Annotated in this window: 58 protein-coding genes, 1 tRNA gene and 1 rRNA gene (1 of these 60 running past the window's edge); 37 read left to right on the forward strand and 23 right to left on the reverse strand. The window is 73.3% G+C overall.

The features are described 5' to 3' along the window. The first annotated feature begins 160 nt into the window (after nt 1-160). The 3 genes from rrf to BLP29_RS14395 all read left to right on the forward strand — a co-directional run bounded on the left by rrf (nt 161) and on the right by BLP29_RS14395 (nt 3199). Nucleotides 161-277 (forward strand): 5S ribosomal RNA (rrf, locus tag BLP29_RS14375). Between the two features lie 1316 nt (nt 278-1593). After that, nucleotides 1594-2736: a tetratricopeptide repeat protein gene (locus BLP29_RS14390; RefSeq protein WP_092805703.1), complete on the forward strand. Its 1143-nt coding sequence runs from the start codon at nt 1594-1596 to the stop codon at nt 2734-2736. A gap of 85 nt (nt 2737-2821) precedes the next feature. Beyond that, entirely contained in the window at nt 2822-3199 is a 378-nt protein-coding gene (locus BLP29_RS14395; protein WP_092805705.1) for a single-stranded DNA-binding protein, read from the forward strand. 5 nt (nt 3200-3204) lie between these two features. On the opposite strand, the gene BLP29_RS14400 is transcribed toward BLP29_RS14395, so the two are convergent. Beyond that, the gene (locus tag BLP29_RS14400; protein WP_092805707.1) at nt 3205-4464 is read right to left on the reverse strand and encodes a DUF1015 family protein; all 1260 of its coding nucleotides are present in this window, start codon (nt 4462-4464) and stop codon (nt 3205-3207) included. Nucleotides 4465-4539: 75 nt separating this feature from the next. On the opposite strand from BLP29_RS14400, the gene BLP29_RS14405 reads away from it, so the two are divergent. Then, entirely contained in the window at nt 4540-5634 is a 1095-nt protein-coding gene (locus BLP29_RS14405; RefSeq protein ID WP_092805709.1) for an HAD-IIA family hydrolase, read from the forward strand. 15 nt (nt 5635-5649) lie between these two features. Here the strand turns inward: BLP29_RS14405 and BLP29_RS14410 are convergent, their stop codons facing one another. Beyond that, nucleotides 5650-5988 (reverse strand): SCP2 sterol-binding domain-containing protein, encoded by a 339-nt coding sequence (locus tag BLP29_RS14410; RefSeq protein ID WP_092805711.1) that lies wholly within the window; start codon nt 5986-5988, stop codon nt 5650-5652. A 159-nt stretch (nt 5989-6147) separates the two neighbouring features. Here BLP29_RS14410 and BLP29_RS14415 point away from each other — a divergent pair, with 159 nt between their 5' ends. The 4 genes from BLP29_RS14415 to recN are packed head-to-tail and all read left to right on the forward strand — an operon-like array spanning nt 6148 to nt 10090. Next, the gene (locus tag BLP29_RS14415; RefSeq protein ID WP_092805714.1) at nt 6148-6414 is read left to right on the forward strand and encodes a hypothetical protein; all 267 of its coding nucleotides are present in this window, start codon (nt 6148-6150) and stop codon (nt 6412-6414) included. Nucleotides 6415-6472: 58 nt separating this feature from the next. Beyond that, nucleotides 6473-7270 (forward strand): TlyA family RNA methyltransferase, encoded by a 798-nt coding sequence (locus BLP29_RS14420; RefSeq protein ID WP_092805716.1) that lies wholly within the window; start codon nt 6473-6475, stop codon nt 7268-7270. Continuing rightward, on the forward strand, nt 7267-8307 hold the full coding sequence (locus BLP29_RS14425) for an NAD kinase (protein ID WP_207798508.1): 1041 nt from the start codon (nt 7267-7269) through the stop codon (nt 8305-8307). Before BLP29_RS14420 ends, BLP29_RS14425 begins: the two co-directional genes overlap by 4 nt. Continuing rightward, nucleotides 8294-10090, forward strand: coding sequence for a DNA repair protein RecN (gene recN / locus BLP29_RS14430; protein ID WP_207798509.1), 1797 nt, complete (start codon nt 8294-8296; stop codon nt 10088-10090). The genes BLP29_RS14425 and recN overlap by 14 nt, the downstream gene beginning before the upstream one ends. Nucleotides 10091-10132: 42 nt before the next feature. On the opposite strand, the gene BLP29_RS14435 is transcribed toward recN, so the two are convergent. After that, nucleotides 10133-11110: a TetR/AcrR family transcriptional regulator gene (locus tag BLP29_RS14435; protein WP_092805718.1), complete on the reverse strand. Its 978-nt coding sequence runs from the start codon at nt 11108-11110 to the stop codon at nt 10133-10135. 197 nt (nt 11111-11307) lie between these two features. Between BLP29_RS14435 and steA the strand changes: the two genes are divergently transcribed. The 8 genes from steA to BLP29_RS14475 are packed head-to-tail and all read left to right on the forward strand — an operon-like array spanning nt 11308 to nt 21741. Then, complete coding sequence (gene steA, locus BLP29_RS14440) at nt 11308-12492, forward strand: putative cytokinetic ring protein SteA (RefSeq protein ID WP_092806391.1); 1185 nt, start codon at nt 11308-11310, stop codon at nt 12490-12492. Further along, nucleotides 12489-13460 carry a copper transporter gene (locus BLP29_RS14445; protein WP_092805721.1) on the forward strand — a complete coding sequence of 324 codons (972 nt, stop codon included), beginning with the start codon at nt 12489-12491 and terminating at the stop codon, nt 13458-13460. The genes steA and BLP29_RS14445 overlap by 4 nt, the downstream gene beginning before the upstream one ends. Beyond that, entirely contained in the window at nt 13460-14305 is an 846-nt protein-coding gene (locus BLP29_RS14450) for a hypothetical protein (protein WP_092805723.1), read from the forward strand. Before BLP29_RS14445 ends, BLP29_RS14450 begins: the two co-directional genes overlap by 1 nt. A gap of 1 nt (nt 14306) precedes the next feature. Next, a complete protein-coding gene (murJ, locus tag BLP29_RS14455) occupies nt 14307-15995 on the forward strand; it encodes a murein biosynthesis integral membrane protein MurJ (RefSeq protein ID WP_092805725.1) in 1689 nt (562 codons plus the stop codon). After that, entirely contained in the window at nt 15992-17107 is a 1116-nt protein-coding gene (locus BLP29_RS14460) for a glycosyltransferase family 4 protein (protein ID WP_092805727.1), read from the forward strand. The genes murJ and BLP29_RS14460 overlap by 4 nt, the downstream gene beginning before the upstream one ends. Beyond that, nucleotides 17104-19455 (forward strand): hypothetical protein, encoded by a 2352-nt coding sequence (locus BLP29_RS14465; protein ID WP_092805729.1) that lies wholly within the window; start codon nt 17104-17106, stop codon nt 19453-19455. Before BLP29_RS14460 ends, BLP29_RS14465 begins: the two co-directional genes overlap by 4 nt. Then, nucleotides 19439-21163: a CTP synthase gene (locus tag BLP29_RS14470; RefSeq protein ID WP_243469982.1), complete on the forward strand. Its 1725-nt coding sequence runs from the start codon at nt 19439-19441 to the stop codon at nt 21161-21163. Before BLP29_RS14465 ends, BLP29_RS14470 begins: the two co-directional genes overlap by 17 nt. Then, entirely contained in the window at nt 21163-21741 is a 579-nt protein-coding gene (locus BLP29_RS14475) for an NUDIX domain-containing protein (RefSeq protein WP_092805731.1), read from the forward strand. The genes BLP29_RS14470 and BLP29_RS14475 overlap by 1 nt, the downstream gene beginning before the upstream one ends. Here BLP29_RS14475 and BLP29_RS14480 read toward each other — a convergent pair. Beyond that, nucleotides 21706-22341 (reverse strand): hypothetical protein, encoded by a 636-nt coding sequence (locus BLP29_RS14480; protein WP_092805733.1) that lies wholly within the window; start codon nt 22339-22341, stop codon nt 21706-21708. The genes BLP29_RS14475 and BLP29_RS14480 overlap by 36 nt on opposite strands. Nucleotides 22342-22459: 118 nt before the next feature. Between BLP29_RS14480 and xerD the strand changes: the two genes are divergently transcribed. From xerD to BLP29_RS14530, 10 genes are all read left to right on the forward strand, one after another. Beyond that, nucleotides 22460-23407: a site-specific tyrosine recombinase XerD gene (gene xerD, locus BLP29_RS14485; RefSeq protein WP_243469983.1), complete on the forward strand. Its 948-nt coding sequence runs from the start codon at nt 22460-22462 to the stop codon at nt 23405-23407. Between the two features lie 174 nt (nt 23408-23581). Continuing rightward, nucleotides 23582-24481, forward strand: coding sequence for a ParA family protein (locus BLP29_RS14490; protein WP_481268999.1), 900 nt, complete (start codon nt 23582-23584; stop codon nt 24479-24481). Then, nucleotides 24478-24987, forward strand: coding sequence for a hypothetical protein (locus tag BLP29_RS14495; RefSeq protein ID WP_092805740.1), 510 nt, complete (start codon nt 24478-24480; stop codon nt 24985-24987). Before BLP29_RS14490 ends, BLP29_RS14495 begins: the two co-directional genes overlap by 4 nt. Nucleotides 24988-25076: 89 nt before the next feature. Beyond that, nucleotides 25077-25922: a segregation and condensation protein A gene (locus BLP29_RS14500; RefSeq protein ID WP_092805742.1), complete on the forward strand. Its 846-nt coding sequence runs from the start codon at nt 25077-25079 to the stop codon at nt 25920-25922. Then, on the forward strand, nt 25919-26875 hold the full coding sequence (gene scpB, locus BLP29_RS14505) for an SMC-Scp complex subunit ScpB (RefSeq protein ID WP_092805744.1): 957 nt from the start codon (nt 25919-25921) through the stop codon (nt 26873-26875). Before BLP29_RS14500 ends, scpB begins: the two co-directional genes overlap by 4 nt. A gap of 22 nt (nt 26876-26897) precedes the next feature. Next, nucleotides 26898-27752: a pseudouridine synthase gene (locus BLP29_RS14510; protein WP_243469984.1), complete on the forward strand. Its 855-nt coding sequence runs from the start codon at nt 26898-26900 to the stop codon at nt 27750-27752. A 49-nt stretch (nt 27753-27801) separates the two neighbouring features. Continuing rightward, the gene (gene aroH / locus BLP29_RS14515; protein ID WP_092805746.1) at nt 27802-28164 is read left to right on the forward strand and encodes a chorismate mutase; all 363 of its coding nucleotides are present in this window, start codon (nt 27802-27804) and stop codon (nt 28162-28164) included. Next, complete coding sequence (gene cmk / locus BLP29_RS14520; RefSeq protein WP_092805748.1) at nt 28161-28853, forward strand: (d)CMP kinase; 693 nt, start codon at nt 28161-28163, stop codon at nt 28851-28853. The genes aroH and cmk overlap by 4 nt, the downstream gene beginning before the upstream one ends. Next, complete coding sequence (gene der / locus BLP29_RS14525; RefSeq protein WP_092805750.1) at nt 28850-30196, forward strand: ribosome biogenesis GTPase Der; 1347 nt, start codon at nt 28850-28852, stop codon at nt 30194-30196. Before cmk ends, der begins: the two co-directional genes overlap by 4 nt. A 76-nt stretch (nt 30197-30272) precedes the next feature. Then, nucleotides 30273-30346, forward strand: a tRNA-Pro gene (locus BLP29_RS14530). 236 nt (nt 30347-30582) lie between these two features. On the opposite strand, the gene BLP29_RS14535 is transcribed toward BLP29_RS14530, so the two are convergent. Beyond that, nucleotides 30583-30942: a winged helix-turn-helix transcriptional regulator gene (locus tag BLP29_RS14535; protein WP_092806397.1), complete on the reverse strand. Its 360-nt coding sequence runs from the start codon at nt 30940-30942 to the stop codon at nt 30583-30585. Between the two features lie 83 nt (nt 30943-31025). Here BLP29_RS14535 and BLP29_RS14540 point away from each other — a divergent pair, with 83 nt between their 5' ends. The 3 genes from BLP29_RS14540 (at nt 31026) to BLP29_RS21960 (ending at nt 33245) form a co-directional block, all read left to right on the forward strand. After that, nucleotides 31026-31646, forward strand: coding sequence for a malonic semialdehyde reductase (locus BLP29_RS14540; protein ID WP_092805752.1), 621 nt, complete (start codon nt 31026-31028; stop codon nt 31644-31646). Further along, complete coding sequence (locus BLP29_RS14545; RefSeq protein ID WP_165839393.1) at nt 31643-32332, forward strand: DsbA family oxidoreductase; 690 nt, start codon at nt 31643-31645, stop codon at nt 32330-32332. Before BLP29_RS14540 ends, BLP29_RS14545 begins: the two co-directional genes overlap by 4 nt. A 559-nt stretch (nt 32333-32891) precedes the next feature. Further along, the gene (locus BLP29_RS21960) at nt 32892-33245 is read left to right on the forward strand and encodes a hypothetical protein (RefSeq protein ID WP_424321719.1); all 354 of its coding nucleotides are present in this window, start codon (nt 32892-32894) and stop codon (nt 33243-33245) included. Here the strand turns inward: BLP29_RS21960 and BLP29_RS14555 are convergent. From BLP29_RS14555 to BLP29_RS14565, 3 genes are read right to left on the reverse strand one after another with little or no spacing between them, the layout of a single operon-like run. Further along, nucleotides 33235-33687 carry a PaaI family thioesterase gene (locus BLP29_RS14555; RefSeq protein ID WP_092805756.1) on the reverse strand — a complete coding sequence of 151 codons (453 nt, stop codon included), beginning with the start codon at nt 33685-33687 and terminating at the stop codon, nt 33235-33237. The genes BLP29_RS21960 and BLP29_RS14555 overlap by 11 nt on opposite strands. Then, nucleotides 33684-34304, reverse strand: coding sequence for a TetR/AcrR family transcriptional regulator (locus tag BLP29_RS21820; protein WP_092805758.1), 621 nt, complete (start codon nt 34302-34304; stop codon nt 33684-33686). Before BLP29_RS21820 ends, BLP29_RS14555 begins: the two co-directional genes overlap by 4 nt. A gap of 3 nt (nt 34305-34307) precedes the next feature. Beyond that, complete coding sequence (locus tag BLP29_RS14565; RefSeq protein WP_092805760.1) at nt 34308-34799, reverse strand: hotdog fold domain-containing protein; 492 nt, start codon at nt 34797-34799, stop codon at nt 34308-34310. Nucleotides 34800-34944: 145 nt separating this feature from the next. Between BLP29_RS14565 and BLP29_RS14570 the strand changes: the two genes are divergently transcribed. Both BLP29_RS14570 and BLP29_RS14575 read left to right on the forward strand, forming a co-directional pair. Continuing rightward, nucleotides 34945-35583, forward strand: coding sequence for an enoyl-CoA hydratase-related protein (locus BLP29_RS14570; protein WP_243469985.1), 639 nt, complete (start codon nt 34945-34947; stop codon nt 35581-35583). Beyond that, complete coding sequence (locus tag BLP29_RS14575; protein ID WP_243469986.1) at nt 35580-36998, forward strand: MFS transporter; 1419 nt, start codon at nt 35580-35582, stop codon at nt 36996-36998. The genes BLP29_RS14570 and BLP29_RS14575 overlap by 4 nt, the downstream gene beginning before the upstream one ends. 282 nt (nt 36999-37280) lie before the next feature. Here BLP29_RS14575 and BLP29_RS14580 read toward each other — a convergent pair whose 3' ends face one another. The 4 genes from BLP29_RS14580 to BLP29_RS14595 all read right to left on the reverse strand — a co-directional run bounded on the left by BLP29_RS14580 (nt 37281) and on the right by BLP29_RS14595 (nt 41280). Beyond that, nucleotides 37281-38366, reverse strand: coding sequence for an S-(hydroxymethyl)mycothiol dehydrogenase (locus BLP29_RS14580; RefSeq protein ID WP_092805764.1), 1086 nt, complete (start codon nt 38364-38366; stop codon nt 37281-37283). A 243-nt stretch (nt 38367-38609) separates the two neighbouring features. After that, a complete protein-coding gene (locus BLP29_RS14585) occupies nt 38610-38906 on the reverse strand; it encodes an EthD family reductase (RefSeq protein ID WP_092805766.1) in 297 nt (98 codons plus the stop codon). Nucleotides 38907-39025: 119 nt separating this feature from the next. Next, nucleotides 39026-40048 (reverse strand): 2Fe-2S iron-sulfur cluster-binding protein, encoded by a 1023-nt coding sequence (locus tag BLP29_RS14590; protein WP_092805768.1) that lies wholly within the window; start codon nt 40046-40048, stop codon nt 39026-39028. Then, nucleotides 40048-41280, reverse strand: coding sequence for a cytochrome P450 (locus BLP29_RS14595; protein WP_092805770.1), 1233 nt, complete (start codon nt 41278-41280; stop codon nt 40048-40050). The genes BLP29_RS14590 and BLP29_RS14595 overlap by 1 nt, the downstream gene beginning before the upstream one ends. Before the next feature lie 149 nt (nt 41281-41429). Between BLP29_RS14595 and BLP29_RS14600 the strand changes: the two genes are divergently transcribed. Further along, on the forward strand, nt 41430-42368 hold the full coding sequence (locus BLP29_RS14600) for a helix-turn-helix transcriptional regulator (protein ID WP_092805772.1): 939 nt from the start codon (nt 41430-41432) through the stop codon (nt 42366-42368). A 165-nt stretch (nt 42369-42533) separates the two neighbouring features. On the opposite strand, the gene BLP29_RS14605 is transcribed toward BLP29_RS14600, so the two are convergent. The 9 genes from BLP29_RS14605 to BLP29_RS14645 form a co-directional block, all read right to left on the reverse strand. Further along, nucleotides 42534-43142 carry a TetR/AcrR family transcriptional regulator gene (locus BLP29_RS14605; protein WP_092805775.1) on the reverse strand — a complete coding sequence of 203 codons (609 nt, stop codon included), beginning with the start codon at nt 43140-43142 and terminating at the stop codon, nt 42534-42536. A gap of 156 nt (nt 43143-43298) precedes the next feature. Continuing rightward, complete coding sequence (gene pcaD, locus BLP29_RS14610; protein WP_092805777.1) at nt 43299-44072, reverse strand: 3-oxoadipate enol-lactonase; 774 nt, start codon at nt 44070-44072, stop codon at nt 43299-43301. Beyond that, nucleotides 44069-44647, reverse strand: a complete 579-nt coding sequence (locus BLP29_RS14615) for a nuclear transport factor 2 family protein (protein WP_092806404.1) — start codon at nt 44645-44647, stop codon at nt 44069-44071. Before BLP29_RS14615 ends, pcaD begins: the two co-directional genes overlap by 4 nt. A 23-nt stretch (nt 44648-44670) precedes the next feature. Further along, on the reverse strand, nt 44671-45540 hold the full coding sequence (locus BLP29_RS14620; RefSeq protein ID WP_092805779.1) for an adenylyltransferase/cytidyltransferase family protein: 870 nt from the start codon (nt 45538-45540) through the stop codon (nt 44671-44673). Then, nucleotides 45537-45830 (reverse strand): muconolactone Delta-isomerase, encoded by a 294-nt coding sequence (locus BLP29_RS14625; RefSeq protein WP_092805781.1) that lies wholly within the window; start codon nt 45828-45830, stop codon nt 45537-45539. The genes BLP29_RS14620 and BLP29_RS14625 overlap by 4 nt, the downstream gene beginning before the upstream one ends. 31 nt (nt 45831-45861) lie before the next feature. Further along, entirely contained in the window at nt 45862-46983 is a 1122-nt protein-coding gene (locus BLP29_RS14630; protein ID WP_092806406.1) for a muconate/chloromuconate family cycloisomerase, read from the reverse strand. A gap of 66 nt (nt 46984-47049) precedes the next feature. Then, complete coding sequence (locus BLP29_RS14635) at nt 47050-47946, reverse strand: dioxygenase family protein (RefSeq protein WP_092805783.1); 897 nt, start codon at nt 47944-47946, stop codon at nt 47050-47052. 124 nt (nt 47947-48070) lie between these two features. Beyond that, entirely contained in the window at nt 48071-49666 is a 1596-nt protein-coding gene (locus tag BLP29_RS14640) for a 4-hydroxyphenylacetate 3-hydroxylase family protein (RefSeq protein WP_207798510.1), read from the reverse strand. Between the two features lie 129 nt (nt 49667-49795). Continuing rightward, entirely contained in the window at nt 49796-50365 is a 570-nt protein-coding gene (locus BLP29_RS14645; protein WP_092805785.1) for a flavin reductase family protein, read from the reverse strand. 122 nt (nt 50366-50487) lie between these two features. On the opposite strand from BLP29_RS14645, the gene BLP29_RS14650 reads away from it, so the two are divergent. Beyond that, nucleotides 50488-51339 carry an IclR family transcriptional regulator domain-containing protein gene (locus BLP29_RS14650; RefSeq protein ID WP_092805787.1) on the forward strand — a complete coding sequence of 284 codons (852 nt, stop codon included), beginning with the start codon at nt 50488-50490 and terminating at the stop codon, nt 51337-51339. A 42-nt stretch (nt 51340-51381) separates the two neighbouring features. Here the strand turns inward: BLP29_RS14650 and BLP29_RS14655 are convergent, their stop codons facing one another. Next, nucleotides 51382-52617 (reverse strand): acetyl-CoA C-acetyltransferase, encoded by a 1236-nt coding sequence (locus BLP29_RS14655; protein ID WP_092805789.1) that lies wholly within the window; start codon nt 52615-52617, stop codon nt 51382-51384. A gap of 430 nt (nt 52618-53047) precedes the next feature. Between BLP29_RS14655 and BLP29_RS21965 the strand changes: the two genes are divergently transcribed. From BLP29_RS21965 to BLP29_RS14675, 4 genes are all read left to right on the forward strand, one after another. Further along, nucleotides 53048-53197 carry a type II toxin-antitoxin system RelE family toxin gene (locus tag BLP29_RS21965; RefSeq protein ID WP_409359870.1) on the forward strand — a complete coding sequence of 50 codons (150 nt, stop codon included), beginning with the start codon at nt 53048-53050 and terminating at the stop codon, nt 53195-53197. 358 nt (nt 53198-53555) lie between these two features. After that, the gene (locus tag BLP29_RS14665; RefSeq protein ID WP_092805791.1) at nt 53556-53798 is read left to right on the forward strand and encodes a hypothetical protein; all 243 of its coding nucleotides are present in this window, start codon (nt 53556-53558) and stop codon (nt 53796-53798) included. After that, on the forward strand, nt 53795-54097 hold the full coding sequence (locus BLP29_RS14670; protein ID WP_133379178.1) for a hypothetical protein: 303 nt from the start codon (nt 53795-53797) through the stop codon (nt 54095-54097). Before BLP29_RS14665 ends, BLP29_RS14670 begins: the two co-directional genes overlap by 4 nt. 35 nt (nt 54098-54132) lie before the next feature. After that, on the forward strand, nt 54133-55332 hold the full coding sequence (locus BLP29_RS14675; protein ID WP_207798511.1) for a glycerate kinase: 1200 nt from the start codon (nt 54133-54135) through the stop codon (nt 55330-55332). Between the two features lie 182 nt (nt 55333-55514). On the opposite strand, the gene BLP29_RS14680 is transcribed toward BLP29_RS14675, so the two are convergent. Next, on the reverse strand, nt 55515-55919 hold the 3' portion of the coding sequence (locus BLP29_RS14680) for an ANTAR domain-containing protein (RefSeq protein ID WP_092805795.1). Its footprint extends 651 nt past the window's final position; the window shows 405 of its 1056 coding nt (coding positions 652-1056); the start codon falls outside the window, past its right edge; its stop codon occupies nt 55515-55517.

Genomic DNA, 55919 nt, shown 5'->3' on the forward strand with positions numbered 1-55919 from the left:
ACTTGACCACAACAAACAAAAATCGTTCGACCTCACGGGTTGAACCAACTTGTCTCGCGTCCACTGTGCGGTTCTGAAAGCACGAACACACCCGTGTGTTCACACCGCCCCCACCCACCCGCTGACCCGGGTGAACCGGGGGAGGAAACTTTCACAGCGTTACGGCGGTCATGGCGAGAGGGAAACGCCCGGTCTCATTCCGAACCCGGAAGCTAAGCCTCTCAGCGCCGATGGTACTGCCCGGGGGACTGGGTGGGAGAGTAGGACGCCGCCGGACACACTTTCCGACAAGGGGGTCACAGCACACGCTGTGACCCCCTTGTTGTGCTTTCCGGCCCCTTTTGGTGTCGTGGAGCCTGACTGCGCACCGCGGCGCTCGCCCGGTGGTGGAACCGACCAGCAACGAGGTACGACGACGCGATGACTGCACCCCGACGAGGCAACGGCGGCTCCGACAGAGGTGGGCGAGGCCGGCCACCCGCTGGTGGTCGCGGCGGTCGTCCCTCCGGTGATCACCGGGGCGTGGCCGGCCAGGGGCGTCCTCGCCCCCAGGGCGGTCAGTCGTCACGTGACGACCGTGACGGTTCCGGGCGCCCTCGCTCGGAGGGCGCCGGTGGTCAGGGTCGGCCCTCCTCCTGGCAGGACCGTCGTCCTGGCCAGGGCGGGTACTCCCGCGGCGCCGGGGGGCAGCGTCCCGATGCGCGCAGCGACCGCCCGGGCGACGGTGCCCGCGCCGGTGGTCGTGGGTCGGCCGGGGGTTGGCAGGAGCGTCGGCCCGGCGGCCCGGCGCGGACCGACCGCCCCTCGACGGGTGGCGCGGACGAGCGCCCGGGTGCACGTGAGCGCGCGCGACTGAGCGGCGAGTGGCGTCCACGCTACGGCGCCGGGAGCACCCCGCGGTCTGCGGAGGGTGGTCGGGGTGGTCGCACGGGTGGCGACGACCGGCGTCCGGCATCGCAGGACCGGCGTCCGGCCCAGGGCGACCGTCCGCAGCGGGATGACCGCCCGACGTGGCAGGACCGCCGCCCCGCTGGTGGCGACCGGCCGCAGCGGGAGGATCGCCGTCCGGCCGGCGGCGGGGACCGCTCCGAGCGCAGTGGTGCACGCCCCGCGTGGCAGGACCGTCGTCCGGCTGGAGGAGACCGTCCCCAGCGCGGGGGTGGGGACCGGCCGGCGTGGCAGGACCGTCGTCCGGCTCAGGGCGACCGTCCGCAGCGGGATGACCGCCCGGCGTGGCGGGACCGCCGCCCCGCTGGTGGCGACCGGCCGCAGCGGGATGACCGCCGTCCGGCTCGCGGTGGGGACGCCCCCCAGCGCGGGGGCGAGGACCGGCCGGCGTGGCAGGACCGTCGTCCGGCTCAGTCGGACCGGCCCGAGCGCAGTGGTGCACGCCCCGCGTGGCAGGACCGTCGTCCGGCCCAGGGAGAGCGTCCCCAGCGCGGGGGCGGGGAACGGCCGGCGTGGCAGGACCGTCGTCCGGCAGCCGACGACCGCCCGCAGGGGGGCGACCGTCGGCCCGCGCGGTCCGGTGAGCGTCCTGACCGTGGTGGGGCCCGTCCGCAGCGGGATGACCGCCGCGACGACCGCGGGTTCGTGGAGCAGCGGCGGGCGTCCGGGCCGCCGATCCCCGAGTGGGCCGACCCCCGGGAGCTCGACGGGTCCGTCCGGCGTGCCCTGAAGGGGTTGGAGAGCCGCAACGCCACGGTCGTCGGCCAGCACCTCGCCGCTGCCGGTGGCTTGCTCGACGAGGACCCGCAGGCCGCGTTGACCCATGCCCAGGCGGCCCGCGAGCGCGCCTCGCGGATCGCCGTCGTGCGCGAGGCGGTCGGTGTGGCGGCGTACCACGCCGGGGACTTCACCGAAGCAGCTCGTGAGCTCCGGGCCTACCGGCGGATGAGCGGGGACGAGTCCTACCGTGCGGTCCTCGCCGACTGCGAGCGGGCGCTGGGCCGACCCGACGTGGCGCTCCGTCTGGTGGCGGAGGCCCTGACCGAGGACCCCGACACCGACGAGGTCGTCGAGCTGCGGCTGGTCGAGGCCGGCGCCCGGCAGGACCTCGGTGAGGTCGCCGCCGCCGCGCTGGTGCTGGAGGCCGCGCTCGGTGGCCGACCGACCCCTGAGCAACTCGCACCGGGCGACCTGGGTCAGCTGCGACTGGCCACGGCCTACGCCGACCTGCTGGAGTCCCGCGGCGACGAGCAGCAGGCGCAGGCCTGGTTCGAGGCGATCATGGCCGCGGACCCTGCGGACGAGACCGGCGTGGCCGCCCGCTTCGACGACGTCGAGTACGACGACGAACTCGACGATGAATCCGACGGCGGTTCCGAGGACGTCGACGCGGAGCACGTCGATGCGGAGGACGACGGTGCGGAGGGCGGCTCCCACGCCGGCGACGCACACGGGTCCGCCGCGGACGACGGCTCCCGTGCCGAGGACCCGGCAGCCGCCGACGGTGACGTCGAGCCGGACACGGAGGCGTCCGTCGACCAGGACGTCGACCAGGACGTCGAGCTGCCGGAGACGACCGTCGGGGCCGACTACGACCCCGACGAGCAGGATCTCGAGGACGAGGTCGCCGAACTGCTGGGCGAGATCCCGGCACCCGGGTTCTCCGACACCCCCGCCGCGCAGCCGCCGGTGCAGACGCAGCCGCGCCCGATGCCGGCGGACACGGCAGGTCTGTTCAGCGCGCCGGAGGACGGGCCGTCGGGGGAGCACACACCCCCGACGAACTGACCTCGCCGTCCACAACCGCCAGGGCCCGTCCACAGTTCTCGGACGGGCCCTGGCGGCCGTCGGTGGGGCGCACGACGCTGCCGGCATGACGTCCCCGACCCGACCGACCACCCGCTCCGGCGCCCACGGCACCGACCGCAACGACGTCGTCCTCCGGGGCAGACTGGCCGCGCCCGCGGTGGTCCGGGAGCTGCCCAGTGGCGACACCCTGCTGGTCTTCAAGCTGACCGTCCGGCGACCGGCTCCGCGCCCGCGGGAACCCGGGCACGACACCATCACCTGCGTCAGCTCGGCGGCGGGTCCGGTGCGCCGGGCCGCCTCCTGGCACCCCGGCGACCTGCTCGAGGTGCAGGGTTCGCTGCGGCGCCGCTACTGGCGCAGCCCCACCGGTGGTGCCGTGGTGCACGAGGTGGAGTGCCGCCGGGCCCGACGGTGCCGGCCGACGGGCCCGGCGCCGTCGTGAGGTCGTCAGTGCGGGCGGAGGACCAGACCGGTACGCGGCTTCGGCACGAACAGCGTGGACTTGCGCGGCATCCGGGCGCCGTCGCGGGCCACCGCGGCCACGTCGGCCGGCGTCGACGGGTGCAGCAGCAGCGCGACCCCGCTCGAACGGCGTGCCAGGCGCAGCGCCTCGTCGACGTCGTGGGCCACCAGCACCGAGGCCGGGTCGTCCGGGCGGCCCCAGCAGCCGGCGATCAACCCGTGGTGGGCCAGGACGACGTCCAGGGCCCGCCAGCTGGGTGGCGCATCCGGGGGTACCCGGTCGCGGACCGAGGGGGTCGGCTCCGACAGCAGCACCGCGCGGCTCCCGTCGGTGACCACGAAGCGTCCGGGGCCGGGGGACCACGAGTCCGAGCCGTCCGGGACGGGCACCTCCGCCGGCGCCACGACGAATCCTGCGGCTGCGGCGCGTGCCGCCGTGGGCAGGTCGAGGCCGGGGACGACCCGGTGGATCGCGCGGACCCGCAGGCCACCCGGTCCCATCGGGGTCAGCAGGGCCAGCACCCGTCCCGGACCGCCCGCGGCCAGGGCCCGGGCTGCGGCGAACCGGTGGTGCCCGTCGGCGATGACAGACGCGACCTGGGCGAATCCATCGGCCAACCGCGCCAGGGTGGCCGGGTCGGTCACCCGCCGCAGCTCGTGCACCACCCCGTCGTCGTCGGCGACGCGCATGTCCGGAACGACCGTCAGCACCAAGGCGGTCTCGCGCTCGACGGCCGCGGAGGGGTCGTGGGCCAGCACGATCGGCTCCAGGTCGGTGCGCGTCGCGGCCAGCAGCTCGCGTCGGCCGGCCACCGCCCCCGGGTGCACGTCCTCGTGGGGGAGCACGGCCCGCGACCCGTCGGGGGGCAGCTCGACCGCGCCCAGCCACCCGACGGTCGGCACCCCGTCCGGGGCGACCATGGCGTAGCACCACAGGGCGGGTTCCCGGTCGCGGACGAGCACACCGTCGTCCAGCCACTGCTGCAGCGTCCCGGCCGCCCGCTCGGCCGACTGCCGGTCGCACGGACCACCAGCCTGCCCGGCCGCGTCGTCCGGGCCCGGGAGGATCAGCCGCACCACGTTGTGCGGGTCCGCGGCTGCCAGTCGCGCGCGGCCCGCGGAGGTCACCAGGTCGTAGGCCGGCGAGCTCACCCTGGTCAAGTGGTCGGCGTCGACGGCGGCGTAGGTCAGCGCACGGAAGGGGTGCACCACCAGCGCATCGCCGGCCGTGCTGCTCGGGGGCATCCCGCGATCGTAGGAGGGGAGGGGTGGCCGACTCCCGGGGGCGCTGACGGTCCCCGGCCGTGGTCCCATCTCGGGGTGACCGCCGACGTCCCCCCGCCCTCGCTCGCCCACGGCTCGGCCCAGCCCCCGAGCCGTGTCCACGACGTCGCCCTCCTCGACCTCGACGGGGTCCTGTACGTCGGTCCCGACGCCGTGCCCGGGGCCGCCGCCGCACTCGAGCAGGCCCGCGGGGCCGGCATGCGGCTCGGGTTCGTGACCAACAACGCCGCTCGCACCCCGCAGGAGGTCGCGGCGCACCTGAGCGAGCTCGGCATGGCCGCCGACCCCGACGACGTCATCACCAGCTCCCAGGCCGCCGCCACCGTGGTGGTCGACCTCGTCGGGCGAGGTGCGGGCGTGCTGCCCGTCGGTGGGCCGGGCGTGGCGTCCGCCCTCACCGAGGCCGGGCTGCGCGTGGTGCACCGGGCCGAGGACGACCCGGTCGCCGTCGTGCAGGGCTACGGGCGCGACGTCGGCTGGACCCAGCTGGCCGAGGCGGTGGTCGCCGTCCGCGGGGGCGCTCGGCACGTCGCCACGAACACCGACGCCACCATCCCGTCCCCGCGCGGCGTGCTGCCCGGCAACGGTGCCCTGGTGGGCGTCGTCGCCGCGGTGACCGGTCAGCAACCCCTGGTCGCCGGCAAGCCGGCCCCCGCCATGCACCGCGAGTGCGTCCGGCGCACCGGGGCGCAGCGCCCCGTCGTGGTCGGCGACCGGCTGGACACCGACGTCGAGGGTGGCCGCCGGGTCGGCGTCCCGACGCTGCTCGTGCTCTCCGGCGTGACCACCCCCGGCACCCTGCTGGCCGCCGGGCCAGAAGCCCGCCCCGACCTGGTCGCGCACGACGTGGCAGGCCTGTGCCATGCCCACCCCGCCGTCGAGCCGGACGCCGACGGGTGGCGCTGCGGGGCGTGGACGGCGACCGTCGACGACGACGCCGTACTGCTCTCCGCCGGGGACGGTCCGCCCGCCGACGACCTCGCCGACGACCTCGACGGCCTGCGGGCGCTGTGCGTGGCGCACTGGGCCGCCCACCCCGACGAGTCCGCAGCCGCGACCGTCAGGGCCGCAGAGGGTGCCGCCCCCGCCGTGGCCGAGGCACTGGCCCGGTGGGGCCTGGACGGGAGCTGAGGTGGTGAGCCGGGCTCAGAGCAGGGCGCGCAGGCGGAGCATGTCCCGCAGCCCGGCCTCCAGCTTGACCCGGCCCGAGGCCCACGCCGACCCGAAGGACAGCTCACCGGAGGTGACCGCGAGCAGGTCGTCGCTGGTGGTGATGATCCGGATGTCGGCCCTGGGCACCGACGGCCCGGCGGGCACGGCCTCCATGCCCTGCGCGGTGCCGTTCACCAGCCGTCCCTGCACGACCTGCTCGAGGTCGGTGAGCCGGCAGGACACGGTGCGGTCGAGCCCGCTGAGGGCCGGGCGGGCCGCCAGGTCGCCGACGAAGCCCTCCAGGGCGGTCATGCACTGCTCGAGCGTGGCCACAGCCGGGTGCCTCCATCGTGCGTCGGTCCCGCTCCACGACGGGGTCGCGGGCACGCTACCGCGCCCCCCGGCCCGACCCGCGCCGTCGGCGGTGGCCGGTAACCTGCTGGGTGCCCCCGAGGTCGGCTCGGGCGGCCGCCGGCACGAGGGGGGACAGGCATGACCACCCCCTCCGGTGCGCCCCGACCCGGTTCCTGGCTGGCGCCCGCCCCGGCGTCGGGAGACCCCGAGGCACGTGCCGAGCAGGGGCCGGCAGACCCGCACGCCACGGCGGACCCGCACGCCACGGCGAGCCTCGACGACGCCACCGGCCACGACGACCTGGCAGCCCACCTGGCCCAGCTGCCGGTGACCGACCACGCCGACGTGCTGGAGGCCGAGCACGACCGCCTGCACCGCCTGCTCGCCACGATCGACCAGCTGTGAGCGTCCTGCACCGAGCGGTCCAGAACCGAGCGGCCCGGCACCGGCGGGGTCTGCGCTGATGGCCCGCCGAGCGCGGCTGGACGCCGAGCTGGTCCGTCGCAGCCTGGCCCGCTCCCGCGAGCACGCCCAGGCCCTCATCGCCGAGGGCCGGGTGACCGTGGCCGGCCAGACCGCCACCAAGCCCGCCACCGGGGTCGAAGCCGGCACCCCCGTCGTCGTGCGCGAGGACGCCGACGGCCCCTCCTGGGTGTCCCGCGGTGCCCACAAGCTGATCGGCGCCCTCGACGCCTTCGGGGTCGACGTCGCCGGCCGGCGCGTGCTCGATGCCGGTGCGTCCACCGGGGGCTTCACCGAGGTCTGCCTCCGACGTGGGGCGCGCCAGGTCGTCGCGGTCGACGTCGGCTACGGCGAGCTGGCGTGGTCGCTGCGCACCGACGACCGCGTCGACGTGCACGAGCGCACCAACGTGCGGTCCCTCGAGCCCGAGCAGATCGGCGGCCCGGTCGACCTCGTCGTCGCCGACCTGTCCTTCATCGGCCTGCGGCTGGTGCTCCCGGCCCTGTTGGCCTGCACCCACCCCGCCGGCGAGCTGCTGCCGATGGTCAAGCCGCAGTTCGAGGTCGGCCGCGAACGCCTGGGCGCCGGTGGCGTGGTGCGCGACAAGGAGCACCGGGCCGACGCGGTCACCGCCGTCGCCGAGGCCGCCCACGCCCTGGGGTGGGGGACCGCAGGCGTGGTCGCCAGCCCGCTGCCTGGCCCGTCGGGCAACGTCGAGTTCTTCCTCCACCTGCGCCGCGCCGCGCCCGCGCCCGACCCCGTGGCCATCACCCGAGCAGTCCAGGAAGGCCCCACGTGACCTCGACCCAGCCCAGCGAGAGCTCCGCCTGCACCCCGGCCGACGGGGTGCGCCGGGTGCTGCTGGCCGTGCACACCGGACGGGCCGACATCATCGACCTGGCCCGCGCCTCGGCGACCCGGCTGGCCCAGGCCGGCCTGGTGGTCCGGGTGCTCGACGACGAGGCCGAGGACCTGGGCATCCCGGGCGCCGAGGTCGTGGCCTTCGGGCCCGAGGCCGCCGACGGGGCCGAGGTGGTCATCGTCATGGGCGGGGACGGCACGTTCCTGCGGGCCGCCGAGCTGGCCCGGGCCACCGATGCCGCGCTGACCGGAGTGAACCTCGGCAAGGTCGGGTTCCTCGCCGAGACCGAGCCCGAGACGGTCGAGGAGACCCTGTCGGCCATCGAGCAGTGCGAGTACTCGGTGGAGGAGCGCCTGACGCTCGCCGTCGACGTGTTCGACGCCGGCGGCACGCGCGTCGGTGGCACCTGGGCGCTCAACGAGGCCTCGGTGGAGAAGGTCGAGCGCTCCCGGGTGCTCGACGTGGTGCTGTCCATCGACGGCCGGCCGCTGACCAGCTTCGGGTGCGACGGCGTCCTGGCCGCCACCCCCACGGGGTCCACCGCCTACGCGTTCAGCGCGGGCGGGCCGGTGGTGTGGCCCGACGTCGAGGCGATCCTGGTGGTGCCCACCAACGCCCACGCCCTGTTCGCCCGGCCACTGGTCACCTCGCCCGAGTCGGTGCTCACCGTCGCCGTCCCGGCCGACGGGACCCGCGCCCGGGTGTCGGCCGACGGGCGGCGCACGGTCGAGATCCCGCCCGGCGGCCGGGTCGACGTGCGGCGGTCGGGCCGGCCCGTGCGGATCGCCCGGGTGCACCCGCGCAGCTTCGGCGACCGGCTGGTGGCCAAGTTCGGTCTCCCGGTGCGCGGGTTCCGCGACGTCCGCGGTCACGTCGGACCCGGGCAGGAGCTGACCCGCAGCCGCAACGTGCTGCTGCGCGACGACACCGCCGACGGCGCACCGGGGAGCGAGGTGCCCGGTGCCCAGGCGTGAGCGCACGGCCGACCCGGCGCCGGCCCCGGCGGGACCGCCGCGCAACGGTGCCCTGACCGAGCTGCACATCAAGGGTCTCGGCGCCATCCACGACGTGACCCTCGACCTCGACCCGGGGTTGACGGTCGTCACCGGGGAGACCGGTGCGGGCAAGACGATGGTCGTCACCGGCCTCAGCCTGCTGTTCGGCGGTCGCGCCGACCCCGGCCGCGTCCGGGCCGCCGGCCGGGCCGGTGTGGAGGGTCGCCTGGCGCTCCCGGCCGACTCGCCGGTGTGGGTGCGGGCCGCCGACGCCGGTGCCGAGCCCGACGAGGACGGCAGCCTCATCCTCGCCCGCACCGTCAGCGCCGAGGGCCGGTCGCGGGCGCACCTGGGCGGGCGCAGCGTGCCGGTGGGTGTGGTCGCCGAGCTCTCCGAGGACCTCCTCGCCCTGCACGGCCAGACCGACCAGCTGCGGCTCACCCGCCCGGCCGAGCAGCGCCGGGCGCTGGACCGGTACGCCGGTGCGGCCCACCTCGCCACGGTCGAGCAGCACCGCCGGGCGCACGCCCGCTGGCGTCAGCTGGCCGAGGACCTCGAGCGCCGGCGCACCCAGACCCGCGAGCTGGCCCAGACGGCCGAGGTGCTGCGCCGGGGTCTCGAGGAGATCGCCGCCGTCGCGCCGCAGCCCGACGAGGACGCCCAGCTCGACGCCCAGGCTGCCCGCCTGGGCGACGCCGACGCCCTGCGCGCCGCCGCCGACGAGGCACGCCTGGCCCTCGTGGGCGACACCACCGGCGACCTGGGTGCCGGTGACGACGTGCCGCAGGACGCCGTCACCGCCCTGGCCGCCGGCCAGCGCGCCCTGGCCGCCGCCGGCGACCCCGACCTGCGGGCCCTCGCCACCCGGTTGGCCGACATCGGGGCCGTCGTCGCCGACGTCGGCGTCGAGCTGGCCGGGTACGTCGCCGACCTGGACGCCGACCCCGCCCGGCTCGCCGAGGTGCTCGACCGGCGTGCGGTGATCACCGCCCTGGTGCGCAGCTACGCCGACCCCTCGAGCGGGGTGGCCGGGGTGCTGGCCTGGGCGCAGGACGCCGAGGACCGGCTCGGGCGCCTCGACGTGTCCGACGAGGCCCTCGAGAAGCTCACGGCCGAGCGCGACGCGGCCCGGGCCGAGCTGCGCGCCCTCTCCGACCAGGTCACCGCTGGGCGCACCGCGGCCGCCGAGGGCTTCGCCGCCGACGTGGGCCGTGAGCTGGCCGGCCTGGCCATGGCTGCGGCCCAGGTGTCGTTCTCCGTCGAGACCGACCCCGAGCACCCCGGCCCCGAGGGCGCCGACGAGGTGGCGCTGTTGCTGGCCGCGCACCCCGGCGCACCGGCCCGCCCGGTGCACAAGGGGGCCTCCGGCGGTGAGCTCTCCCGCGTGATGCTGGCCATCGAGGTCGTGTTCGCCGGCGCCGACCCGGTGCCGGTGATGGTCTTCGACGAGGTCGACGCCGGTGTCGGCGGTCAGGCGGCGGGCGAGATCGGTCGCCGGTTGGCGCGGCTGGCCCGCGAGCACCAGGTCGTCGTCGTGACGCACCTCGCCCAGGTGGCTGCCTTCGCCGACAACCACCTCGTCGTCGACAAGTCGGCCGACACCTCTGCGGGCGTCACCGCCACCGACATCCGGGCGGTCACCGGGGAGGACCGGGTGCGCGAGCTGGCCCGCATGCTCTCCGGGCTCGCCGACTCCGACACCGGCCAGGCCCACGCACGAGAACTCCTCGAGACCGCCAGGCACGGTGCTGGAACGGCCTGATCGCAGGGCCCCGCGACGCGCGCAGCGTGTCGTGGGGGGCGATCAGGTCCTTCTCTTGGAGTAGCTGGCCAGGCCGAACTGGAGGAGCGCCAGGCCGCGCTCGCCGCTGGCCCGCAGCTCGCCGCTGAGGTCCTCGGGCGGGCCGGCGACGGCGAGCACGCGGTCGCGGGCCAGCTCCAGCAGCGACTGGTAGAGCCCCAGCACCGCGTGCGCGGCCAACCACGGTTCGAGCTCACCCGGGGTGGCCCGGGTCTCGAGCGTGATCTGCTCCGCCAGGGCGTCGGTGAGCTGGCCGAGGATCTCCCGCTCGCGCACCTGCAACGTGCGGGAGCCGCGGACGACCCGGGCCATCTCGGCGACGGCCGGGGCAGCGGCGGGGTCCCCGAGCCTGCTGCAGGCGGCCACGATGAACGTGCCGGCGGCGGCCGCGACCGACTCGCCGGCCGGTCGGCGGCGCACCGCGTCGAGCAGGGCTGCCTGCATGGGCGGGTCGGCCTCGAAGACCAGGCCCTCCTTGACCGGGAAGTGGTTGAAGACGGTCTTCTCCACGACGCCGGCACGCTGGGCGATCTCCAGCACGCTCACGTGGTCGAAGCCGCGCTCGGCGAAGAGGGCGGCCGCGGCGTCCACGATGGCCTCACGGGTGCGCTGTCGCCGCACCTCACGGAGGTTGACGCCTTTCCTGGCCCGGCTGCGCGGCGCCCGCGCCGCGGTGGCCGGGGGGTGCACCGGGCCTGGGGTGTCCGTCACGACGGGGACCGGGCTGGGCTCCGGTGCCCGCACGGCAGGGACCTCGGCCCCGGGGGCCTCGGCGGTGGGGGCCTCCTCGGAGGGGAGGTCGGCGAGGACCTGCTCGACCTCGTCGGGGGAGGCGGCGCGCGCCTGTGCCCGCGCCTGCTCGGCGACCACGTCCTCGGCGCGCGGGGCGCCGTCGGGTGCAGTGGCTGCACCGACCTGCTCCTGGGTGGGGTCGGTCCGGACAGTCGCTGCAGCTCGCCCTGCCCGGGCCCCACCAGTCACCCGAGCCACGCTAGAGGCCCGACGTCACCGGCCTCGACCCGGCTCCGCAGCCCTGCCCGGCGTGTCGTGGACCAGCGGTGTCGCTCACCGTCCGTGACCGGGCGGTGGCCGAGTCGGCGCCCGCCGCGGCGCCGTCGGGCGAGGTCGGAGCGCGTCGGGGGACGGTCCTGTCGGGGGGCCGTGCGACGATCGTGACCATGCGTATCGGCTCCCTGCGGCGTGGGCGCGCCACCGAGACCGCCCCCGGCGTCACCGGGACCGTGCGGCTCGACCGCCGCACGAAGAACCTGACCAAGAGGTTGCGGCCCGGCGACGTCGCCGTCATCGACCACGTCGACATCGACCGGGTGAGCGCCGACTCCCTGGTCGCCTGCAAGGTGGGCGCCGTCGTGAACGCGGCGGCCAGCACGTCGGGGCGTTACCCGAACCTGGGTCCGGGCATCCTGGCCGCCGCCGGCATCCCGCTGGTCGACGGTGTCGGCCGCGAGGTCTTCGCCGCGGTCAAGGAGGGCGCCACCGTCCGGGTCGAGGGCAATGCCCTCTACGTCGGCGACGAGGCGGTGGTCACCGGCACCGAGCAGACCGAGGCCACCATCGCCGAGGCCATGACCGAGGCCCGCGCGGGGCTGTCCACCCAGTTGGAGGCCTTCGCCGCCAACACGATGGAGTACATGAAGTCCGAGCGGGCGCTGCTGCTCGACGGCGTCGGCGTGCCCGACGTGCGCACCGAGATCGACGGCCGGCACGTGCTCATCGTGGTGCGCGGCTACGACTACAAGGAGGACCTGGCTGCGCTGCGGTCCTACGTCCGCGACTACCGCCCGGTGCTCATCGGGGTCGACGGCGGGGCCGACGCGCTCATCGAGGCCGGCTACCAGCCCGACATGATCATCGGCGACATGGACTCGGTGTCCGACTCCGTGCTGCGCTGCGGGGCCGAGGTCGTGGTGCACGCCTACGCCGACGGCCGCGCCCCGGGCCTGCAGCGGGTGCTCGACCTGGGCGTGGAGGCCATCACCTTCCCCGCGGCCGCCACCAGCGAGGACATCGCGATGCTGCTGGCCGACGAGAAGGGCGCCACGCTCATCGTCGCCGTCGGCACCCACGCGACCCTCGTCGAGTTCCTGGACAAGGGCCGCGGCGGCATGGCCTCCACCTTCCTCACCCGCCTGCGGCTGGGCGGCAAGCTGGTCGACGCCAAGGGCGTCAGCCGGCTGTACCGCAGCCGCATCTCGACCCTCGCCCTCGTCCTGCTCGTGCTGGCGGCACTGGTGTCCATCGGCGCGGCACTGGCCGTGTCCACCGCCGGGCGCATCTACGTCGACCTCCTGGTCGACCAGTGGGACAGCCTCGTGTTCTGGTTGGAGAACCTCTTCTCGTGATCGACTTCCGCTACCACCTCGTGTCGCTCATCGCGGTCTTCCTGGCCGTCGCGCTGGGCATCGTCATCGGCACCACCGCCCTCAACGGCGGCCTGCTGGACAACCTGCAGGGGCAGGTCGGCGCGCTCCAGGAGGACAAGCGGGCGCTGGAGGACACCAACCAGGGTCTGCAGGCCCAGGTCGACGCGACCGGCGGGTTCGCCGAGGAGGTCGGCCCGGCGCTGGTCGCCGGCACCCTCACCGGCCGCACGGTGCTGCTGGTCGTCGGCAACGAGGACGTCTCCGCCGACGCCGTCGACGAGGTCACCGCGCTGCTCGGCGACGCCGGGGCCTCCGTCACCGGCACCCTCCGGCTGACCCCTGCCTACAGCGACCCGGCGACCAGCAACAGCCTGCAGAGCTACCTGACCGGGCCCGGTGCGCTGCCCGCCGGCGTGACGCTACCGGAGGAGGACTCCGACCCCGCGACCCTCGTCGCCTCCCTGCTGGCCCAGGTGCTCATGGTGCCCGGCAGCGGTACGGGCACCGCCCCGGCCACCACGGCGACCACCCAGGTGCTCAGCGGTCTGTCCACCCTCGGGGTGCTCACCCAGGAGAGCGCCAGCGTGGCACCCGCCGACCACGTCGTGTTCTTCACCTCCGGCGCGCTGACCGGCGACGACGCCGAGGAGCGCAACGACGCCCTGGTGGCCCTGGTCTCGGCGCTGGACCGGCAGGGCTCCGGCACGGTGGTGTCCGGCGACGCGGGCTCGGCGGCCTCCGGGGGCCTGGTCGGCACCGTCCGCGCCAGCACCGAGGCCTCGACACTGGTGTCCACCGTCGACAACGCGAACGCCCCCGAGGGCCGCATCAGCACCGTGCTGGCCCTGTCGTCCGAGCGCGAGGGCACCTCGGGCAAGTACGGCACGGGTGAGGACGCCCAGCCCGTGCCGCCGGTGCCCGCGGCCGCGTCGTCGGCCGGCAACTGATGGCCCGCCGCGCGGCCCTCGTCGCCACCGGGGCCGTGCTGGCCCGGGGTGCGCTCTCCGCCGCCCTCGCCGTGGCCGACCGGCCCGGCGCCGAGCGCTGGCGCCGCACCAACTACGCCGGCCGGCCGCTGACGCTCCTCGGCGGTCCGGCCCTGGCAGCAGCGGCCACCGTGTCCGCCGCTGCGGGGGCGCCGGCCGGGTGGGCTCCGGCGGCGGCCCTGGTGGGCACCGTCTCCGGCGTCGTCGGGGGCTACGACGACCAGGCCGGCGCCCGCGCCGACCAGGCCCGGGACAAGGGGCTGGCCGGGCACCTGGCGGCGCTGCGCGCCGGGCGCGTGTCCGCCGGCGCGGTCAAGGTCGCCGGGCTCGGGGCCGCCGGGCTCGCGGCGGGCCTGCTCACCCGGTCCGGTCGCGGGAGCAGCTCGAGCCGGGCCGGCGGGGTGGCCGACGTCGTCCTCACCACGGGCCTGGTCGCCGGCACCGCCAACCTCGTGAACCTGCTGGACCTGCGTCCCGGGCGGGCCGCCAAGGCCGGTGCGCTCCTCGCTCTCCCGCTGCTGGCCGGTCCGGCCGGCGGGTTGGCCGCGGGTCCGCTGGGTGCCTGCCTGGCCGTCCTCCCCACCGACCTCGACGAGCGGATCATGCTCGGCGACTGCGGAGCCAACGCCCTGGGCGCGGTGCTCGGCCTGCGGCTCGCGGCGGGGCGACGGCGGTCCGGCCGGGTGGCTGCGCTGGGCGTGGTCACGGCGTTGACCCTCGCCAGCGAGAAGGTCAGCTTCACCCGGGTCATCGAGTCGACCCCGGGGCTGCGCGAGCTCGACCGCCTCGGTCGGCGCAACGCCTGAGGTGACCCGCCAGCAGGCCGTCCGCGGGGTCGCCGGCGCGGCTGCGCTCATCGCCGTGCTCACCGTCCTGGCCCGGGTCGCCGGGTTCGGCCGCACCGTGGTGTTCACCAACACCGTGGGCGCCGGCAGCACCGCCGACACCTACCTGGCGGCCAACAACGTCCCCAACATCGTCTTCGAGGTGGTGGCCGGCGGGGCCCTGGCCAGCCTGGTCGTGCCGATGCTCGCCGGCGGCATCGCGGCCGGCGACCGGGAGCAGGTCCGCCGCACCGCCTCGGCGCTGCTGGGCTGGACGTTGGTCGTGCTCGTCCCGCTCGCCGTGCTGCTGGCGCTGCTGGCCCGCCCGATCGCCGACGCGCTGCTCGGGGACGACGCGGCCGACCCGGCCAAGGCCGAGCTCGCCGCCCGCTTCCTGCTCGTCTTCGCCCCCCAGGTGGTGCTCTACGGCATCGGCATCGTGCTCACCGGCGTGCTGCAGGCCCACCGCCGGTTCGCCGGCCCCGCCCTGGCGCCGCTGCTGTCCTCGGTCGTGGTCGCCGGTGCCTACCTGACGTTCGCCGGCATCGGCGGGAGCCGGGACGTCGGCGAGCTGTCGCGCCCGGCCGAACTGGTCCTCGGGGTGGGAACCACCCTCGGCGTGGTCGCCCTGGCCGGCTGCCTGCTGGTGCCGCTGCGCCGCCTCCGCCTGGGGCTGCGCCCCCGGCTGCGCTTCCCGGTCGGCGCGGCCCCGCGGGTGCGGCGCCTCGCGCTGGCCGGCGTCATCACCCTGCTCGGCCAGCAGGTGGTCGCGGTCGTCGCCATCCGGCTGGCCAACGCCGGGGGCGTCCCGGACGGCACGCAGACCGTCTACTTCGCCGGGATGACGCTGTTCCTGCTGCCGTGGGCGGCCCTGGCGGTCCCGCTGGCCACCTCGGCGTACCCCGGGCTGGCCGAGCGCGCCGCGCAGGGGGACGACGCCGGCTTCCGCCGGCTGCTGGCCCCGGTCGTGGCGCTGGTGCTCGTGACCTCGGCCCTCGCCGTCGCGGTGCTGGTGGCGGTGGCCGGTCCGGTCTCCCGGGTGTTCTTCGCGACCGAGGTCGACAAGGCGCAGATGCTGGCGCCCACGGTCGTGGCCTTCGTGCCGGGGCTGGTGGGCTACGGGTTGGTGGCGGTGCTGACCCGGGCGCTCTACGCGCGGGGGCTGTGGCGGTCGCCGACGGTGTGCGTGGCCGGCGGCTGGTCGGTGGCGGTCGTGGCCGACGTGGTGCTGGCCGGGCTGCTGCCCGCGCAGGACCGCTCGCTGGCGTTGGCCCTGGGTCACACCCTCGGCGTCACGGTGGCCGGCGCGGGGCTGCTGGTCGTCGTGGCCCGGGTGGCGGGGGCCGGGTCCCTCGCCGGGCTGGTCCGGCTCGGCGGCCCGGCCGTGCTGGGTGCGGTGGCCGGGGGTGCGGCCGGGCTGGCCGTCGCCCGGGCCCTGGGGGCCGACCCGGTGCCGCCGGGTGGCGTGCTCGCCGCGGTCGGCACCGGTGCGGCGGCCGGCGCCGTCGTGGTGCTGGTCGCGGCAGCGGTCATCATGGGTACGGCCCGGCGACCGCTGCGCGCCGCGCTGGCCGGCCTGCGCGGGCCGGACCGCGCCGGGGAGCACGGGGGCGCCCGCGACCAGCCCCGGGACGGCGGCGACGCCCACAGGACGACGGAGGAGCCCCGGTGAGCACTGCACCACTGCAGGGACGGCGCGTCGCCGAGGTGCTGGCCACCAGCACCGGCGGCGTCGGCACCCACGTGCGGTCGCTGGTGGCGCCGCTGCGCGCGGCCGGCGCGTCCCTGCGGGTGTGCGGTCCCGCCGCCACCGACGAGCTGTTCGCCTTCGCCGCCGGGGGTGCCGCCTTCCGGCCGGTGCAGATCTCCGCTGTGCCCGCTGACCCCCGGGCCGTGCTGGCCCTGGCGCGGGCCACCACCGGCGCCGACCTCGTGCACGCGCACGGCCTGCGCGCAGCGCTGGTCGCCGCCGTCGCCCGCCGGGTGGCCGGGGTCCACCACCCGCTGGTGATCACCCTGCACAACGCCCTGCAGCCCGGCGGCGGGCCCGAGCAGGCCGTGCTCGCCCGCCTCGAGGCGGCCACCATCCGCGCGGCCGACGTCGTGCTGGCCGCGTCCGGCGACCTGGCCGAGAACGCCTGGCGGGCCGGCGCCCGCGACGTCCGGGTGGCGCCGGTGTCGGCACCGCCGCTGCCGACGGCTGCCCGCGACCGCGCCGCCGTGCGCGCCGGCCTGGGCCTGGCCGCCGACCGCCCGCTGGTGGTCGCGGTCGGCCGGCTGCACCCGCAGAAGGGTTACCGCACCCTCCTCGACGCCGCCGCGCACTGGGCCGGTCAGCACCCCGCCCCGGCCGTCGTGGTGGCCGGCGACGGCCCGCAGCAGGCCGAGCTGGCCGCCCGCATCGACGCCGAGCGGCTCCCGGTCGTGTTGCTGGGCCGGCGGACCGACGTCGCCGACCTGCTGGCCGCGGCCGACGTCTGCGTGCTGCCCTCGGTCTGGGAGGCGCGCTCGTTGACCGCGCAGGAGGCGCTGCGGTCGGGCACCCCGCTGGTGGCCACCCGGGTCGGCGGCATCCCGGAGCTGGTCGGCGAGGCCGCCGTGCTGGTGCCGGCGGGGGACCCCGAGGCCCTGGCCACCGCGGTGACCGAGGTGCTGGCCGACCCCGCACGGGCCGCCGGGCTCGTCGCAGCCGGCCGGGCCCGCGCCGAGCAGTGGCCCGACGACGCCGGGACGGCCCGGGCCCTGGTCGCGCTCTACCGCGAGCTGCTCGGCGCCCCCGCGTGAGCCCCACCCGCCGGGGGCCCACCCGCCGGGCCGTCGCCGTCCTGCTGGCCGTCCTGGGCCTGCTGGTCGGGCTGGTCGACCCCGCTGCCGCGGCCGAGGAGCCCACGGCCGACCGGGTCGTGGTGATCGGCGTCCCGGGGCTGACCTGGGCCGACATCGACCCGGCCGGCACCCCCGCGCTGTGGGACCTCGCCGGCAGCTCGGCCATCGGGGCGTTGTCGGTGCGCGCCGCCCGGTCGACCACCTGCGTCCTCGACGGATGGGCGACCCTCGGCGCGGGCAACCGCGCCCGCTGGGCCGGGCGCACCGACCCGCTGCCGCCGGTCCCGCTGCCCGAGGGCAGCACGGAGGGCGGTGCCGCCATGGACCCCCCGGGCCTGTTCGACAGCGCCCCGGAGGACACCTCGCTCTCCTACTGCGGGCTGCAGGAGCAGGTCGCCGCGGTGGGCCTGGCCGACCCCCGGGCGGCCGTCGGTCTCATCGCCGAGGACGAGGCGACCTCCCGGTTCGGCGCCGAGCCCGCAGCGCTGTCGGACGCGGTGGGGTGCGCGATCACCGCGGGGCGCGCGGCCACCGTCGCCGCGGCCGGCCCCGACACCGTGCTGACGGCGCTCGACGCGCTGCCCGCGGACCCGGTGTCGACCGCGGACCTGCTCGAGGACTGCCCGCTGTCGCTGGTGTCCCTCGACGCCCTGGTCGACGCCGGCGCCCCCGGGGACACCGAGACCGACACCGGCACCGACCCCACCTCCCGCCCCGCCGCGCTCGACGAGGTCGACCGGGCCGTCGGCGGGCTCCGGTCGGTCGTGGCCGGGCTGCCCGGCAGCACCCTGCTGCTGGTGCAGGGCATCTCCGAGGTCAACGACGGCCGCGCCCAGCTGCACGTCGCGATGGCCTCGGGCCCGGGCTTCGACGGTGGCTGGCTCACCTCGGCCAGCACCGGGCGGGCACCGTTCGTGCAGCTCATCGACACGGCACCGACGGCCCTGGCCGCCCTGGACGTGGACCAGCCGGCGTCGATGAACGGGCAGGCCATGACCACGGCGGGGGGCCGGCCGGGGCTGGCCGAGGCGGTCGACCAGCTGCGCGAGGCCAACGACCGGGCGGTCGTGCACTACCGCAGCACCGGCGACTTCTTCTGGGGGCTGGTGCTCGTGCTGGCCGTCGTGGTCGGGCTCGGCCTGCTCACCCTGGGTGGCTGGCGGGCGCCCCGCGCCACCCCGCAGCGGCTGCGCGACTGGTGGGCCCGGCGCCGGCCCGGCCCGGCCACCCGGGACCGGTTGCGCCGCGGGGTGCGCCCGGTGTGCCTGGCCGCGGCCTCGCTCCCGGTGGGCAGCTACCTGGCCTCCCTCGTGCCCTGGCAGGACGCCGGGTCCCCCCGCCTCGCGCTCGCCGGATCGGTCGTCGGCGCCGCCCTCGCCGTCGCCGCGCTGGCGGTGGCCGGGCCGTGGCGACGGCACCGGCTGGGACCGGCGGTGGTCGTGCTGGCGATGACCGCGGTGGTGCCGGTCGCCGACGTCCTGACCGGTTCGCACCTCGAGCTCGACGGGCTGCTCGGCTACGACGCGATCGTCGCCGGCCGGTTCACCGGGTTCGGCAACCTCACGTTCGGGCTCATGCCGGTCGCCGCGCTGCTGCTCACGGCTGGGCTGGCCACCTGGGTGGGCCGACGTGCCGCCGGTGACGGTCGCCGGCCGGCGCTGGTCACCGTGCTGCTGGTGGCCGTGCCCGTGGTGGTGGTGGTCGGCGCCCCCGGCCTGGGGCGCGACTTCGGCGGCGTGCTGGGCGCCGTCCCCGGGTTCCTGCTGCTGGCGATGCTGCTCGGCGGCATCCGGGTCACCGTCGTGCGCCTGGCCGCGGTGCTCGGCGTCGCCGTCCTCGCCGTGGGGTCGGTGGCGGTGCTGGACTGGACCCGGCCGCCGTCCGAGCGCAGCCACCTGGGCCGGTTCGTCGCGCAGGTGCTCGACGGCCAGGCGTTGACGGTGGTCGGCCGCAAGGCCGAGGCCAACCTCGGGATCCTGCTGGGCAGCCCGCTGGCCTGGACGCTCGCGGTCGCCGCGGTGGCGGCCGTGTGGCTGCTGCGGCCCGAGGGCCCGCTGCGCACGACCCCGGAGCGCCGTCCCGGTGGCCTGTCCGCCCCGGACGTCGCGGTGCTGCGCGCCGCGCTGCTCGCGGTGGCGCTCAGCCTTGCGGTGTCCACCGTCGTGAACGACTCCGGGGTGGCCATCCCGGCGACCTCGGCCACCCTGCTCGTGCCCCTGCTGGTGTGGTTGGTGGCCGGCCCGGTCGGCGACGCGGACCCCACGCCGGGCCGTGTTAGCGTGAGCGCCCGTGGGTCGACTGACTGAACCGCGGAACCTTCTCCCCAACACAGCCCCGACGAAGTTCGTCTTCGTGACCGGTGGCGTCGTCTCCTCCCTGGGGAAGGGGCTGACCGCGAGCTCGCTCGGGGCGCTCCTGTCCGCCCGGGGTCTGCGGGTGACGATGCAGAAGCTGGACCCCTACCTGAACGTGGACCCGGGGACGATGAACCCGTTCCAGCACGGCGAGGTCTTCGTCACCGAGGACGGCGCCGAGACCGACCTGGACATCGGGCACTACGAGCGCTTCCTGGACACCGACCTCACCGGCCGGGCCAACGTGACCACCGGCCAGGTGTACTCCGACGTGATCGCCAAGGAGCGGCGCGGTGAGTACCTGGGCGACACCGTGCAGGTCATCCCGCACATCACCAACGAGATCAAGGCCCGCATGCTGGCCGGTGCGCAGGCGGCCGGCCGCGACGGCGACCCGGTGGACGTCGTCATCACCGAGATCGGCGGCACCGTCGGCGACATCGAGTCGCTGCCCTTCCTCGAGGCCGCCCGGCAGGTGCGCCACGAGATCGGGCGGGGCAACTGCTTCTTCCTGCACATCTCGCTGGTGCCCTACATCGCGCCGTCGGGCGAGCTGAAGACCAAGCCGACCCAGCACTCGGTGGCCTCGCTGCGCAGCATCGGCATCCAGCCCGACGCGCTGGTCTGCCGCTCGGACCGCGAGATCCCCGAGGGCATGAAGCGCAAGATCAGCCTGATGTGCGACGTCGAGGCCGAGGGCGTCATCTCCTGCGCCGACGCGCCCTCGATCTACGACATCCCCAAGGTGCTGCACCGCGAGGGCCTCGACGCCTACGTCGTCCGCCGGCTGGGCCTGCCCTTCCGCGACGTCGACTGGACGGTGTGGGGCGACCTGCTCGAGCGCGTGCACTCCCCGAAGCACACCGTCACCGTCGGCCTGGTCGGCAAGTACATCGACCTGCCCGACGCGTACCTGTCGGTGACCGAGGCGCTGCGGGCCGGCGGCTTCGCCCACCGCACCCGGGTGCAGATCCGCTGGGTGCCCTCCGACGACTGCCAGACACCCGAGGGCGCGGCCACCGCGCTGGCCGGGGTCGACGCCGTCTGCGTGCCCGGTGGCTTCGGCGTGCGCGGCATCGAGGGCAAGCTCGGCGCCCTGCAGCACACCCGCACCCAGGGCATCCCGACGCTGGGCCTGTGCCTGGGCCTGCAGTGCATGGTCATCGAGGCCGCCCGCAACCTGGCCGGTGTCGAGGGCGCCAACTCCGCGGAGTTCGACCCCGAGACCCCCGACGCCGTCATCTCCACCATGGCCGACCAGGTCGACATCGTCGGCGGGAAGGGCGACCTCGGCGGCACCATGCGGCTGGGCAGCTACCCCGCGGCCCTGACCAAGGGCTCGGTCGCGGCGGCGGCCTACGGGTCGACCGAGATCACCGAGCGGCACCGGCACCGCTACGAGGTGGCCAACGCCTACCGCGACCGGCTGACCGCGGCCGGCCTGGAGATCTCGGGCACCTCGCCCGACGGCACGCTGGTCGAGTTCGTCGAGCTGCCCGCCGACGTCCACCCGTTCTACGTCGGCACGCAGGCCCACCCCGAGCTCAAGAGCCGGCCCACCCGGCCGCACCCGCTGTTCGCGGCGTTCGTGAAGGCCGCGGTCGACCGGCAGGAGTCCGGCCGCATCCCGGTGCCCGAGAACGCCGAGATGGGCATCTGATGTACGAGGTCCTCGCCTCCGAGCAGGTCTACGAGGGCCGGGTCATCTCGCTGCGCCGGGACACCGTGGCCATGCCCGGCGGCGGGTCCTCGGTGCGCGAGGTGGTGACGCACCCCGGCGCGGTCGGTGTGGTGGCGATCGACGACGACGGCGCGGTCGTCCTGCTCAAGCAGTACCGGCACGCGATCGGCGAGCACCTGTGGGAGCTGCCGGCCGGGCTGCGCGACGCCGAGGGCGAGCCACCGCTGGAGACCGCGAAGCGTGAGCTGGCCGAGGAGGTCGAGCTGGCTGCCGAGCGCTGGTCGCTGCTCACAACCTCGCTGTCCACCCCGGGCTTCTGCGACGAGCTGGTGGGGCTGTACCTCGCCGAGGGGCTCGGCCCGGCCGCCCGGCCCGAGGGCTTCGTCGTGGAGCACGAGGAGGCCGACATGACCGTCGAGCGGGTTCCGCTGGACCGGGCGGTGCAGATGGTGTTCGACGGCACCGTGCGCAACGCGCTGGCCGTCATCGGCATCCTGGCCGCCCAGGCCCACCGCACCGCCTCACCCCGGCAGCGCCCGGTCGACACCGGCTTCTGACCCCGGCGCCCGGCCCGTCCCGCGGAGACCGAGGCGGCGCAGCTCGAGCTCGGCGAGGGCCCGGGTCGCACCGGCGTCGCCCGCCCGCCAGGCGGCGCCGGTCCCGGCCGGCAACCCGGCCAGCGCCGACAGGGGAGCGGTGGCCACGGCGCGGGCGGCCAGCAGCTCCACGTCCAGCGCGACGGCGGCGGCCGCCTCCCGGGCCCAGCCCAACCGCCACCCGGCCCAGCGGACCACCGCCCACCCGACCGGGATGACCACCAGCGCGGCGGCCAGCACCCAGGCCAGGGTGCCGACGGCGTCCTGCACGCCCTGCCCTGCCCCGGCCACGCCGTCGGCCGACTCGCCCAGCGAGCCAAAGGGCGCCGACAGCTCGTCGCCGACCAACGGCACGTCCCGGGCCACCCCGGCCGCGTCGCCCATGGCGTCGCCGATCGAGCGCCCCAGGGACTCCAGCTGCACCCCGGGCTCGGCGAGCACCAGCACGGCGGCGTGCACCACGCGGGCCAGCAGCACCCACAGCACCGCCCAGCCGAGCAGCGCGAGGTCGGCCACCACCTGGCGGGTGCGCAGGGCAGGACGGTCGGCGTAGGCAGGCATGCGGACGATCCTGCGGGCGCGGGCGCCGCCCCACCCGGTGATCAGCGACCCGCGACACCGCAGCCCGGCGCGTCGGCGCCGCAGGTCCGTGACCTTCGGGTGGAGTGGGTGGGTGGCGGTGACGACAGCGGCGGCGGGGCCCCCGGTGGACCGGGTCGTCCGCGGCTACCTCGACCACCTGGCCGTCGAGCGCGGACTGGCCGCCAACACCATCTCCTCCTACCGCCGCGACCTGCGCCGCTACGCCGAGTTCCTCGACGCCGGCGGGGTGCGGGGGTTCGCCGAGGTGCGGGAGTCCGACGTCGAGGCCTTCCTGGTGGCCCTGCGCGCCGGGGACGACGAGCACCCGCCGCTGTCGGCGTCCTCGGCGGCCCGCGCGGTGGTCGCCGTCCGCGGGCTGCACCGGTTCGCCCTGCTGGACGGGCTCGTGGGGGACGACGTCGCGGCCGAGGTGCGCCCACCCACGCCGGGCCGACGGTTGCCCAAGGCGATCACCGTCGAGCAGGTCGAGGCGCTGCTGGACGCCGCCGGCGCGGGCGAAGGTCCACGGCCGCTGCGCGACCGGGCGTTGCTCGAGGTGCTCTACGGCACCGGCGCACGCATCTCCGAGGCGGTCGGGCTGGCCGTCGACGACCTCGACACCGCGTCGGGCGTCGTCCGGCTGGCGGGCAAGGGCGGCAAGCAGCGGGTGGTGCCGGTGGGCAGCTACGCCGTGCGCGCCGTCCAGGACTACCTCGTGCGGGCGCGCCCGGCGTTTTCCACCGGGCGGGCGGTGCGGGGGGCGCTGTTCCTGAACTCGCGGGGCGGCCCGCTGTCGCGGCAGTCGGCCTGGGCGATCCTGCGCAGCGCCGCCGAGCGGGCCGGGCTGGCCGAGCTGGCCGACCTCTCACCGCACACCCTGCGGCACTCGTTCGCCACCCACCTCCTCGACGGCGGCGCCGACGTGCGCGTGGTGCAGGAGCTGCTCGGCCACGCCTCGGTGACCACCACCCAGGTCTACACGCTGGTGACGGTGGACCGGCTGCGCGAGGTCTACGCGACCAGCCACCCGCGGGCGCTGCGCTGACCAGTCCGTTGTCACCGCTGGGACGGGAGTTGCACAGCGAGGTCACGGCGCCGTCGAGAACTGCCGATGGATGGGTCGGAGGACGACAAGTCGACAAAGCGCCCTCCAGCGCAGCGAACCAGCAAGGCCCGACGCACCCGACCGGAAGAGGCACCGAGGATGGCGACACCCGTCGTGACGAGCTCAGCCGTCGCGCACCCGTACGCGGATGCGGGGGTGGAGATGGGCGCCCCGACCGGCCGGCAGGACCCGGCGAAGGCCCGGCAGCGCCCCCTGCCCACCCCCAAGCCGCTGGACCGGCACGGGCCCGCCCGCATCGTGGCGATGTGCAACCAGAAGGGCGGGGTCGGCAAGACCACCTCGACCATCAACCTGGGTGCCGCCCTGGTCGAGCACGGCCGCCGCGTGCTGCTGGTGGACCTGGACCCGCAGGGCGCGCTGTCGGTGGGCCTGGGCATCCAGTCCCAGCAGCTCGAGCGCACCGTCTACAACGCGCTCATGGAGCGGCACACCACGCTGCGCGACGTGATCGTGCGCAACGTCGGCCACGTGCGCGGCCTGGACCTGGCGCCGTCGAACATCGACCTGTCCGCAGCCGAGGTGCAGCTGGTCAGCGAGGTCGCCCGCGAGCAGTCGCTGCTGCGCGTGCTGGCCGAGGTGCGGCAGGAGTACGACTACGTGCTCATCGACTGCCAGCCCAGCCTCGGGCTGCTGACCGTCAACGCGCTGACCGCCGCGCAGGGCGTGATCATCCCGCTGGAGTGCGAGTTCTTCTCGCTGCGCGGCGTGGCCCTGCTGGTGGACACCATCGACAAGGTCAAGGAGCGCCTGAACCCCTCCCTGGAGGTCGACGGCATCCTCGCCACGATGTACGACTCGCGGACCGTGCACGCCCGCGAGGTGTTCAGCCGTGTGGTCGAGGCGTTCGGGGACACCGTGTTCCAGACCGTCATCACCCGCACCGTCCGCTTCCCGGAGACCACCGTCGCCGGGCAGCCCATCACCACCTGGGCGTCGACCTCCACCGGTGCGCAGGCCTACCGCGATCTCGCCAAGGAGGTTCTGGCCCTGTGACGCGACGCCCCGTCCTCCCCGGCGCGAGCGAACTGTTCTTCCGGCGCACCGACGCCGCCGCTGCCGAGGCGGCCGACGCCGCCCCGGTCTCGCAGCTGCCCACCCTGGCCGCCGCGGCGGCGAGCCCGTCGCTGCGCGGCAACGCCAAGCGGACGGCGGAGCCCGTGCTCCCCGCCGCCGACGCCGTCGCGCAGGCCCCCGCCGCGTCGCCCTTCCAGCTCATCCAGGGCGACCGCACCGACGCTGCCCGCGACGAGATGGCCTCGCTGCGGGCGCTGCCCACCACCTCGCGCACCCGCAGCCGGGTCAAGCACGAGGAGAAGATCACCGTCTACTGCTCGGCCGAGGAGCTGCTCGCGCTGGAGACCGCGCGGTTGAGCCTGCGCGGCGACCACGGCGTGGTGGCCGACCGCGGCCGGATCGTCCGCGAGGCCATCGCCGTCCTGCTGGCCGACCTCGACGCCAACGGCGAGAGCTCCGTCCTGGTGCAGCGCCTCCGCAGATGAAGGACCTCGGTGCCCCCCTCGCCGCGCTCCGCACGCCGAGGGACCCTGCACCGAGGCCGACAGGGCATGATCGGAACTAATCTCTCCCTGTGACCAGCCTCGTCGAACCGCCCGTCGCCGCGCCCGGCGACGGGCGGTTCCGCGTCCGGCTGACCAACTTCGAGGGGCCGTTCGACCTGCTGCTGCAGCTGATCGGCAAGCACCAGCTCGACGTCACCGAGATCGCCCTGTCGCAGGTGACCGACGAGTTCATCGCCCACCTGCGCGGCATGGGCGACGAGCTCGACCTCGACCAGGCCTCCGAGTTCCTGCTGGTCGCGGCCACCCTGCTCGACCTCAAGGCGGCCCGGCTGCTGCCCGCCGCCGAGGTGGAGGACGAGGACGACCTCGCCGTCCTCGAGGCCCGCGACCTGCTGTTCGCCCGGCTGCTGCAGTACCGCGCCTACCAGCAGGTGGCCGGGTTCCTGCGCGAGCGCGAGGCCGAGGCCGCCCGGCGCTTCCCCCGCGCCGCCGCCCTGGAACCCCGGTTCGCCGCGCTGCTGCCCGAGGTGCTGCTCGGCGTCACCCCCGAGCAGTTCGCCGATCTCGCCCGGCAGGCGCTCACCCCCAAGCCCCCACCGACGGTCGACACCGCGCACCTGCACACCTCGACGGTCGACGTCGGTCAGCAGCTGCTGCTGGTGCGCCGGCGGGTGGCCGAGCGCGGCCGGGTCACCTTCGCCGCGCTGACCGCCGACTGCGGCCACACCCTCGAGGTGGTCGCCCGCTTCCTCGTGCTGCTCGAGCTGTACCGCCAGCAGCTGGTCGACGTCGAGCAGGAGGTCCCGCTCGGCGCGCTCACCGTGTCGTGGACCGGCCCGCGCCTGGTCGGCGGCCGGCTCCCCGGTGAGGACGCCGACGCCGCCGCGGCGGGGGCAGCCGCGGAGTACGCGTGAGCGACCCGACCTCCGAGCCCGGCCCGATCTCCTGGGACCAGCTCGCCGCCGAGCTCGCCGCCGCCGAGCAGGCCGCCGAGGACGCCGTCGGCGCCGCGGCGGGGGAGTGGGACGCCGCCGCCGCCGCGCTGGCCCGGGCACTGGGCAGCGCGCCGACGACCCCGGCGTCGACCCCCGCCGACCTCGACGACGCCGAGCTGGACGACGCCGAGCTGGACGACGCCGAGCTGGACGACGCCGCGACGCCGGTCGACGCGCCGTTCGACGAGGAACCGGTCCCGGCCCTCGCCGCGCCGGCCGGCGCACAGCTGGAACCGTTGCCGCTGCGCCCGCTCGACGAGGCCCCGATCGAGGAGCTCGAGCCCGGGACGACGGGTCCGGACGAGGGCGGCGACCCGGTCGGGGACCCGTGGGGGCTGCGCGGCGGGCTGGAGGCGTTGCTCTTCGTCGTGGACTCCCCGGTCGACGAGGTCACCCTGGCCGAGGCGCTGCGCTGCACGGTCGGCCAGGTGCGCGCCGCCCTGGCCGAGCTGGGCGCCGACTACGACCACCGGCGCGCCGGCGTCGTGCTGCGGCAGGTCGGCGAGGGGTGGCGGCTGTACACCCGCGACGAGCACGCGCCCGTCGTCGAGCGGCACCTGCTGGAGGGCCAGCGCAGTCGGCTCACCCAGGCCGCGCTCGAGACGCTGGCGGTCATCGCCTACCGACAGCCGGTCACCCGCGCGAGGGTCTCGGCCATCCGCGGGGTCGGGGTCGACGCCGTGGTGCGTACTCTGGCTTCCCGAGGACTGGTGTACGAGTGCGGCACCGACCCCGACAGCGGTGGTGGGCTCTACGCCACGACCCCGCTCTTCCTCGAACGGCTGGGCCTGACCGGGCTCGACGAGCTCCCCGAGCTCGGCCCCCTGCTGCCCGAGACCCGCGCCGTGATCGCCGAACGACCAGAGCATTGACCAGCAGAGCATTGAGGTACCGATGACCGACAGCACGCCCCCGTCCGACGTGACCGCCGACCAGGGGGACGAGCACGGCGTCTGGTCCGAGGACATGGAGCTGGCCCCCGTCCACCCGGGCGACCGCGACGCGTCCCCGGAGCCCGCACCCGGTGAGGGCGAACGGCTGCAGAAGGTGCTCGCCCGCGCCGGCGTCGGCTCGCGACGGGTCTGCGAGGACATGATCGAGGAGGGCCGCATCTCGGTCGACGGGAAGGTCGTCCGCGTGCAGGGCATGCGGGTCGACCCGGCCACCTCCGTCATCGCCGTCGACGGCAAGCGCATCGAGATCCGCAACGACCGGGTGACCTACGCGCTGAACAAGCCCTTCGGTGTGCTCACCGCGATGAGCGACGACCGCGGCCGGCCCTGCGTGGGCGACATGGTGGGCGACCTGGCGAAGGGCCTGGTGCACGTCGGCCGCCTGGACCAGGACACCGAGGGCCTGCTGATCCTGACGACCGACGGCGAGCTCGCCCACCGGCTGGCGCACCCCTCCTACGAGGTGCGCAAGACCTACATGGCCCAGGTGTCGGGCTCGATCCCGCGTGACCTCGGGCGCCGGATGAAGGCCGGCATCGAGCTGGAGGACGGCCCGGTGCTCGTCGACGACTTCGCGATCGTCGACCAGCACGCGGGGCAGTCCGTCGTCCAGGTCGTGCTGCACGAGGGCCGCAAGCACATCGTGCGCCGCCTGCTGGCCGAGGTGGGCCTGCCGGTGTCGCGGTTGACCCGCACCGCCGTCGGCCCGCTGGACCTGGCGCGCATGCGCACCGGCGTCATCCGCAAGCTCACCCGCACCGAGGTCGGCGCGCTGCAGGACCTCGTCGGGCTCTGACCCGACCCATCAGCTGCCCGGGAGGGCACCGTCAGACAGGAGTGTGGACATGGCTGTGCGAGCCATCCGGGGCGCGACGCAGGTCGACGCCGACGACCGGGAGCAGGTGCTCTCGGCGACCCGTGAGCTGGTCAGCGAGGTCATGAGCCGCAACGGGCTGACCGGCGAGGACCTGATCAGCATCCTGTTCACGGCCACGCCCGACCTGGTCAGCGAGTTCCCCGCGCTGGCCGCCCGCGAGCTGGGGCTGGGCGACGTCCCGCTGATGTGCGCGACCGAGATCGCCGTCCCGCACGCGTTGCCGCGCGTGCTGCGGTTGATGGCCCACGTGGCCACCGACCGGTCGCGCGCCGAGGTGCAGCACGTGTACCTGCGCGGCGCCGTCGCCCTGCGCAAGGACATCGCGCAGTGACCGCGCTCGGGGCCTCCTTCCGTGGCCAGGTGACCCTCGACGGCCCGTCGGGCACCGGCAAGTCCAGCGTCGCGCGGGCCGTGGCGCTCGAGCTGGGTGCCGCCTACCTCGACACCGGGGCCATGTACCGGGCGGCGACCGTCGCCGTCCTGGACGCCGGGGTCGACCTGGACGACGACGAGGGCATCGCCCGGGTGGTCCGCGAGGCCACCATCGGCATCGGCACCGACGCCGCCACCGAGCAGGTCACCGTGGACGACGTCGACGTGACCGACCGGATCCGCGGCAGCGAGGTGACCCGTGCCGTGTCGCCGGTCTCCGCCGTCCCGGCCGTGCGGCGGATGCTGGTCGACGCGCAGCGCGCGCTGGTCGCCGACGCCGACGCCGTGGTGGTCGAGGGCCGCGACATCGGCACCGTCGTCCTGCCCGACGCCACCCTCAAGGTCTACCTGACCGCCGCCCCCGAGGCCCGGGCCGAGCGCCGCGCCGACCAGCTCGGCGTCACCGACCCCGCACGCATCGCCGCGATCGCCGAGGACCTGCGGCGCCGCGACGCCCACGACAGCACGCGCGCGGACTCCCCGCTGCGCCCGGCGGCCGACTCCGTCACCGTCGACAGCACCCACTGGGAACGGCACCAGACGATCGCCCGGATCGTCGAGCTGGCCCGCGAGAGAGCAGAGCAATGAGCACATCGTCCACCGGTCCGCTGCCCGTGGTGGCCGTCGTCGGGCGCCCCAACGTGGGCAAGTCGACGCTGGTCAACCGGTTCATCGGCCGCCGCGCCGCCGTCGTCCAGGACATCCCCGGGGTCACCCGCGACCGGATCTCCTACGAGGCGCTGTGGAACGGCAAGAGCTTCACCGTCATGGACACCGGCGGCTGGGAGCCCAAGGCGTCGGGCATGGCCGCATCGATCGCCCGGCAGGCCGAGTTCGCGATGCGGACCGCCGACGTCATCGTGCTGGTCGTCGACGCCCAGGTCGGGGTCACCGACACCGACCTGGCCGCCGCGAAGGTGCTCCGCCGGTCCAAGACCCCGGTGATCCTGGTCGCCAACAAGGTCGACGACGAGCGCGGCGAGGCCGGTGCCGCCGAGCTGTGGTCGCTGGGCCTGGGGGAGCCGTTCCCGGTCAGCGCGTTGCACGGTCGCTCGGCCGGTGACCTGCTCGACCTGGTGCTGGACTCGATGCCCGAGGCGCCGCGCGAGGCGCTCGAGGTCGGTGGCCCCCGCCGGGTGGCCCTGGTCGGCCGGCCCAACGTGGGCAAGTCCAGCCTGATCAACCGGCTGTCGAAGGAGGAGCGCTCGGTCGTCGACTCCGTCGCCGGCACGACCGTCGACCCCGTCGACTCGATCGTGCGCCTGGACGGCGAGGACTGGAAGTTCGTCGACACCGCGGGCCTGCGCAAGCGGGTCGGGACGGCGAGCGGCACCGAGTACTACGCCAGCCTGCGCACCGAGGCCGCCATCGAGGCCGCCGAGGTCGCCGTCGTCCTGCTGGCCGCCGACGAGGTCATCAGCGAGCAGGACCAGCGGATCATCACCCAGGTCATGGAGAGCGGCCGCGCGCTGGTCATCGCGATCAACAAGTGGGACACCCTCGACGAGGACCGGCACATGCAGCTGGAGAAGGAGGTCGAGCGCGACCTCGCCCGCATCCAGTGGGCGCACCGCGTCAACATCTCCGCGCTCAAGGGCCGCGGGGTGCACAAGCTGGCCGACCACCTGCGCGGGGCGCTCGCCTCGTGGGAGTTCCGGGTGCCCACCGCCGAGCTCAACACCTACATCCGCACGATCGTGCAGGAGACCCCGCCACCGCCGCGCGGCGGCCGCGCGCCCAAGATCAAGTACGTGACCCAGGCCGATGTCCGGCCGCCGCGGTTCGTGGTCTTCTCCACCGGCTTCCTGGAGGCCGGCTACCGGCGGTTCCTCGAGCGCAAGCTGCGCGAGAAGTGGGGCTTCGAGGGCACCCCGATCGAGGTCTCGGTGAAGGTCCGCGAGTCCAAGGCGCGGGACCTCAAGAAGGGTTGACCCGGTCGCCGTCCCCGTTCCGGGGTCGGGTAACCTTCTCGACGCAGCTCACCGGGGCCCACGGGCACCGCGAGCTCGGGCTGTAGCGCAGCTTGGTAGCGCACTTGACTGGGGGTCAAGGGGTCGCAGGTTCAAATCCTGTCAGCCCGACAGAAAAACAGCAGGTCAGAGGCGGGTCGTCCGAACAGGGCGGCCCGCCTTCGGCGTCTGTGTAGCAACGCGGGTGGAACCTTCCCTCCGAGACCCGCCCAGGCTGGACGGAGCCACCGGCTCCGCAGGCACCTCGACCTACTGCCACCACCTGCAGCGCCCAGCCGGACGTCGTCAGCCCACGACCTCAGTGATGTGCAGGCTCAGGTCGGGGTCCCACTGACACCGCTGAACCCTTATTTCCCGTCCTCGCTCTTGAGGTGGTGGCGCGCCCACGTGACGAGGGCTTCGAGCGCGGGGGAAAGCGCAAAACCGTCCTCCGTCAGTCCGTACGAGACTGTCACCGGAGGGCCGGGGTCCACTGTTCGTGCAACGAGTCCCGCCTCGGTCAGCTCTGCCAACCGGTCCGTCAAGGTCGCGTCGCTGATTCCCAGCGCCCTCTTGAGCTCGGCGTATCCGGCAGCCCCCTGGATCAACGTGCCCATCAGGACACCTGTCCAGCGCTTGCCCAGGAACCCGAACGCACGCGTCAACTCCGCATCGCACGTGCGCGGCGTCACCTCGGCTGTTGGCTGGGCTGTTGATGCGCTGACCATCACAACACTGTAGATCGCGCGAAAGCATCTGTGCTACTCTTAAATCCAGAGCTACATCGCTTACTAGAGCCGGAGGAGAGTCCATGACCACCACCGAAGCCGCTCCTGCACCCCAGCTGGACGCCCAAGGTCGCAAGCTGCTGTTCACGGAGGCCCGCACGGCGAACTCCTTCTCCGACACCAAGGTTGCCGATGCGCAGCTCGACGCGATTTGGGAGCTAGCCAAGTGGGCTCCGTCCAGCATGAACAGTCAGCCGCTGCGGGTGACCTGGATCCGGAGCTCGGAGGGCAAAGAGCGAGTCGCCCGGCACCTGATGGAGCCGAACCGGGCGAAGACGCTAAGCGCCCCGGTGGTCGCGTTGCTTGCGTACGAGCCGAACTTCGCCGAGCACTTCACCACGACCTTCCCCGAGCGTGCGGAGATGTACTCAGGCTTCTTCGCCTCCCTACCGCCCGAGCATGTAGACGCCGCTGCCCGGTACAACGCCGCCGTTCAGACCGGTGTGTTCATCTTGGCCATCCGTGCGCAGGGGCTCGCCGCCGGCCCGATGACCGGGTTCGATCCCGTTGGGATGGACGCCGAGTTCTTCGCCCAGACAGGATGGCGATCCCACGCTGTCGTCAACATCGGCCACCCCGGCGCGAACGCCTGGTTCGACCGCCTTCCCCGGGTGCCGGACGCTACGGCTGTGAGCTGGGCGTGAGCACCACCGCTGCCTCCGCCGGCGCAGGCGCCGGCGATGTCGTGATCGACGTATGGAGCGACCTGGGTTGCCCGTGGTGCTACATCGGCAAGCACCGGCTCGAGAGGGCGATCAATGCACGACCCGACAGGGGTGCTTTCACGATGCGGATGCGTTCATTCGAGCTGGACCCGTACATGTCATCGACTGCGACGCCGGTTGCGGAGACGTTCGTGAAGAAGCACGGCGGAAGCGCCGTGCAGTTCAGGGAGTTCGAGAGCAAACTGGCGGAGCGTGCCCGCCACGAAGGCCTGGATTATGAAGTCGACCGGCCCACAGCCAATACACATGACGTCCACCGCCTGACCCATCTTGCCGCTGAATCCGGCCTCGATGCGATCTTCTTCGGCGCTGTCCAGGATGCCTACTTCGCAGGACGGCTCGACCCCTTCGACCAGGACTCACTCACCCGCGCGGCGGTCACTGTCGGGCTCGAAGCCGGCCAGGTGCGCGAGGTCCTTCGCGGTGGCGCCTATACGGCCGCTGTGCGAGCCGACCAGACACAGGCTGCCGAGTTGGGTGCCAGCGGTGTCCCCTTCGTCGTCTACGGCAACAAATTTGCCACGGCCGGGGCCCAAGAGGTCGACGGCTTCCGGGCTGCACTCGAACGAGTGGCGCCGACGCCGCGGGATAAGGAACGGGCATGAGCGCCCCGTTCGAGATCGTAGGGGAATACGGCACCATGTGTGACCCGAAGACCGGATCATGCGCGATGCCGACCATTCCCGCCGTGGCTGTGTCCGCACCCGACGCGACGGTTGTGGACAGCGACATCCGTACCGATGCCGTCGGTCGACGAGGTACCCAACGGTCGTGACCAGGGCGTCCGGCAAGCCTGTCGACCGTGTTGACCTGGCGGGTGCAGAGGACACGGTTGATAGGGCAGGTGAGCCGAGGAGGCTCGGTCCCGCTTCCGCAGACGCCTGCGGGCCGGGGAGCGGGCGGAACTGGCTGTCCTGGACGGAAGGGCGCCATCGGCCGTGCCAGTCTGCAAAGCTGCACGACAGCCGACTGGTGGAGAGGGCACCGGCGACCAGCTGCTCGGCGCGCCGCAGGACCCCCAGCGCCAATCGGCCTCTGGCCTCCTAGCGGACCCAGTCAATCAAGTGCAGCGCCGTGCCCGGTGGGCCGCCGTGCGCTGACCTCGCCTCGCCCGGCGCCGAGCTCCTCGGGCTGACCCCGTTGCTGGCCTCGCCGTTGTCGGCGATGTCCGGCGGCCAGCGCCAGCGCGCGTTGCTTGGCCAGGGCCTCGTCGCCCGCGCCGATGTCCTGCTGGTTGACGAGTCCACGGCCGGGGTGGACGTCGCCACGCAGGCCGCCGTCCTGCAGGCGCTGACCACGGAGGCACAGCGGGGCGTGGTCGTCGTGCACGCCACCCACGAACCGGCGGCGGCAGCCCATGCCGACTCCGTGCTGGCGCTCCGCGCCGGACGGGTGGACGTCGTACATGCACCGCCATGGCACGGCGCCGACGGGGAGGTCACAAACCCCCGTATACGGATCTACGGATTACGTTCCACAACCCGTTCCGAAAGTAATCTGAGATCCCTCAGACGATGAGGCACGTCGTGGTGGCGTGGGCGACGAGCTTGCCCTGGTCGTCGGTGACGCGGCCTTCGGCGGTGGCGACGCGTCGGCCGCGGTGGATGACGGTGCCGGTGGCGCTGAGGGTGACGCCGGTGGTGTGCACGGCGCGGACGTAGTTCACCTTCAGTTCCAGGGTGGTGTAGCCGACTCCGGCGTCCAGGGTGGTGTGCACGGCGCAGCCCATGACGGAGTCCAGGAGGGTGGCGGCGATACCGCCGTGGGTGGTGCCCAACGGGTTGGCGAAATCAGGTCGGGTGTCCAGGGAGATGACGACCCGGCCGTGTTCGACCTCGTCGAAGCGCATGCCGAGCAGCCGGCCGATGGAGGGGATCTCGGCGGGACGTTCGGTCTGGACCCACTGCATGAGCTGCAGGCCGGACAGCTGGGCGAGTGCGGCGAGGTCGGGGGTGCTCACAGGGTCTCCTGATCGTTGAGTGGGACGTCGAGAACGGCGGTGACGGCGGCGGCGAGCTGTCGGCGGGCGAGGGGGTCGACAGTGCCGCGGCGGATTCCGGGGAACAGCAGGGCGCCCGGCAGCCGCACGATGCAGGTGGTCAGGACATCGACGGCGGTCCGGTCGGCCCGGGGCAATACCGCGCCGGCCAGGCGGCGCAGCGTGCCGGCCACCGCCCCGTCCAGGGCGGTGAGCTCGGTCGCGACGGTGGGGTCGACGGTGGCGGTGACGACGTCGTCGCGGGAGAGCCGGGTGAGCAGTTGGGCTGCGGGCATGGAGGCCTCGGCGTAGCGGGCGGGGGCGTCGGCGGCGGCGAGCACGGCGGCGCGGGGATCACCGCGGTCGAGCTCGGCGGCGACCGCTGCCTGCTGGAGGGTGAGGAAGTCCCGTGCCCGGCGCAGCCAGGTGGTGGCCACGACGGTCTCCAGGGACCCGAACGCGTGGTAGATGGAGCCGTTGGAGACACCGGACCGTTCGGCCAGGGCGCGGACGGTGAGGCTGTCCCGGCCGTGGGCGACCAGGAGGTCTTGGGCTGCGTCCAGGATGGCGTCGGGGGAGTGCAGGCGGGGTCTGGCCACCGGTCACCTGCTCCGCGGCGACAGGCGCATCGTGACGTCGGCGTGCACGACGAGGGTGCCGGCGGTGTCGGTGACGTCGACGGGCACGACCAGGTCGCGGTTCTCGTCGGCGGCCAGGTCGGTGAGGTCGGGCACAACGGCGACCGCGCGCAGGTCGGTGGTGGCCTTGGCCAGGTAGGCGACGTCCATGCCGGTGGGGATCCAGCGGTGCCCGGGGGGCACGGTGACCTCGGTGGTGACGCCGGCGGCGATCTCGACCAGGTTGCAGCAGGCGATGGCGTGCACGGTGCCCAGGTGGTTGCGCACCGACCACCTGTTCCGCATCGCCACCTCCCCCCGACCAGGGGCCAGGGACAGGAACCGCGGTCGGATGCCGCGGAAATAGGGGGCCCGCCAGGCCACGGCGGTGGAGAACACCCGGTGCCCGGCCGGCAACCGCTCCAGCCTGCGGTAGATGGCCAGCACGGGCGGAGTGCGGGTGGGCGTGCCGGTCATGGGTCCTCCTGGGCGTCGGCGTCCGCTCTAGTAGATCACGTGCTCTACTTGGGCCCGCCGAGATTGTGGATCGACCGCTCTACAACCGGCGTGACCCGGACTGGAGGACGCCGTGCCAGCTCTCGAACGTCACGACGATGTGTTCGTGCTGGACCTCGGGGACACCGAGAACCGCTTCCACCCCGACTGGCTGGCCGCGGTCAACGCCGGCCTGGACGAGGTCGAGGGCGCTGCGGGTCCTCGGGCGCTGGTCACCACGGCGACCGGGAAGTTCTTCTCCAACGGTCTGGACCTGGAGTGGCTGGGCGGGCACCGGGACCAGTACGAGGCATACATCGCCGACGTCCAGGTGCTGCTGGCCCGGGTGTTGGCGCTGCCGATGGTCACGGTGGCGGCGATGCAGGGCCACGTCTTCGCCGCCGGCGCGATGTTCTCCCTGGCCCACGACGTGCGGGTGATGCGCGCTGACCGGGGGTTCTGGTGCCTGCCCGAAGCCGACCTCGGGATGCCGTTCACCACGGCGATGACCGCCCTGATCCAGGCCCGGCTGACCCCGCAGGTCGCCCGCGAAGCGATGGTGACCGCGCGCCGGTACGGCGGCGTGGACGCGCACGCCGCCGGGATCGTCGACCACGCGGTCGGTGCCGAGGAGCTCCGGTCCACCGCCGTGGAGCTGGCTACAGCCCAGGCCGGCAAGGCAGGGCCGACGGTGGCCACCATCAAGTCCCGCCTGTACGCCCCAGCCCTGCAGCTGCTAGGCGACCGCACGGCGCCCCGCTCGTGACCGGGCGACCGGAGTCGGTGACCCAGGACGCGGCACCGCAGTCCCGGGACCGGTCGGGTCTGGTCCTGGGGGTGCTGTCCCTGGCGGCGTTCATGGCTGCGCTGGACCTGTTCATCGTCAACGTTGCCTTCCGCGACATCGGGCGCAGCTTCCCCGAGGAGTCGTTGTCGGACCAGAGCTGGGTGCTCAACGCCTACGCCGTGGTCTACGCCGCGCTGCTGGTCCCCCTGGGCCGCTACGCCGACCAGCGCAGCCGCAAGACGGGCTTCATCGCAGGCCTCGTCGTGTTCACCGTCGCCAGCCTGGCGTGCGCGCTCGCCCCCAACCTGTGGTTCCTGGTCGCCGCGCGCGCCGTCCAGGCCGTGGGTGCAGCGGCCCTGACCCCGACCAGCCTGGGGCTGATTGTCCAGACCTTCAGCGGTCCCGCGCGCACCCGCGCCGTGCGCATCTGGGCCGCCACCGGCGCCATCGCCGCAGCCGCCGGCCCCGTCATCGGCGGCTCCCTCGTGGAGCTGTCCTGGCGATGGGTGTTCCTCATCAACATCCCCACCGGCATCCTCGCGGTCATCGTCGCCGTCAAGGTCCTGCGCGATGGCCGGGACACCTCCGGCACACGCGCACCCGGACCACTTGGTGCGTTCTTCGTCATCCTCGCCGTCGGCGCCTTGGCCCTGGCCCTGGTGCAGGGCAACGACTGGGGGTGGGGCAACCCCAAGACGGTCACGGCCTTCGCGCTCGCCGCGGCCGGATCGGCCGCTCTCGCCCTGCAGATCGCCCGCAGCAGCCGGCCACTCGTGGATCTTGCGCTCCTGCAGGTGCGCACCTTCCGTTGGTCCAACCTCAGCGTCATCGGCTTCGGTGCCGCCTTCGCCGGGTTTCTGCTGGCCGGCGTGCTGTGGGCGCAGCTCGTCTGGGGCTACTCCGACATCAAGGTCGGTCTGTGCGTGGCACCCGGGCCACTGATGGTGCCTGTTTTCGCGGTCCTCGCCCAACGAGCCGCCAGGCGGGTCTCCTCGTCTGCCATCACCGTCACCGGCTGCCTGTTGTTCGCCGCTGGCTGCGTGCTGGTGCTGACCTCGGTCACCGTCGACGGCGCCTACGCCACCCAGCTGCTGCCTGCCCTGCTCATCACCGGCGCAGGCACCGGCCTCGCCCTGCCCGAGCTGCTGGCCACCGCCACCAGCGAACTGCCCCCCGAACGCAGCACCACCGGCAGTGCCATCGTCAACACCAGCCGCCAGATCGGGGCCGTCGTCGGGGTCAGCCTCGTCATCGCCTACCTCCCCGACTTCAGCGGCATCGAGGACCCGGTGCCCGGGTTCCAGCACGCCTGGTGGGCCTGCGCCATCACCGCCGTCCTCGGCGCCGGCGCAGCGATGTTCATGCGCCCTGACCGCGGTGTGAGCAAGGCTTGAAGACATCGCAGGAACACCTCGCCGGGATGAGCACTCGCAGCTGCGGACGGCGGCGGCTCACAAACCCCGGTATATGAGTCGACGGAATTCGTCCCACAACTCGTGCCGAAACTGAGAGCCACGTCGGTGCTCCTGGTCCGGGTCGCACCTATTGCTGCACGGTCCAGAGGTCCCCGTCGAGCCCGTTGGGTCGTACGGCTGATATCGCAGCCCGCCCCGTCGCTACCCACGCGTGGCGAAGGCGGGAGGCGGAACTGGCGGCGGCTTAGGTTGCGGGCGGCATCAGAGGACCACCACCGAGCGCAGCACGTCGCCGTGGTGCATCTTGGCGAACGCGGCCTCGACGTCGCCGATGCCGATGGTCTCGGAGACGAACGCGTCGAGGTCGAAGCGGCCCTGCAGGTACAGGTCGATGAGCATCGGGAAGTCCCGGCTGGGCAGGCAGTCGCCGTACCAGGAGGACTTCAGCGCACCGCCGCGGCCGAAGACGTCGATCAGCGGCAGCGTGATCTCCATCGTCGGGTTCGGCACGCCGACCAGGACGACGGTGCCGGCGAGGTCGCGGGCGTCGAAGGCCTGCTGGTAGACCGCCGGGTGGCCCACGGCGTCGATGGCGACGTCGACGCCGAACCCGCCGGTGAGCTCCTTGATCGCGGCGACCGCGTCGGTGTCCTTGGAGTTCACCGTGTGGGTGGCGCCCATGCCCTTGGCCCACTCGAGCTTCCGGTCGTCCAGGTCGACGGCGATGATCTTCGCCGCGCCGGCCAGCCGGGCACCGGCGATCGCGGCGTCGCCGACCCCGCCGCAGCCGAACACGGCCACGGTGTCCCCGCGGCCCACCCCACCGGTGTTGATCGCCGCACCGACGCCGGCCATCACGCCGCAGCCCAGCAGGCCGGCGGCGGTCGGTGAGGCGGCCGGGTCGACCTTGGTGCACTGCCCGGAGTGGACGAGGGTCTTCTCGGCGAACGCGCCGATGCCCAGCGCCGGGGACAGCTCGGTGCCGTCCTTGAGCGTCATCTTCTGGGTGGCGTTGTGGGTGTCGAAGCAGTACCAGGGCTTGCCCTTGGCGCAGGCCCGGCACTTCCCGCAGACCGCGCGCCAGTTGAGGATCACGAAGTCGCCGACGGCGACGTTCTGCACGCCCTCGCCCACGGCCGCGACCACGCCGGCGGCCTCGTGGCCGAGCAGGAACGGGAACTCGTCGTTGATCCCGCCCTCCCGGTAGTGCAGGTCGGTGTGGCAGACCCCGCACGCCTGCACGTCCACGATCGCCTCACCCGGACCCGGGTCGGGGATCAGGATCGTCTCCAGCGAGACGGGGGCACCCTTGCTGAGGGCGACGACGCCCTGGACCTCGTACGGCATGGTTGCGACCTCGTGATGTGAAGGAGACCCAACAGATTGCTGGGCTGTGCGGGGGCTGGCCCCTGTGTGGCGCGACGGTGCTGCGCAGGAGAGTGGTGCTCATGTGATCCGCCCTAGCGAGCCGTCGGTGACGCGAAGGTGTCTCAGCGGCTAGTTCTGGATGCTGACCGTCTGTGTGAACTCAGGGCGTGGTCGATCCCGGACCCGATTGCGCGGGTCCGGGATACGTCGGCGAGGAGCAGGTCAGTCGTGCTGGATGAACAGGGTGGCGCCCCCGTCGGCGAAGTTGGCGACATCACCGGCGGCGGCTTGGCCCTGGGGGGAGGACAGGCCGGCGTTGAGATCTTCGAGGGAGTCGAAGGTGAGTTCGACGACCAGGTGGTAGGGCGCAGGGCTGTCATCGAGCGAGGCTCCCCGCAGAGCGCGCAGATTGCGCACGCCGGGCACCTGTTGGGCCAGCGGAAGGTGCGTGGACTCGTAATGGGCGTTGAAGGCCGCCGGGTCAGTCGGTTGCCCGTAGGCCACGGTCAGGATGTGCATGTCGTCCCTCAATCAGCGTTGGGTGTGCGGCGGGGGCGGCGTCGGCCGTCGGCATCCGACCCCTCGTCACCGGTGGAGGTGCTGCGGTGAGCCGGGGTCTCCATCGGTGATCACGCCGGTCAGTCGGTGGCGGGGGTGAACTTCTCCCGGTGGATCATGCGGGGGGCCATGCGGCGTCGCTTGAATGCTTTGACTCCGGCCTCCACCATCGGTGGCGGCCCACACAGCCAGCCAGACCATCCCCGTGCGGAGTCCACGTCCTCGATGAAGTGGTCGGTCGGGAAACCCGCTCGGTGGACGGATTCCGCGGCCGGTGCCTCGTGTGACAGCACCGGTACGAAGGTGAAAGCGGGGTAGACCTTGGTCAGCTCTGCCATCTGGTCGAGGTTGTAGAGGTCGTCGACGCCTCGGACTCCGTGGTAGAGCAGGACACGCCGTCCCGGGTCGCGGGAAAGAGCAGTGCGGGCCAGCCCGATCAGCGGGGCCAGCCCCGTTCCCCCGCCGATGAGCACCATTGGTCCGCCGTCGTCGGAGTCCTCGGCGGGTAGGAAGAAGTCACCGAGCGGGCCCGTCACGGGGATCTGGTCACCAACGGCCATGCTGGTGAAGATCCACCGTTCGGTTGCAGCGCCGCCGGAGACAGAGCGGATGTGCAGCTCCAACACCTTGTCTTCATCGGCGGTGTTGGCCAGTGAGTACTGGCGACGCAGCTGTGTGCCGGGCACGGTGAGCTCGACGTACTGCCCGGGGTGGAAGGCGAGGGGCTCGGGCAGCTCGAGAAGCAGACGCCGGGTGTCCCGGGCGATCTCGTCGTTGCTGAGCACGGTGGCCGTCAGGTCACGAAGGGGGTGCGTGATGCCGCCCCCCACTGCGCCACCCAGGGTCTCGACGACCGAGTCCGAGCGGAGCGTGGCCTGGCAGGCCAAGGCCAACCCGGCCTCTCGTTCCTCTGCGGTCAGCGTGTCAGCAGGGGAGTCCCCGTGGTCGACGTCTCCGTCGACCACTCGCAGCTTGCACGTGCCGCAGGTGCCCTGGTTGCACGAGTTCGGCATCCAGACGCCGGCTCGGAGGAAGGCGTCCAGCATCGACTGGTCTTCACCGCAGGAGACCTGCTGGTTACCGACCGTTGCGGTGAAGGCCACTACACCTCCCAGGTGACGGGCAGGCTCGTGGGCCCGCGGAAACCCCAGCCCCAGAACTCGACATCGGTGGAGGTGTTGCGCTCGAGGTTGGGGATGGCCTCGAGGAGTTCCTCGAGAGCGATCCGCATGACGTGGTTGGCGTAGTAGATGCCAGCGCACGCGTGGTTGCCGGCGCCGAAGGCCAGGTGCGGCAGCGGGGGGCGCTTGATGTCGTACCGGGTGGGGGCGTCGTAGACACCCGTGTCGTGGTTGGCCGACCCGTAGGACAGGATCACCGGGGTGTTGGCAGGGAGGTCGACCCCAGCGATCGTCACCGGGACCTTGCTGATGCGGGCGGTGGCCGACCAGATCGGGGATGTCCACCGCATGCCCTCGGAGACTGCGCGGGGGATGAGGGTCGGGTCGTCGACGACCTCCTCCATCTGCTCGGGCTCGCTGAAGAGTCCCACCAGGGTGGACGCGATCCCGTGCCCGGGCTCCTGCATCGCGCCGAGCAGGTACACGTAGATCGTGGGATAGATGTACTGCCGGTCCCGGGTCTTCCCCGGGGGCATGCCGTCGTGCAGCCAGTGGGAGATGGCTGTCTCGGCTGGCTCCTCGATCCACTTGTCGATCAGCGGGTCGACTGCCGCCTGGATCTCGGCACGGGCGACGTCGCCTTCGACGAACCCGTCGGGGTTGGCGAATTCGCCGTCCTCGGTCATCGCGGCGTTGGTGAAGGACCGCGACAACTGCCCGAACCACTGGCGCAGCTTGTCCGAGGAGACGTCCTGCAGACCCAGCAGGTCACCCAGGGAGCGGACGCTGACCGGCTCGGCGAACTGGGTGACGATGTCAGCGTGCCCATCGGCTTCGAAGGCCTCGATGTAGCGGCGGGCGATCGGGCGGACGAGGTCATCGACCCACCTGTCGACCTCCACGGGCTGCAGCTGCGGTTCGACCATGCCGCGCAGGTCGCTGTGGATGTCGCCGTTCACGCCGATGATCGCTGGGTGCCCGAAGGTCCGGCCGCCAGCAGGGGTGATCACAGCCTCGAAGTCGGGGCTGGTGGCGATCTCGCGGCAGATGTCGGCGGTGGATGCGACGTAGGACCCGAGCACGGGCACGAAGGCGAGCGGTGCCTCCCGACGAAGGCGCTCGTAGGCCTGGTACGGGTTGCGCTCCAGCTCGGTCATCGTGATGTCCGCGATCCACGCGCGGTCGGGAGTGGTGGTCTCACTGGTCGTCGTCATCGACTGACCTTTCTCATCGGTTCATCGGTCCGGCCTTGAATTCGCCGGAACGTAAGTCGCAGAGCGCAAGCTCACGACACGATGTACGCGGGCGCGATACCGATTGCGCCAGAGATCCAAGTCACGTAAGCCCAGGTACCGTCACCGTCATGCGCGCACGGCGTAGCGCGGCGCCTCGAGACTGGGAGCGTGTTTCCCGAGACGTTGCCGCGGCCTACTTCCCCCATGAGCTGACGGTCCTCGGCGCTCAGATTGAAAGCCGACTGACGCTGCAGACGCTGGACTTGGGGCCCGTGCTGATCGGCCATGTGGGCTGGGGAGCCGACGTCCAGATCGATTGCGCATACCCCGGCGCCTATGAGGTCAACATGCCGCTGACGGGCCATCTGGTCAGCCGCGGGCGGCACGGCTCAGTCACCTCGGTCGCCGGGCAGGCGACCATCTTCCGGGCCGATACGCCCTCGCTGATCAGCCACTGGGATGCCACCTGCACGGTCCTGGGGGTCAAGTTCGACAGCGATTGGTTGGACCACGAGGCCGAGCGAGTCCTGGGCACGGGTCTGGGTCGAGCAGCTGCGGTGCTCCCCGAGCAACTCGACCTGCACAACGGGGCAGCCCACGGTTGGCGGCAGCTAGGAGGCAGCTTCGCGGCTCACCTGCGGGAGCCCACCTTGTTCGTCGAGCAGCCAGCGGTGCAGCAGCAACTCGCCGGTGCCATGGCTGCCGGCTTTCTGCTGGCCAGCTACCCCGACCTGGGGCGGGGCCCAGTAGCCCGTCCGCGCGCGATCACGCGCGTGGTCGACGCGATCCGCGAGGATCCGGCGCGAGCGTGGACGGTGGGCGAGATGGCCGCCCTGGCCGGTACCAGCGTTCGGCGCATGCAGGAGGGCTTCCGATCCTGGATGGGATGCTCACCTACCGAGCACCTCGTCGACGTCCGCCTGCAGCGGGCGCGGAGGGACCTGGAGGAGGACGGTCAGCTGCTGATCGGAGAGGTCGCGGCCCGGTGGGGCTTTTCCAGTGCCAGCCGCTTCGCCGCCGCCCACCAGCGGCGGTACGGCTACGCGCCATCGCAGGGACGGCGATGATGTCGCATCCGGTTGGCTGAACGCACCGGCGGTCAATCTCAACCCGGGCGGCCTCGGCGGCACAGCGCGCTCCCCCTACCAACGTTGGTGCACGGGCGACATCGTCCTCCGCGGGGGACCTCTGGGTGCGGTCCCGCGCCAGCCGGCCCGCAACGCACCCGGGAGTCACGCCGGTCTGACCAAGCTCCCAAGCGCGGTGATGGCTCGGTGGGACAGGACGGCGTCGGCGTTGGAGTCGCCGGGGCGCTCGGGGTCGTGGAGGGCGCCATCGCGGGTCAGGACGACCAGTCCATGCACAAGGGCCCAGGCCAGGACGGTCAGCATCGCCGGGTCGCCGGTCCGCAGGCCGGCGGCGGCCAGGCCTAGAGGGGCGATCGAGGCCTCCTGGGCTCGGCGTAGGTCCCTGTCGGCCGGGTCGAGTTCGACGGTGCGGAACATCAGGTCGAACAGGGCCAGATGGGCCAGGCCGAAGTCGACGTAGGCGCGGCCCAGAGTGGTCAGCCGGTCGACCGGGTCGGTGGCGCGGACGCCGTCCAGCGCGGTGGTCAGCCTGCGGAAGCCCTCGGTCGCCACGGCGGTGAGCAGGCCGGCCCGGTCACCGAAGTGGTGCTTGGGCGCGGCATGCGAGACCCCGGCCCGGCGGGCGACCGCGCGCAGGCTGATCCCGGCGTGGCCGTGCTCGTTGAGCTCCTCCTGGGCCGCGGTCAGCAGGGCGGCGCGGACGTCGAGGGGGGGTCTCTGATTGCTGGGCGCCCGGCTGGCCAGCCGAATCACTGCCCGGGTCTGGCCGGGTGGGGGACCAGGACCGTTCGGCCCACGGCCAGCGACGAACCGGCGGCGATGCCGGCCACCACCTCGGCAGCACTAGCGACGACCTTGTCCATGCTTCCTGCCTTGGCTATCGACGGTGAGGCGTCGCAGCCGACCGGGTCAGCTGTGGGCCTGGAGGTGGCCACGGATTACGTCGGTGACGGCGTCGGGTGCCTCTGCACTGACCAGGTGCGACGTCTCGGGGATGGACTGGAACGTCGCTCCCTCGATGCCGTCGGCGATCGCTCGGACCATGGGCAGCGGGGTGGCCGGGTCCTCCGCGCCGGCGATCACCAGGGTGGGGGTGGTGATCTCGTGCAGGCGGTCTCGGACGTCGAAGACCGCGATGGCATCGCACGCGGCGGCGTAGCCGTCGGGTGGGGTGTCGCGGAGCATGGTGAGCAGCCGGCCTGCTTCGTCGGGGTGCTGCGCGGCGAACTCCTGGGTGAACCACGCACCGGTCCGCGACGGGATGAGGAACTCGGTGCCCTCGGCGCGGACCTTGGCGGCCCGGACCGGCCAGGACGGTGGGTCGGCGAACTGGGCGGCTGACGCGATCACGGTGAGCGTGCTCAGGCGGGGGGAGGCATTAAGGGCGAGCTCGAGCCCGATCGCACCCCCGACGGACACCCCGGCGTAGTGGAAGGTGCCGACGCCCAGCTGGTCGAGGAGGGCTAGGACGTCGCCGGTGAGGTCGGCCATTGTCGTGGGCCCAACGACGACGGGGCTGCGGCCGTGGCCGCGCAGGTCGAACCGCACGACCCGGAACTGGTCGGACAGGGCTGCGGCTTGGGCGTCGAAGAGATGGAGGTTCGTGCCGAGGGAGGGGCCGAGCACCAGCACGGGTGCGTGTGTGGGGCCGTCGATGACGTGGTGCAGCGTGGCGGTGGTCATGGGTTCCTCGTCGGTGTTGGCTCTGCTGGTGGGGTCGACGGGGTCGGTGCGTCGTCGGGTGTCTGGGCTCCGGACCTGCTGGAGGCGTTGGGCCGGGGGAGTGCGGCGGCCCGGGCGCTGTCGAGGGTGAACCGGTGGTGGTCCCAACCCTGGTTAAGGGGGGCGAAGTAGGAGAAGCGAACCTGCTTGACCTGGTAGCGCCAGCCGTTCGGTGTGCGGGTGAGGGTGTCCTGGTAGCGACCGGCGGCCACGTGCGGGACGCCGTCCACGACACAGGGCTGCCAGAGCAGTGACGTCGTGTGGGCGTCGTCCGCGCCGGGGTGCACCGTGATCTCCAGGTTGGAGATGTGGTGCCAGAAGGTGGTCAGGCCCCCGTCGGCGAGGCCGGAGAAGAACCGCACCAGGTCGGATCGGCCACGGACCATCGATAGGCCGTCGAAGGTGCCGTCCGGGGTGAAGCAGTCGGCGAGCTCGTCCCACTGTCCCTGATCGAGGTACCTGCAGTAGCGGGCGTCGAGTTCGCGGATGGCTTCGCGGTCCTCGAGCACCGCGATCCTGCGCTGGAGGTCGGCCATCGGGTCTGGCGTGGGCGTGTGGCTCACGCGGGCTCGAGGAAGTCCAGGCCGACTGGCCCTGACCACGCCGTGCCCGGTCGTGGGGTGGGGAGGGGGACCAATACCTGACCGCGGTCGGTGACCTGGACGGGCAGCAGCGGCCCGGGCCCGGCGACGGCGCGGGTGACGCGGACTCGGTAGTGGCCGGGGGCCGGGATGGCCGCGGTGGGGTCGCTGGGATGCAGCACGCTGCCGGCAGTCCCGCCCGCGGCGAGCAGGTTGCCTTCCAGGCGGTGGGGTCGGCCGAGCATGTCGGCGGCGCCGAGCACGTCGCCGGCGGCCAGGGCCTGTCGGACCCCGGTGGAGGAGCAGCGAACTCCCGCGTGGGGCTGCAGCGGGGCCGCGGTCACCGTCCAGCCGAGTTCGGGGCCCAGTGCGCGCAGCAGGGCGACGTCCCCTCGTCCTCGGGAGCCGAACCGGAAGTCCTCACCGACCACGATGGACATCGCGTGCAGACCGTCGTCCAGTACGCGGCGGGCGAAGGAGTCGGCGGTCTCCCCGGCGAGATCCTGGTCGAAGGCGAGCACGAGGACCCGGTCGATACCGCTTTCGCCGGCCAGGTCGGCGCGCCGCTGGGGGCTGGTCAGTGCCGAGGTGTCCCGGGCGGGGCCGGCGACTCGGGCGGGGTGGGGGTCGAAGGTCAGCAGGACGACGGGCAGGCCCAACCGGTCGCCGTGTGCGGCTGCGGTGCGCAGCAGCTGTTGGTGGCCGGTGTGCACGCCGTCGAAGACGCCGACGGTGACCACGCACGGGCCCCAGTCGGCGGGGATGTCGTTCAGCCCCCACCACAGATTTGCCGGGGACTTGTCGGCGTCGTGAATAGCCGGGGGGTGCTCGGGGTGGGCGGAGGTCATGGGTTCGGGTTGGCCGACAGCGCCGAGGGGTGCTCGGTGAGGGCGGTGACCTGAACGGTCATGAACGGGAACAGCGGCAGGGACCACAGCAGGTTGTGCATGGCGGTGGAGTCGGGAACGTCGAAGATCGAGATGTTGGAGTACTGGCCCACCACCCGCCACAGGTGAACCCAAGTGCCCTCGCGCTGCAGCTGCAGGGCTCGGGCCTTCTCGGTGGTCACGAGCTCGGTGCGCTCGTCGGGGTCGAGGTCGCGGGGGATGGCGACGTCCATCCGGACGTGGAAGAGCACGATGCCTCCTGGGCGTCGGTCGGCTGGAGGGTCAGGCGCGGGTGAACCGGGCGACCGCGGCGGGGTCGAGGTCCACGCCGAGTCCGGGGCCTTCGGGTAGGTGCAGCTGCCCGTCGCTGTAGCGCAGCGGTTCGGTGAGCAGCCCTTCGCTCATCAGCAGCGGGCCGAACAGCTCGCTGCCGGCGGTGACTGCGGGGGATGCGCAGGCCAGGTGCAGGGAGGCGGTGGTGCCGATTGGGCCCTCGATGGAGGTTCCGCCGTGGCAGGGCACGCCGGCGGCGGCGGCGATGGAGGCGATGGCTGCGGTGCGTCGCAGGCCACCGGACTTGGTGGTCTTCAGGCTGAACACGTCGGCCGCTCGGTGCTTGACCAGGCGGAGGGCGTCGCCGGGGGTCCGCAGGCTCTCATCGGCCATGACGGGGATGGGCAGGGCGGCGTTGATCTCGGCGAGCCATTCGAATTCCGGGCCGGGCACGGGCTGCTCGATCAGCTCGACGCCGGCGTCGGCGAGGTGGGGCAGCCAGCGCAGGGAGGTCTGCAGGTCCCAGCGGGCGTTGATGTCGACCCGCACGCCGGCGCTGCCGCGCAGCTTCTCGGTGACTTCGATGATGCGGGCGACGTCCTGGGCGGGTTCCTGGGCGCCCATCTTCAGCTTGAAGGAGGTGTGCAGGCCGGCGTCGAGCTTGGCCTGGGCTTCGGCGACGACTTCGCTGGCCGATTCGGTGCCCAGCGCCCAGGTGACCGGGATGGCGGTGCGGGCCAGTCCACCCAGCAGGGTGTGGACGGGGACGCCCAGGGCTCGGCCCCAGGCGTCGTGCAGGGCGACCTCGATGGCGGCCTTGGCGTAGAGGTTGTTGGCCACGACGTCGTCCATGGCCTGGTAGATCGCGGCGATGTCGTCGACGCGTCGGCCGATCAGCTGGGGGGTGAGGTAGTTCTCGATGATGACCTGCATGGTCTCCACCGACTCCCCGCCCCACCAGGGGCCGCCGGGGACGACGCCTTCGCCGGTGCCGGTGGCGCCGCCGGCGGTGTGGATGGTGACCAGCAGCAGGGGTTGGGCGGTCATGCCGGTGCGTGCGAAGCGGTGTGGGCGCACGAGGGGCACATCGAGGATGGCGGTGTCGACGCGGTCGATGGTCAGGTCGTGCACGGTGGTCTCCTCAGCGCTGGTGCGGGCACCCGGCCGCATGGCCGGGTGCCCGCGGGTGTCACAGGGTCAATTGCGCTCGAGCACGAAGTCGTAGGTGACCTCACGGGTGCCGTTCCCGGCGTCGGTGGGGTCCAGGATCAGCTCGGGCTTGGTGGCCTCGGCGACGTCGGAGTCCAGGTACTCCCCACCGGCGAAGTACAGCTGCGTGGTCACCGTGCGGTGGCCCTCGGCGCTGACGAGCAGGTGCAGGTGGGCCGGGCGCCAGGGGTGCCAGCCGGCGGCGGAGATGAGCGCTCCGGTCGGGCCGTCGGTGGGCACCTGGTAAGGAGCGGGCTGGATCGTGGCGATCTCGAAGCGGCCCTGGTCGTCGGTGGTAACCACGCCGCGCAGGTTGCCGGAGGGGATGTCGGGGGCGAAGCCGGAGTAGTAGCCCTTCTCGTCGGCCTGCCAGATGTCCAGGACGGCGTGAGGCACTGGCGAGCCGTCGGTGTCGGTGACCTGCCCGCGGAACAACAGCGGGGTGCCCTTCTCGTCGGGGCGGGCCGGCAGCGTGGCCGGGGAGGTCAGCTGCACCTGCTCGGGGAGGTAGTAGGGGCCCAGGATGGTGCCCTTGGTGCCGGTCTGGGTGCGGGCGGCGACCTCCTCGACGGCGTGCTCGACGAATACGTCGAGGAACAGCGGCCACTCCCCGCCGTCGCCGACGTCCATCAGCCACTTCTTGGCGGCCTGGAACTCCGGGTAGGTGACCTCGTGCTCGCTGATGACCTGGTGCACTGCGCCCAGCAGTGCCCGGGCCAGGGTGTCGACCCGGGCGGTGTCGCTGACGGCGCCGGCGCCGGAGTACTGGCTGGTGGAGCGGAAGGACGCGCTGGCCGAGGCGCCGGAGTCCGCGGCGGTGGGGGAGGTGGCGGCGGCGCTGTGGTCGATGGCCGACTGCTCGACGGCGTTGTCGGTGGTGGTCATGGTGCTGGCTCCAGTCGGGAGTGGTGGATGAAGGTCACCCGGTGTCGGTGGCGCTGATGTCCCACTGATGCCGGCGGCCGCCCTGAGGTGGTCGCCGGCACCAAGAGGGTGGTGCGGGCAGTTCTCAGTTGCGGCGGTTCCTGAAGTAGGAGACGTCGTCGTTGCCGATCAGGTCGGGCACGGTCCAGCCGTCCAGGTCATACTCGTTGAGGCAGGCCTCGGCCAGGCCCTTCATCGCCCCGGTGGTGCCTTGGGCCTCGGCGGCGAACAGCAGCTCGGCCTTGACGTTCTCGTGGTTGCCCGAGTAGTTGCGCTCGTACAGCTCGTGGCGGCCACCGAACTCGCTGCCCACCGCGTCCCAGAGGGCCTTCATGACCTTGACCCGGTCGACGGCGTCGTAGCCGTTGGAGCCGCGGACGTACTTGTCCAGGTAGGGCCGAACTTCGGGGGTCTTGAAGTCCATCGAGTGGGAGTTGAGGTAGATCAGCCCGCTGGCGACGTCGGACTCGATGATCTCCTTGATCCGGGGGTAGGCCTGGATCATGAGCATGCGGTAGGTCAGGCCGTAGTCCAGCTTGGGCAGCAGGGCACCGTTCTCCCAGCCGTCGGGGTTACGGGCCATGGCGTCCGCGAGGGCGTAGAAGGTGTTGCGCCAGCCGATGACCTCACCGACCCGGGTCTGCACGCCGCGGAAGTCCTTGCTGCCGGTGATCTCCAGGGCCTTGAGCAGCAACCCGGCGATGAAGTCGATCTTCGTGGCGAGGCGGATGCAGCCGTGGAAGGTGAACCGGGGGATGAATCCGGACACGGGGAAGAAGCCGTTGATCTTCTCGACGTCGCCGTAGAGGAAGACGTTCTCCCACGGGACGAGGACCTTGTCGAAGACGAAGATCGTGTCGTTCTCGTCCATGCGGGAGGACAGCGGGTAGTCGAAGGGGCTGCCCATGACGGCGGCCTGCTGGGTGTAGGAGGTGCGGCAAATGAGCTTCACGCCCGGTGCGTCCATCGGCACTGTGCAGATGACGGCGAACTCCTTCTTCTTGATCGGGAGTCCGTAGTGGGCGATGAAGTTGTAGTTGGTGATCGCCGAGCCGGTGGCCACGACCTTGGCGCCGGAGACGATGAGGCCAGCGTCGGTCTCCTTCTCCACGCGCATGAACACATCGCCGACCTCGTCGGGGGACATGTTGCGGTCCACCGGGGGGTTGATGATGGCGTGGTTCCAGTAGAGGACCTTCTCCTGGGACTCCTTGTACCAGCGCTTCGCGTTGTCCTCGAAAGGCGCGTAGAACTCGCTGTTGGCACCCAGGGTGCCCAGGAAGCTGGCCTTGTAGTCGGGGCTGCGGCCCATCCACCCGTAGCTCATCCGGGCCCAGCCCTCGATGGCGTCACGGTCGGCGAGCAGGTCCTCCACCGAGTGCGGGCTGCGGAAGAAGGGGTGGGTGACCCCGCCATTGCCGGTGTCGGTGGGGACGATGAGCTTTTGGTTCTGCGTCGGGTCGTGCAGGGCGTCGTACAGCCGGGCGGTCATCCGCACCGGGTTGCGGAACGCGGGGTGGGTGGTGACGTCCTTGACCCGCTCGCCGTAGATCCACACCTCGCGGTCGTCCTTAAGGCTCTCGACGTACTCGTCACCGGTCATCGGCCGGGTGGCGGTTGGCTTGTCGAGATCGATGGCGCCCGTGGTCGGGGCGATCGGGCGGTCTTCCTGCAGCGTCACGAGGGAACCCTTCTTCGTCGGTGGAGACGGGTGTTCGGTCTTCCAGTGGGGTGGTGCTCGTGCTGAGCGCTTCCGGTCGGGGGACCGGTCGCGCCTCGTTCTCGATGGCCAGCCGTTGCGGCTGGCAGATCAGGAGGCGACTCGGTCGCGGTGCGCCGGGAGGGCGGTGAAGGTGGTGGCCGCGTCGAACCAGCCACTCTCGGGAGAGTCGAGGGAGGCGCCCCAATGCGCGCTGATGCGGGGCTGGCCCAGCTCGCGGAACTTGCCGCCGAAGAACAGCAGAGGATCCCGGTCGCTGACGTCGATGCCGGTGACCTCGCCGATGACGATGAGGTGGTCGCCGCCGTCGTAGGTGCGCCACGGCTGGCAGGAGATGGTGGCCGCGTTGCCGAGAAGGACCGGGCTCGTCGGCCCCTGCGCCCATTCGGGTGCGGGGTCGGCCGGTCGGCCGGCGAAGTGCCAGGCCACGTCGACCTGGTCGGTGGACAGGACGTTGACCGCGAACGGCGCGCCCTCCAGGTAGGCGCATGCCTTCGACTGGCGGGTCAGCGTCACCTGGCACAGCGCCGGCTCCAGGGACACCGCCGTGAAGGCGTTCACGGTGGCCCCGTGCGGTACGCCGTCGTCCTTGGCGCAGGTCACGACGGTGACACCGGTGGCGAACTTGCCGAACGCGTTCCGGATGGCTCTGGGCTCCATTGCTCGCTCCCTACGTACGCTATGCGTACATGCTGCACGCCTTGCGTCGTGGAAGGGAGTGTGCCGCCGGTCACCAGACCCGTCAAGCACTTCCTGCCCAACTCGTACGAAAGACTGCGGACATGGCGGTGAAGGACCCTGATGAACAGGTGACCGGAACGACGGGCGCGGTGGGCTCGGACCGGGACTACGTCCAGTCCCTGGACCGCGGCTTGGCGCTGCTGTTGGCGTTTGATGGGGACCACCCCGACCCCACCCTGGCCGAGCTAGCCCAGCTGACCGGATTCTCCCGCCCGGCGGTCCGTCGGTTCCTGATCACCCTCGAGCGGCTGGGCTACGTGCGAGCCCACGGCGGTCGGTTCTCCCTCACCCCTCGCGTCCTGCTGATCGGGCAGCACTACACCGAATCCCATGCGCTCATCGGCGTCGCACAGCCCCACCTGCTTCAGCTGGCCGAGCGCACCGGCGAGTCAGCGTCGTTGGCGGTCCTGGACAACGCGGAAGTGGTCTACGTCGGCCGGGTACCGGTCCGGCGGATCATGAGCATCAACGTCCAGGTCGGCACGCGAATCCCAGCGCATGCGACGTCGATGGGTCGGGTGCTGCTCGCGTGGTCACCTGCGGCCGTGGTCGATGACGTACTCACCCGGCGACCTCCAGTAGCCCTCACGGCGAACACGATCACCGGCGGCATCGCCATCCGGGACGCGCTGCACCTGGTCCGGGAGCAGGGGTGGTCCATCGTGAGCGAAGAACTGGAGCCCGGTCTGCTCTCAGCATCTGCCCCCGTGCGTGACCGCAGCGGCACCGTCGTGGCCGCGCTGGCCACATCGACCTCGACGGGGCGCTCGAACCCTGACGAGCTCCAGCGCGAGGTCATCCCACTCCTCTTGGAGACCGCGAGCCGGATCAGCAGCGAGCTCGGCTTCGGGCCAGCTCAAACTCGGCCGACCGCTTACGAGGGCTTCTACTGATCCGGGCCGCGACCAGGATTCGCTCGACCGCCCCGCCGCCGGTCAGCTGACCCGCTCGAACACCGCCGCCAGGCCCTGCCCGCCGCCGATGCACATCGTCTCCAGCGCGTAGCGGCCCTCCCGGCGGCGCAGCTCGTGCGCCATCGTGGCCAGGATCCGGGCGCCGGTGGCGCCCACCGGGTGGCCCAGCGAGATGCCCGACCCGTTGACGTTCACCCGCTCCCGGTCGGCGTCGGTGAGCTGCCCCGACGACTCCCACGCCGCCAGGCAGGCCAGCACCTGGCTGGCGAAGGCCTCGTTGAGCTCGACCAGGTCCATGTCGGCCAGCGTCAGGCCGGTGCGGGCCAGCGCCGCGGCGACCGCGGGCACCGGGCCGATGCCCATCGTCTCCGGCGCCACCCCGGCCACGGCCCAGCCGCGCAGCGTCAGGAACGGGTCCCAGCCGCGGCGGTCGGCCTCGGCGCGGGTGGTGACCAGGCACATCGCGGCGCCGTCGTTCTGGCCCGAGGCGTTGCCGGCGGTCACGGTGGCCGCGGGGTCGACCCGGGCCATCACCGGGCGCAGCGCGGCCAGGTCCTCCATCGTCGTCCCCGGCCGGGGGTGCTCGTCCTCGGTCACGGTGCGGGCCGGCGCCTTCCGGGTGCCGGGCACCTCGACGCCGACCACCTCGTCGGCGAACCGGCCCTCGGCGACGGCCGCACCCGCCCGCTGCTGGGAGCGCAGCGCCCAGGCGTCCTGCGACAACCGGTCCACGTCGTGGTCGCGGCGTACGTTCTCCGCGGTCTCCAGCATGCCGCCGGGGACCGGGTGGTGGAGGCCGCCGGCGGTCTCGCGGGCCCGGGCCAACCGGTCGTGCAGCATCGTGCCGTCGCCGCGGACGCCGGTGCGCAGGCCCAGCGCGTAGTGCTCGACCTGGCTCATCGACTCCACGCCGCCGGCCACCACCGTGGCCGCCGCGCCGGTGGCCACCTGCATGCAGGCGTAGAGCACCGCCTGCAGCCCCGACCCGCAGCGCCGGTCGACCTGCAGCCCGGGCACACCGGTGCCCAGGCCGGCGTCCAGCGCCGCGATGCGGCCGATGGCCGGGGCCTCGCCGTTGGGGTAGCACTGCCCGAGCACGACGTCGTCCACGTCGCCCTCCCCGAGCCCGTTGCGGGCGGCGAGCTCGCGCAGCACGGTGGCGGCGAGCGAGGCGGCGGTCAGCCCGGCGAACACGCCGCCGAAGCGGCCGACCGGGGTGCGCAGCGGAGAGCAGATGACGACGTCGTCGAGACTCATGACCGGAGATGGTGCGCTACGGCTGTTGCGTGGCTGCGGTCAGCCGGGGTCTGCAGCCCAAGGTCGGCCCGGCCCTAGCGTGTCCGCTGACCAACATCAGCGTGCTGCCGCGATCCTTAAACCCCCGTTTGTGAGCCGCTGGACGGATGTTCGGATGACTCCGACAAACCGCAGCTCAGGACGCCCAGGCGGTGACCGAAACCCGTTCCGGAATCAACGGACCACAAACCCATCTCGCGTGAGTTGTGAAACGACAACGCTGTGGCCTCTGCCGGCCTTCGAAGCGGCGGAGATGGTGACGGACTCCGCGGAGTAGCGGGGTGGCCACGAGCGACGGGGAGCGGGTGCCGCTGGCCGAGGTCAGGGATGAACTCACCGCAAGACCGGAGCGCCGTGGTCGATCTCGGTGCTCGGTGGCTGGCTGACGTCCGTGGCCGGCGGTTGCGACCACATTGGTGGGGGGCAGACGGCTTGGCGCATCCGGGTGGGGGACTACCGAGCGATCTACGACGTCCTAGACGAGGCGCTCGTCGTGACCGTCGTACGAGCAGGGCATCGCCGGGAGATCCACGACCGATAGCTGGCCATGTCCACCGGTGTAGCAACCGGTGTAGCAACGCGGGACGGACGACGACCGTCCGTCGCGGATGACCACGAACGCCGAACCGCGCTGACCAGCGCAAACAGCACGTGGGCGGACAGCGGCGAACCCCACCGAGCAAGCTGGGGGTCAAGGGGTCGCAGGTTCAAATCCTGTCAGCCCGACAGAGAACGCGCGGCAGGCGGGTCGTCCGACTAGGACGGCCCGCCTGTTGCGTCTCCACGGCCACCGGGTGTCGAGGCCTCCTGGATCTGCTGTTCGCCCCGGCGGCTTCCTGGCCAACCCGAACGGCGGCACAGACGCCGCTACGCTGGTCCAGGACATCGAACGGGACGTCGTGCCGCACCTCGAGGGTTCGGACCATCCGGCTTCGGCCAACCACACCACGGTGACCTTCGACGACCAGGACGGCAGCGTGGGGGAGAACCACAGCTCGTCCAACGGGCACTCCCAAGCCGCTGCAGCTCTGGACCAGAGCACCGATCCTTCGGTCACCGCCTACCTGAACAGTGCCTCAGCCTTCTTCCCCGGCTCCGACGCCGAACCAGCCGTGCAGGCCCACGAACTGGACCGCCGATGACCCCGCCCCCGCACGTCGGCGCCCCCAGCTCCCGCCCCCGCGTGGGCCGTCGAGGCCTGTGCCCCGCCCTGGGAGTGGCTGGTCTGTGCGTGGTGGCGCTGCTGTCGGGCTGCGCGTCGTCCCGTTCCGCCGGTGACGACGACACCGGTGCCGTCGCCGTCGAGGAGGCGGCCGACCTGCCGGAGCAGTTCGAGCAGCTGCCCGGGGTCACGTCGGCGTCGGTGGAGTTCCAGGACGACATCACCGTCCAGGCGCAGCTGCAGGCCGACGTCACCGACCGGTGGGGGGAGCGGCCCTGACCTCCCCAGACACCGGTGTGGTGGGCGTGTCCTCCGTGGCCGTCGTCCCCGTCCTCTCCCTCGTGGCCCAGGAGGCCGACGTGCACGTGCTCATCGCCCCCGACTCGTTCAAGGAGAGCCTCACGAGCCCTGAGGCCGCCGCCGCGATGCAGGAGGGCTGGCTGCGCGGGGCCCCCGGCAGCACCTGCCGGACGGCGCCGCTCGCCGACGGCGGGGAAGGCACGGTGCAGGCCCTGGTCGCCGCGACCGGTGGACGCACCGAGCGCTGCGAGGTCACCGGGCCGCTCGGTGAGCCCGTCAGCGCCGAGTTCGGGGTCCTCGGCGGTCCCGGGCCGCGCTCCGCCGTCGTCGAGGTGGCGGCGGCCTCCGGCCTCGCCCTGGTGCCGCGGCACCGCCGGGACGCACTGCGCGCGACGTCCACCGGGACCGGCGAGCTCATCGCCGCCGCGCTCGACCTCGGCGTGGACCGGGTCGTGCTGGGGCTCGGCGGCAGCGCCACGACCGACGGCGGCGCCGGGATGCTCCGTGCACTGGGTGCCCGCCTGCTCGACGAGCGGGGCGAGGAGGTCCACGGCGGCGGCGGTGACCTGGGGCGGGTCGTCGGCGTCGACACGTCCGGGCTCCACCCGGGGCTGGCCACCTGCGAGGTGGTCGCGGCCTGCGACGTGGACAACCCGCTGTGCGGTCCGCGCGGCGCCGCCGCCGTCTACGGTCCGCAGAAGGGAGCCGACGGCGACGCCGTCGCACTGCTCGACGGGCACCTGGCGAGCTTCGCCCGGGTGGTCGCGGCCCAGCTCCCCGACGCCGACCCGGACGCCCCGGGCACGGGCGCAGCCGGGGGCATCGGCTTCGCGGTGCTCACCCTGCTCGGCGGATCCCTGCGGCCAGGCTTCGAGCTCGTCTCCGAGGCCGTCGGGCTGGGCCGCCTGGTGGACGAGGCCGACCTGGTCCTCACGGGGGAGGGCCGGCTGGACGCGCAGTCACTGGCGGGCAAGACCCCGGTGGGCGTGCTGCGCCTGGCGCGCGCCCGCGGCGTGCCGGTGATCGCGATCGGCGGCTCGCTCGGCGACGACGTCGACCAGCTCGTCGACGCGGGCATGACCGCCGTGGTGAGCTGCATCCCCGGCGTCGTCGACCACCAGCAGGCGATGGCCGGTGCCTATGCCAACGTCGCGCGGACGACCGCTGCGCTCGCCGCGGTGTGGGTGGCTGCGCGTCGGTCCGGCGAACGCTGACCCGAGCCGCGAGCGGCAGCCGGCAAGGCATCCTCGAGCTACGGCGACCCTGTCCACGCGCTCGCCGTCGGCAACCACGAGGCCTGGTCCAGCATCCCGTCGGGGGCGGGCAGCGCTGACCGTCGAGCGGCTGCCGATCTCGGCGGGGAGGTCCCCCGGCGTGGGCGGTCGGGACGACGCCCTCAGGGCCGCGCCGCTTCGGCGGTGGGGTCGTTGAGGGCGCCGCAGCGGCGGCACCGCAGTCGCGGGGTCGAGCTCGGCAGGAGGGTGGGGACGTGGTCCCGGGCCAGCACCAGGTCGCAGCGGCCGCACGCCAGGTCGTGGCCCGGGTGCGGGCCGCGGGGGAGCGAGGTGCGCACCCCGCGCGCTGGGTGCGCCGAGGGGTCGGCCGAGGTTGGGTGGGTGACGAGGCGGTGGCGGGTGCCGGCGAGCTCGGGCACGGTCGAGGTGCCGGATCCGGGTGTGATGGGCTCGTCGAGCGGGCGCCCGGTCAGGTCGGTCGGCCGCCGGGAGAGCGGCGCAGGGTCCACCGGGGCCGGGTGCCCGGCGAGCACCGCCGTGGCGGCGCGTTCGAGGTCCTGCCCGGA

This window comes from Klenkia marina (assembly GCF_900101025.1).
Lineage (GTDB): Bacteria > Actinomycetota > Actinomycetes > Mycobacteriales > Geodermatophilaceae > Klenkia > Klenkia marina.

Bases quoted from the DNA above. Each gene is read 5' to 3' on its own strand.
- BLP29_RS14585 (WP_092805766.1), bottom strand. From the start codon at position 38,906: ATGCACATCCTGACCGTGGCCTACGGGCAACCGACTGACCCGGCGGCC.
- BLP29_RS14415 (WP_092805714.1), top strand. From the start codon at position 6,148: ATGACCACCCCCTCCGGTGCGCCCCGACCCGGTTCCTGGCTGGCGCCC.
- BLP29_RS14535 (WP_092806397.1), bottom strand. From the start codon at position 30,942: ATGGTCAGCGCATCAACAGCCCAGCCAACAGCCGAGGTGACGCCGCGC.
- BLP29_RS14480 (WP_092805733.1), bottom strand. From the start codon at position 22,341: ATGCCTGCCTACGCCGACCGTCCTGCCCTGCGCACCCGCCAGGTGGTG.
- BLP29_RS14595 (WP_092805770.1), bottom strand. From the start codon at position 41,280: ATGACGACGACCAGTGAGACCACCACTCCCGACCGCGCGTGGATCGCG.
- BLP29_RS14540 (WP_092805752.1), top strand. From the start codon at position 31,026: ATGACCACCACCGAAGCCGCTCCTGCACCCCAGCTGGACGCCCAAGGT.
- BLP29_RS14655 (WP_092805789.1), bottom strand. From the start codon at position 52,617: ATGAGTCTCGACGACGTCGTCATCTGCTCTCCGCTGCGCACCCCGGTC.
- der (WP_092805750.1), top strand. From the start codon at position 28,850: ATGAGCACATCGTCCACCGGTCCGCTGCCCGTGGTGGCCGTCGTCGGG.
- BLP29_RS14420 (WP_092805716.1), top strand. From the start codon at position 6,473: ATGGCCCGCCGAGCGCGGCTGGACGCCGAGCTGGTCCGTCGCAGCCTG.
- steA (WP_092806391.1), top strand. From the start codon at position 11,308: ATGCGTATCGGCTCCCTGCGGCGTGGGCGCGCCACCGAGACCGCCCCC.
- BLP29_RS14475 (WP_092805731.1), top strand. From the start codon at position 21,163: ATGTACGAGGTCCTCGCCTCCGAGCAGGTCTACGAGGGCCGGGTCATC.
- BLP29_RS14580 (WP_092805764.1), bottom strand. From the start codon at position 38,366: ATGCCGTACGAGGTCCAGGGCGTCGTCGCCCTCAGCAAGGGTGCCCCC.
- BLP29_RS14510 (WP_243469984.1), top strand. From the start codon at position 26,898: ATGACCGACAGCACGCCCCCGTCCGACGTGACCGCCGACCAGGGGGAC.
- BLP29_RS14620 (WP_092805779.1), bottom strand. From the start codon at position 45,540: ATGACCTCCGCCCACCCCGAGCACCCCCCGGCTATTCACGACGCCGAC.
- BLP29_RS14645 (WP_092805785.1), bottom strand. From the start codon at position 50,365: ATGGAGCCCAGAGCCATCCGGAACGCGTTCGGCAAGTTCGCCACCGGT.
- pcaD (WP_092805777.1), bottom strand. From the start codon at position 44,072: ATGACCACCGCCACGCTGCACCACGTCATCGACGGCCCCACACACGCA.
- BLP29_RS14600 (WP_092805772.1), top strand. From the start codon at position 41,430: ATGCGCGCACGGCGTAGCGCGGCGCCTCGAGACTGGGAGCGTGTTTCC.
- BLP29_RS14635 (WP_092805783.1), bottom strand. From the start codon at position 47,946: ATGACCACCACCGACAACGCCGTCGAGCAGTCGGCCATCGACCACAGC.
- BLP29_RS14450 (WP_092805723.1), top strand. From the start codon at position 13,460: ATGGCCCGCCGCGCGGCCCTCGTCGCCACCGGGGCCGTGCTGGCCCGG.
- BLP29_RS14615 (WP_092806404.1), bottom strand. From the start codon at position 44,647: ATGGCCGACCTCCAGCGCAGGATCGCGGTGCTCGAGGACCGCGAAGCC.
- BLP29_RS14650 (WP_092805787.1), top strand. From the start codon at position 50,488: ATGGCGGTGAAGGACCCTGATGAACAGGTGACCGGAACGACGGGCGCG.
- BLP29_RS14565 (WP_092805760.1), bottom strand. From the start codon at position 34,799: ATGACCGGCACGCCCACCCGCACTCCGCCCGTGCTGGCCATCTACCGC.
- BLP29_RS14395 (WP_092805705.1), top strand. From the start codon at position 2,822: ATGACGTCCCCGACCCGACCGACCACCCGCTCCGGCGCCCACGGCACC.
- BLP29_RS21960 (WP_424321719.1), top strand. From the start codon at position 32,892: ATGTCCGGCGGCCAGCGCCAGCGCGCGTTGCTTGGCCAGGGCCTCGTC.
- aroH (WP_092805746.1), top strand. From the start codon at position 27,802: ATGGCTGTGCGAGCCATCCGGGGCGCGACGCAGGTCGACGCCGACGAC.
- BLP29_RS14670 (WP_133379178.1), top strand. From the start codon at position 53,795: ATGACCCCGCCCCCGCACGTCGGCGCCCCCAGCTCCCGCCCCCGCGTG.
- BLP29_RS14400 (WP_092805707.1), bottom strand. From the start codon at position 4,464: ATGCCCCCGAGCAGCACGGCCGGCGATGCGCTGGTGGTGCACCCCTTC.